Origin of the sequence: Terrabacter sp. Soil811 (assembly GCF_001429655.1) — a bacterium.
Taxonomy (GTDB): Bacteria; Actinomycetota; Actinomycetes; order Actinomycetales; family Dermatophilaceae; genus Terrabacter.
Window position 1 is genome coordinate 3,101 of sequence record NZ_LMSX01000009.1, and the last position, 57,221, is coordinate 60,321.

The window sequence follows — 57,221 nt, forward strand, 5'->3', positions numbered from 1 at the left end:
CGAGTACGGGGTCCGCAGCCCCGACCGGGTCAACACGCGCAACGGCTACCGGCACCGTGACCTCGACACCCGCGCCGGCACCTTGGATGTCGCGGTGCCGAAGCTGCGTGAGGGGACCTTCTTCCCGGACTGGCTGCTCGAGCGGCACCGCCGTGCGGAGGCGGCGCTGACGACGGTCGTCGCGACCTGCTACCTGCTGGGCGTCAGCACCCGGCGGATGGACAAGCTCGTMMRGACGCTCGGGATCACCGGCCTGTCCAAGTCGCAGGTGTCGGTGATGGCCAAGGACCTCGACRAGCAGGTCGCCGCGTTCCGCACCCGACCCCTGAACGAGGGGCCGTACACGTTCGTCGCGGCCGACGCGCTGACGATGAAGGTCCGCGAGGCCGGCCGGGTCGTGAAGGTGGCGGTGATGGTCGCGACCGGCGTSAACKCCGACGGCTACCGTGAGGTCCTCGGGATCCACACSGCCACAACAGAATCGAGCGCYGGCTGGCTCGGGTTCTTCCGGGACCTGACGGCCCGCGGMCTCACCGACGTCGCGCTCGTCACGAGCGACGCGCACGCCGGCCTMGTCGAGGCCATAGGGGCAACCCTGCCGAACGCGTCCTGGCAACGCTGCCGMACCCACTACGCCGCGAACCTGATGGCCGTGACGCCGAAGTCGCAGTGGGGGTGGGTCAAGGCGCTACTTCACTCGGTGYACGACCAGCCCGACTCCGAGGCCGTGAACGCCCAGTTCGACCGGGTCCTCGAGGGCCTGTACGAGAAGCTCCCCGCCGTGGCCGAGCACCTCGAGCTCGCCCGCGCCGACATCCTCGCCTTCACCGTCTTCCCGAARGAGATCTGGCGCCAGATCTGGTCCAACAACCCGAACGACTCTTCCGATCNCAGTGGGGGTGGGTCAAGGCGCTACTTCACTCGGTGTACGACCAGCCCGACTCCGAGGCCGTGAACGCCCAGTTCGACCGGGTCCTCGAGGGCCTGTACGAGAAGCTCCCCGCCGTGGCCGAGCACCTCGAGCTCGCCCGCGCCGACATCCTCGCCTTCACCGTCTTCCCGAARGAGATCTGGCGCCAGATCTGGTCCAACAACCCGAACGAGCGCCTCAACCGWGAGATCCGCCGCCGCACCGACGTCGTCGGCATCTTCCCCAACCGGGAGGCGATCATCCGCCTCGTCGGCGCGGTCCTGGCGGAGCAGCACGACGAGTGGGCCGAACAACGCCGCTACCTCGGCCTGGAAGCGCTGAAGAACGCCCGAGCCGTCCTGACCGACCGCACCACCGACGACGATCTTGAGGAGGTGACCAACGACCTGATCGCCGCGGCGATCACCGCCTAACCGAACCACCTTGACGGATCACCGTCGTACACCACCGATACGGACTTGACCGAGTGCTTCCGCGTTCCTTGAGCGCACTGGGCTCGATCCAGCCCCACGGGAGCACACCTGCCGGGCTCATCGCATCACCACAGGTCTGCGGGTTTCAGCCATATGCCACGAGGTCGGGGCATATGGCTGAACCCTCGCTGGGATCTAGCGCGACAAAGCCCTGGCGGGCCGACCAACGGGGACAGGCGACTGGACCGCAAGGGGCGCTCTCGCGCAGGGCTGCCAGCGTCGGCCGCCGAGAGTTGTCGGCGACAGGAGCAGACGCCTATGCGTCAGCGGATCACAGGCCGAACGTCACGGGCGTGGCCGGAATGTCGCCGGCGATCAAGGCCGCCAGCGGTCTCGCGAGGTCGCGAGGTGAGAACAAGTCGGTTCCGTCGTATTCGGCGATCTCTGCGTGCCGCCACCATCGCATCGCGCTGATGTGCTCGGCGGCGAGTTCGTCGTCGGACAGGGCGCCCCGGGGATCGAAGAGCGGGGTTCGGACCAGGAAGTAGTCGTTGACCACCCCGTCGTAGCCGTCGGCGTGGCCGGGCGCGACGACCTCCTGGTGCCAGACGTGAGGCGGGTCGGCGTCGATGACGAGCCCGGTCTCCTCGTGCAGCTCACGGCGCAGTGCCGCCAGAGGCAGTTCGCCGGGCTCGATGCCGCCGCCGGGGGCCGCCCACACGACCGTTGCGCCCGTCGGGACCGCTGGGTGCGGGAAGCTGAAGCGACACAGCAGGACCCGGTCGTCCTCGGCCAGGATGACCGCCCTTACGGCACGTCTCAGCTTCGTCGCAGCAGGCGTCTGGTTCATCACCAGATGATCAGGGCGTCAGCGGCCGGGCCGCAAGTCGGCACAGGCAATCACAGGACCCGAGGGGCGGGCTCGCGCCGTGCTGGCTGAGCCCGTCAGCCGGTCAGCCGGTCAGCTCGTCGTCTCGTGGGTGCTGCTCGGAGCCGGCTCGCTCGCGGCCCAGCTGGAGAGGAACTGCAGCGCTTCGGCAGAGGGCGTGCCGGGTTCGACCGTGTAGGTGATGATCGTGAGCCCGGTGTCTCCGGGCAGCTCCAGCGCCTCGCCGGTCAGCTCGATGTCCCCGATGACCGGGTGGTGCATCTGCTTCGTCGAGGTGCGGTGGAGGCGGACGGTGTGGCCCGCCCACCAGGTGCGGAACTCCTCACTGCGAGTGGACAGCTCGCCGACGAGGTCCGTCAGGCCGCGGTCGGACGGCGTGTGGCCCGCCTGCAGGCGCAGGGACGCGACGACGTCCTTGGCGACCCTGGTCCAGTCGGCGTAGAAGTCCCTCGAGCGGTCGTCGAGGAACAGGTAGCGCGCCAGGTTGGGGTGTGTCGTGCCGCCGTCGTAGAGGTCGGTCAGCAGGGCTCGCCCGAGTGCGTTGACACCGAGCAGGTCGAGGCGGTTGTTGCGGACGTAGGCCGGCGCTGACAGGGAGTCGAGAATGCGTTGTATGCCGGGTCGCAGCTGCTCCTTGACCGGTGTCCGTCGCCGTCGGTTGCCGGCGTTGGCTGCCCGGGCGAGGTCGAAGAGATGGACCCGCTCGGACTCGTCGAGCTGGAGCGCCGTCGCCAGTGAGTCCAGGACCGACTCAGACACCCCGGAGAGGTTGCCGCGTTCGAGGCGCGTGTAGTAGTCGGTGCTGACGTCGGCCAGGACCGCAACCTCCTCGCGTCGCAGGCCCTTGACCCGACGGTTGCTCCCGTACAGCGTCAGACCCGCCTGCTCCGGGGTGAGCCGCGAGCGGCGGGAGGTCAGGAAGTCGCGCACCTCAGCCCTGTTGTCCATGCCCCGACCGTATGCGGTGGGCTCGGGTCCAGGGAGGGGCTGGCGTTACCGGTCAAGGCCGTCACTGCCACCGGCACGGGCTCGCGCCTACGGTCGAAGACATGACGACACTGCAGCTGAACAACGAGGTCGAGATGCCGGCCATCGGACTCGGGGTGTTCCAGACCCCTCCGGAGGAGACGCGCGCCGCCGTCGAGGCCGCGCTCGCGACCGGGTACCGGCACATCGACACGGCCGCCGCCTACGGCAACGAGCGCGAGGTCGGTGAGGCCGTTCGCAGCTCCGGCGTGTCCCGTGACGAGGTCTTCCTGGAGACGAAGATCTGGATCAGCGACTACGGTTACGACGAGACCCTGCACGGCTTCGACAAGAGCGCCAGCAAGCTCGGCATCGAGCAGATCGACCTGCTGATCCTGCACCAGGCCCTCCCGTCCGCCTTCGACACGACGCTCGAGGCGTACCGGGCGCTGGAGACGCTCCTCGCGGACGGCAAGGTGCGCGCCATCGGCGTCAGCAACTTCATGGTCGACCACCTCACCGCCCTGCTCGATGCGGCGACGGTCGTGCCCGCGGTCAACCAGATCGAGCTGCACCCCTACTTCCAGCAGAAGGCAGTCCAGGAGCTAGGAGCCCAGCACGGGATCCTGACGCAGGCGTGGTCCCCGATCGGTGGCATCACCTTCTACCGCGACGGCAGCCACGGCAGCACCCTCCAGGACCCGGTCATCGGCGGGATCGCCGACGCCCACGGGAAGACGCCCGCCCAGGTGATGCTGCGCTGGCACCTCCAGCAGGGACGCTCCGCCATCCCCAAGTCGACCAAGGCGCACCGCATCGCGGAGAACTTCGACGTCTTGGACTTCGTCCTGACCCAGGACGAGCTGAGCGCGATCGACGCCCTCGACACCGGCACGCGCGGTGGCCCCGAGCCGGCCGACATCACGCTCGAGACCTTCGGGCGCGCCATCCCGGAGGCCTGAACCGGCCTCGCACTCCTACGACCACGAGCGAGAAGAGCGCATGACCACCACCACCCAGACCAGCCAGCCGGGCCGAGTCGCCGTCGTCACCGGAGCCTCCTCCGGCATCGGCGCCGCGACCGCGCGCTCCCTCGTCGCCGCGGGCTACCGGGTCGCGCTGCTCGCGCGGCGCGCCGACCGGATCGACGCTCTCGCCGGCGAGCTCGGCCCTGCAGCCCTCGCCGTCCGTGCCGACGTCACCGACCGCGCAAGCCTCCTCGCCGCCGCAGACCGCGTCCAGGCCCAGCTCGGCGGGGCGGCCGTCCTCGTCAACAACGCCGGCGTCATGCTGCTCGGACCGTTCGGCGCCGACCAGCGCGACGACTACCGCCAGATGGTCGAGGTCAACCTGCTCGGCGCGATCACTGCGACCGAGGTCTTCCTCGGGCAGCTCACGGCCGCCGGCTCCAGCCCGACCGGCGCCGACATCGTCAACATCTCCTCGGTCGCCGGGCGCACCGCTCGTGCCGGCAACGGCGTCTACGCGGCGACGAAGTGGGGCCTCAACGGGTGGTCGGAGTCGCTGAGGCAGGAGCTGCTCCCGGACGTGCGCGTCACCCTCATCGAGCCCGGCGTGGTCGACACCGAGCTGCCCACCCACATCACGCACGAGCAGACCCGAGAGGGCGTCGGCAGGCTCTACGACCAAGCCCAGGTGACGGCGGAGGACATCGCCGACGTCATCGCCTTCACCCTCAGCCGGCCCCGCCACCTCGCGATCAACGAGATCCTCCTGCGACCCGCCGGGCAGCTCTGAGCACCAACGAGTTCCACCACGAACGCGACCAAAGGAGAACCCACATGAAGAACCGCACACTCGGCACCCGAGGCCTCGAGGTCTCCGCCCTCGGCCTCGGCTGCATGGGCATGAGCCAGTCCTTCGGCCCGCGACCACCACGGGACGCGATGGTGACGTTCCTGCGTGCCGCGGTCGACCGGGGCGTCACCCTCTTCGACACCGCTGAGGTCTACGGCCCCTTCCACAACGAGGAGCTTGTCGGCGAGGCCCTGCAGCCGGTCCGCGACGACGTCGTCATCGCCACCAAGTTCGGTTTCGCCTTCGACGAGAACGGCACCCAGACGGGCGTCACGAGCCGACCCGACGCCATCCGCGCCGCCGTCGACGGCTCCCTGCGACGACTGCGCACGGACGCCATCGACCTGCTCTACCAGCACCGCGTCGACCCCGACGTCCCCATCGAAGACGTCGCCGGCACCGTCAAGGAGCTCATCGAGGCGGGCAAGGTGCACCACTTCGGCCTGTCCGAGGCCGGGGTCGACACGATCCGCCGGGCCCACGCCGTGCAGCCGGTCACGGCGTTGCAGAGCGAGTACTCCCTCTTCTGGCGCGAGCCCGAGGACGCGATCCTGCCCGCCCTCGAGGAGCTCGGCATCGGCTTCGTCCCGTTCAGTCCGCTCGGACGGGGCTTCCTCACGGGGAAGGTCACCGCCGCCACGGAGTTCGGCGAGGGCGACATCCGCGCCTCCCTCCCACGCTTCGAGCGGGAGGCCCTGCAGGCCAACCTGGCCCTCGTCGACCTCATCACCGCGGTCGCCGATCGCAAGGGGGCCACGGTGGGTCAGGTAGCCCTCGCCTGGCTGCTCGCGCAGCAGCCGTGGGTCGTGCCGATCCCCGGGACCCGGCGCCTGGAGCGCCTCGACGAGAACCTCGGTGCCACCGACCTCACCCTCACCGACGAGGACCTCGCCGAGCTCGACGCCGCCTCGTCCAGCGTGCAGGTCCATGGCGACCGCTACCCCGAGGCCATGCAGCGCATGATCGACCGCTGAGCAGGTCGCGGAGCCGCAGCCTCAGAGCTGGGCCTTGAGCACGTCGATCTCGCACCCGGGCGCGGCCGGGTCGAAACCGTGCTCGACGAGCCAGCGGATCGCCGTCAGGCTCCGCAGTGACCACCAGGCGCGGACCACGTCGAGGTCGACGGCATCCGCGCCGTAGCCGGCGACGACGTCTGCGACGTGCTCCGGGTGCCCGAGGGTCAGGCTCGAGAGGTCGTACATCGCTGAGCCCCGACCCGCCTCGGACCAGTCGAGGATGCCGGTGACCTCGTCTCCCTCGACGAAGACGTGGGCCACCTGCAGGTCGCCGTGCATGAACACCGGCGTCCACGGTCGCAGCGCGGACTCGGCGAGCTCACGGTTGCGCGTCACGAGCTCGGCCGGGAGGACGTCGTTCGTCAGGAGCCACGTGCACTCGGCGTCGAGGCTCGCGGCCTTCTCGTCGAGGCTGGCCCCGGACCACGGCGGCAGCGGCGCGTCGTGCAGGACGCGCAGGACCGCACCCGCCGCGGCCCACGCCGCGGCCGAGGCGGTCGACGGCTCGCCGAGGCGACCGAGCGCCACCCCGGGCAGAGCAGCGAGCGCGAGCACGGACGGCCTGCACCACAGGACCTCCGGGGTCGGGACCGGCGCCAGCGTCATCGCCTCGACCTCGCCCTCGGTGCGGGCCGGATCGGCGTCGACCTTGAGGAACACGTCACCTACACGCAGCGTCGCGCGTTCCTGATGGGCGACCACCACCTCGACCTCGTCCACGTCGGCCAGTCTGGCGCAGGGCGAGGGCGACCCCCACCCATTTGTCGGGCGGCCGTGCGTCGGCGAGGGTCAGGCCTTGGCGGTGAACATCCCGAGACGGTCGGCAGCGAGCAGCGGGAAGACCGTCGACGACGACAGTTGCGCCCGCTTCTCCAGCGCCTCGGCGAGGATCGTCCGGTAGTCGGTCGTCCCGGCGAGGTCACCGTTGTCGAGGTTGGCCGCCGCGAGGCCGGGCCAGCGGCCGTAGACCTGCCCGCCGCGGACCCCGCCGCCCATGACGAGCGAGACGTTGCCGTGGCCGTGGTCGAGACCACCGGAGCCGTTCTGCGCGACGCGGCGACCGAACTCGCTGAGCGTCACGAGGGTCACCTCGCTCATCTGCGCGCCGAGGTCCTGGTTGAAGGCCGCGAGCGCCTGGCCGAGCTCGGTGAGCTGGCGGAACATCCAGCCCGAGTCGCTGGACCCGAGGCCCGAGTGCATGTCCCAGTTGCCGACGTCGACCGTCGCCGCCCGCAGGCCGATCCGTGCCTTGATGAGGCGAGCGAGGTCGCGCAGGGCGTCGCCGACGGCACCCTTGGGGTATGCCGCCCCGTTGGCCGGGGTGTAGCCGGCGGCCTTGAGCGGTGACATCGTCGAGAGCGCCCCGAGCGTCGCCTTCGCGGGTGCCGCGAGCGCGGCGGGCGCCCCGGCATACAAGGCGTTGAGGGCGGTCGTCCAGCGGGTCTGCTCATCCGGGGTGCTGGCGCCGCTGAGGCTGAAGCTGTCGACGGTGCGGATCGCGACCTCGGGGTTCGGGCCGATCATCGACTGCGGTGTCGTCGCCGATCCGACCGACGCGGACGCGAACGTCGAGACCGGTCCGCTCAGCCCGATCATGCGGTCGAGCCAGCCGGTGCGCAGCGTCGAGCCGGGCGCGGCGTTCTCCATCGTGGCCATGGCCTCGAAGTGCGACCGCGTCGGGTTGACCTGGCCGACCGCGTGCACGGCGGCGAGTCCGCCGGCGTCCCAGATCGGCTTGAGCGGCGCGAGGGCAGGGTGCAGCCCGAACATGCTGTCGAGCCTGATCGCCCGCGACGCGGGGATCGCGATCGCGGGCCGCGCCGCGAAGTACGCAGGGTCCCCGACGGGGGCCACCGCGGACAGACCGTCGAAGCCGCCGCGGAGGCTGAGGATGACGATCGTGTCGCCGGTGTAGGCCGTCCCGGCGAAGGCGAGCTGCGTGGCGGCACTGGGGCCGGCGGTGCCGATGACGGCGCCGAGCGCTCCCAGGGCCGACGCGCCCGCGAGCAACGTGCGGCGGGAGACCTGCGAGGTCAGGGCCTGCCCCTGCGGGCAGCCGCAGCCCTCCGGGGGGACGCCGGACTCGGCCGGGTACTGGGTCAGGGACGGGGCTGTGGACGCGGTCGCGGGATGGGTCGTCATGGTCGTCCTCAGCGGGTCGCGAAGTTGGGGGAGTCGAGCAGGAGCGCGACGATCGACGGGAGCCGCCACGTCACGGCCGCAGCACCCGCCTTGAGGGCGTCGCCGGGGGCGTGGTCGACGAACCGGCAGATCGCGTCGCGTTGCGCGGTCGTCAGCGTGATGAGCAGCTTCGCGGCGAGCGCGTCGACGAGGGCGGCATACGTCGTCGGCAGCGGGGTCGGCACGAGCGTCGTGACGTCGGGGCGCTTCATCGCCTTGAGCGTCCAGTTGCCCGCGAGGCCGAGATGGAAGTTCCAGCGGTTGAGCGTGCTCGACGCGCCGTTCCAGGCGGCGGCGACGTCGGGATAGCCGTTCGGAGCCGGCCACCCCATCGGTGCCTGCCCGAAGGTGCCCATCTGCCAGAAGAGGCCGCGCAGGTCGCTCGTCACCCCGGCCGCCGGGACCGGCTCGGGGGTCAGGCCGAGGATGCGGCACGACGCGAGGGCGTCCTCGTAGGGGGTGCGGATCTTCTGGCCGGCCGAGGCGACGAACTCGGGGGAGAGGAAGAGGGCTCGCAGCACCGGAGCGATGGCAGTGCCGTTCGCGAGGTAGACCTGTGCGAGCTTGGTGACGAGAGTGGCCGGCGGCGTGTCGGAGACGTAGCGCGTCACGAGCTTCGTGGCGATGCGATTCGCCGTCGCCGGGTGGTTCGCCAGGTAGTTGAGGTAGAGCGTCGCGACGGCGCTGCCGTTCTCGGGCGTCGCGTTCGGGTCGCTCCAGCCGAGCACCTTGACGGTCCCGACGTGACGACGGTTGGGCCGGTAGTAGTAGAGACCCGACTCGGAGTCGACGCTGAGACCGGTCAGCGCCAGTGCCGACATCTTGACGTCGGCCTCGGTGAACTTCCCGACGCCGACGGTGTGCAGCTCGAGCAGCTCGCGGCCGTAGTTCTCATTCGGCGCCTTCTTCGTGCTGTCGGCGTTGTCGAGGACCTTGAGCATCGACGGGTGCCGCGCTGCCGCGTTGAGCATGTCGGAGTACTTGCCGAGCGCGTGCTTGCGGATGACGTCGCGCTGGAAGAGGTGCGAGCTGTCCCAGACCTCGCTGCTCGGGACCGGGACGACGAGGTGGTTGGTCCAGAAGTCGACGACGGTCTCGAGGAGCTGCCTGCGGGAGAAGAGGGCCCGGGCCAGGTGCGCCTCGACGAGGTCCATCATGACGGTCCACGTGTCGCCGCCCTCGAGGCGCTCGCGCACCTCCCACGTCTTCCAGCCCAGGCGGGTCCAGCGCCCCAGCATCGTGTCCATGGCGGTGTCGGGCACCTTGGTCAACGGGGCGAGCTGGGCGTCGAGCCAGGCCGTCGTCCCGGTCGTGCGCACTTCGGCGACCAGCGCCGGCGTCGGGCCGAACGTCGCGCGTCGCAGCAGGTGCAGCACGGGGTCGGTCGTGACGGCTGCGGCCATGACCGCGGGGGTGGCCGTCGCGGGCGCCCCTGCCGCGGACGTGGGTGCCGCGGACGCGGTCGTCGCGGTGGCCACGGCGAGGGCTGCGCCGCCCCCGAGCCCGGAGAGCACGCGTCGGCGCGCCGGCGCTGCGGCCGACGGCCGGGCGGGCGACGGCGACTCGGGGGAGTGAGCGGTCATGCGAGGGACGGTACATACCAGACCGGGCGTTGACTCCGTTATCGGACATTTCGGTCAGGCTCCCCGATCCGGCCGTCGGACCGAGGCTCCGGTAGCGTCCGGCCCATGCCGAGGACCGCCCGATGATCACCGACGAGACGTTGCGCCGGATGGTCGACGAGCTGACCGGCGTGCACGGGGTGCTCGGCGTCGTGCTCGGCGGCAGTCGCGCCCGCGGCGACGCGCTGCCCACCTCCGACGTCGACCTCGGCGTCTACTACCAGAGTGTGCCCGACACCGCCGAGCTGACACGTCTCGCGAGCCGGTGGTCAGGGCGCGACACAACGGTGGGGGAGCCCGGCACGTGGGGTCCGTGGGTCGACGCCGGTGGCTGGCTCGAGGTCGAGGGCACCGCCGTCGACTGGATCCTGCGCGACGTCGATCGGGTTGCAGCACAGGCGGATCGAGCGAATCGTGGTGAGTTCGCCTTCCACTCCCAGGCAGGTCACCCGCTCGGCTTCCTCGACGTGGCGTATGCCGCCGAGCTGGCCACCGGGGTCGTTCTGGCCGACCCGGCCGGTCGGCTCGCGTCCCTGCGAACGGCCGTGACGGCATACCCCCTCGCCCTGCGCGACGCGATGGTCGGCGCCCTCTGGGAGGCCGACTTCCTCGTCGGCGCGGCCGAGAAGGGAGCCCGGCGCGCGGACACGACGTACGTGTCGTTGGCGCTCGCTCGGGCAGTCCTGCTGTGTGCCCACGGGCTGCACGCGGACGCCGGACGCTGGGTGACGAACGAGAAGGGGCTCGTGCCCGCGGTCGCGACCCTGCCCACGGCGCCGGAGGGGTTCTCGCGGGACGCCGCCCTCGCCCTGGGCGCGCTGGGCGCTACCGAGGAGTCACTCACGGCTGCTGTCGCGACCGTGGCCCGGCTCATCGGCGAGACCCGCGCCGCGCTCGGCGACCGCTGACGACAGCGCACGTCACCGGCTGCCGCAGCACGGATTCCTCTGCGCGCTGGTCTGTCGGTGGCGGGCACGCGAAGGTTCGTTCGTTAGCCTGCTGGAATGACCGACGCCCTCAGGACCGACCCTGCCCCCAAGGCCGAGTCGCCCTCGGGCGATCCACGCGCCGACCGGGTCGCGGCCGCCGTCAGGACCTGGCAGCGCACGCTCGTCGACCTCGGCGGGCGCAACACGCTCCTCTGGTACCGCGACCTCCCCTCGGGCACCCTCGACCTGACGACCGCGCACCCGGGCGGGGTCTCGATGCTGCTGGCGGGCCGTCGCACGCGACTGTCCGACCTCGTGCGCGAGCCCGCTGCCTTCGAGGAGGCCCGCCGCCGCGCGCGCGCCATCCGGTCCAAGGCCCTCGAGCTGCACGAGGAGCGCGGCATCGCGGCCGGCTTCATCGCCATCGGCATGGCGACGTGGTCCGTGCCGCGCGCCGCCCGCCCGCCGGCCTCGCCGGTGCTGCTGCGCTCGTGCGTGCTGCGTCCGACGGGCGCCGCCCAGGAGGACTTCGAGATCGACCTCGGCCCCGAGGCCGAGCTCAACCCCGTCCTGCGCGAGTACCTCCGCTCCGAGCAGGGCATCGAGATCGACGGGGACGCTCTCGCCGACCTCGCCACGGCGGGCAACGGCTTCGACCCGTACCCGGTGTATGCCGCTCTCGGCCACGCGTGCGAGCGCGTGCCCGAGTTCGAGATCACCCCGCGGCTCGTCCTCGGGACCTTCTCCTACGCCAAGCTGCCGATGGTCGCCGACCTCGCCCTCCAGGGCGACACCCTGGCCAACCACGACGTCGTCGCGGCGCTCGCGGGCGACGAGTCGGCGCTCGCGGCGGTGCGGCTGCGCCTGCCGGAGAGTGACCCGGACCCCGACCCGGAGCACGAGTACCTCGTCCTCGACGCGGACTCCTCGCAGCACGCGGCCATCGACGCCGTACGCGCGGGCGCCCACCTCGTCGTCAAGGGACCTCCCGGCACGGGCAAGTCGCAGACCATCGTCAACCTCATCGCCTCGCTCGCGGCGGAGGGCAAGTCGACCCTCTTCGTCGCCGAGAAGCGCGCCGCCATCGACGCCGTCCTCAGCCGCCTCGACCGTCTCGGGCTCGGCGACCTCGTGCTCGACGCCTACGACGGGCCGACGAACAAGCGCGCGACCGCCCAGCAGTTCGCCAAGAGCCTGGACGCCGCGGTCGAGAACGACACTCCCGAGACGGACCGCACGACCGCGACGCTGCGCGACCGCCGAGCTCGCCTGCAGAAACACGTCGAGGCGCTCCACGCCGTGCGCGACCCGTGGGGTGTGTCCGCGCACGAAGCCCAGCAGGCACTCGTCGAGCTCGGCACGCGCACGCCTCCGCCGACGTGTCACGTCCGACTCGGCAGCCGCGACCTCGCCGGACTGAGCCGCCCGAGGGTCGTCGAGCTCGGCCGCCGGCTGCGCGACGCCGCGGGGCTCGGGGCGTGGACGCGGGACGGTGACGACCCGTGGTTCGGCGCCCGCATCCTCACGGCCGACGACGCGGCCCGCGCCCTCGACGTCACGACCCGCCACAGCACGAGCGGGCTCGACGACGCGGCCCGCCAGCTCAACGGCATACTGTCGGAATCCCATGTGCCCGAGGCGAACTCGCTGGAGGACTGGAAGTCGGCCTTCGCCACGATGTCGAGCGTCCGCGAGACCCTCGAGGTGTTCCGACCCGAGGTCTTCGACATCCCGCTCAAGGAGCACATCGCCGCCACGGCGACGCGTGACTGGCGTGAGGCCCGCGACGTCGACATGGGCTGGCTCGACCGCTGGAAGATCCGGCAGCAGACCAAGCGGCTCCTGCGCCCCGGTCGACCGCCGGCCAACCTCCACGAGGAGCTCGTGTCGGCCAGCGAGCAGCGTGAGCACTGGTTCGAGCTCGTCGGCGGAGGCGGCCGTCCGGAGATCTCGCCCCGCCTCGACGAGGGGCTGTCGCTGCTGGCCGGCCTCACGGCGGACCTCGAGTGGCTCGACGACCGCCTCCAGGTCGGGCCCGACGGGCGCACGCTGACGTCCCTGCCGCTGCGCGACCTGCGGGACCGGCTCGCCGGGCTCGCGAGCCGACCCGACCGGATCGCCGTGCTGCCCCAGGTCATCTCGGCGCTCGACGAGCTGCGCTCGACCGGACTCGGCCCGGTCGTCGACGACCTCGCGGCCCGCGGGATCCCCACCGACCAGGTCACGGCCGAGGTCGAGCACGTGTGGTGGGCCTCCCTCGCCCAGGAGATCACCGTCCGCGACCCGGCGTACGGCGCCCACGACGGAGCGGGACTGCGCCGCGACGTCGCGGAGTTCGCCGAGGCCGACCGAGCCCACCAGTCGGCGACCGTCGACCGGGTGCGTGCCGCGGTCGCCCGCAACATCCGCGAGGTCCTCGCCGACCACCCGGCCCACGAAGCGCTCGTGCGCGCCGAGGCCGGCAAGGCCCGCCGCCACAAGCCGCTGCGCGACCTGATGCCGCAGGCGTCGTCCACGCTGACGGCGATCAAGCCGTGCTGGGCGATGAGCCCGCTCGTCGTCGCGTCGACGCTGCCGCCGGGCCGCTGGTTCGACGTGGTCATCTTCGACGAGGCCTCGCAGGTGCAGCCCGCCCAGGCGATCTCGGCCATCTCGCGCGCCCGCCAGGTCGTCGTCGCCGGCGACGAGCGACAGCTCCCGCCGACGAACTTCTTCACCGTCGTCTCCGACGACGAGTCCGATGCCGCCGCCCCCGCCGACGAGACCCTGACCGAGGGCTTCGAGTCGGTGCTCGACGTGCTCGCCGCGGCCCTGCCGACCCGCAACCTCACGTGGCACTACCGCAGCCGCGACGAGCGCCTCATCGCCTTCGCCAACGACACGATGTACGACGGTCGACTCACGACCTTCCCCGGCACGTCGCTCGACTCGGCCGTCACGTTCGAGCCGGTCGACGGCCAGGCTGTCGTGCAGCCGGGCGTCGACACCATCGAGACGACCGACGGCGAGGTGGCCCGCGTCGTCGAGCTCGTCCTCGATCATGCCCGCACCCGTCCCACGGAGTCGCTCGGCGTCATCGCCCTCGGCATCAAGCACGCCGACCGCCTCGAGGAGGCGATCACCGAGGCGCTGCGCACCGCGCCCGACGTCGCCGCCTTCTTCGACGACTCCCGCGACGAGCGCTTCTTCGTCAAGAACCTCGAGCGCGTCCAGGGCGACGAGCGCGACGCCATCATCCTGTCGATCGGCTACGGCAAGACGCCGCACGGCCGGGTCCTGCACCGCTTCGGCCCGCTCAACATCGAAGGCGGTGAGCGACGGCTCAACGTGGCCATCACCCGAGCCCGCGCACGGATGACCGTCGTGTCGGCGCTGCGCGCGATCGACCTCGACCCCGAGCGGCTCAAGGCCCGGGGCGCGCTCATGCTCCGCGACTTCCTCGCGTACGCCGAGCGGCGCGGTGGCGTCGGCGACGACGACACCCTCTTCGCCTCCGCTCCCACGACCGTCGACCCGCTGCGGCACGACCTCGCCGAGCGCCTGCGCCGCCAGGGCCTCACCGTCCACGAGGACTACGGCACGGCCACCCACCGCATCGACATCGCGGTCGAGGATCCCTACCACCGGGGCCGCGCGCTCATCGCCGTCGAGACCGACGGGAGCAGGTATGCCGCCCTCCGCAGCACGCGTGACCGTGACCGTCTGCGCCCCGAGCAGCTCGCCCGCCTCGGCTGGGTGCACGAGCGGGTCTGGAGCACCGACGTGTTCCGCGACCCCGCGAGGGAGCTCGCACGCATCGTGACGCTCGCCCGCACGTCGTCGCCGCCCCGCGAGGTCGAGCCGACCGACGGGGCCGTGTCGACGCCCGACGACGGCGCCGGTTCGACGAGCGCGGCGGACGGCGACCGGACCACCGAGCGTGCCGACGTGGCCTCCGGAGCCTCCCGCCCGGCGACGGACCCGGCCTCCTCCGACGGAGCCGACGCGTCGACGACGGACTCTGCTGCTCGCCCGAAGCGCAAGCGGCGCAGGGTGTTCCGCAAGGGCACCGGAGACGCGGACGGCACGCCCGACGCCGATGCGAGCGAGCCCGGTGCGGCGCTCGGCCGCAGCAGCGACGAGCTCGACCTCGGCTGGGGCGAGCGCCCCGCGGGCTCAGGTCTGGGTGACCGCTGGCTCGAGGAGCAGCGACCCCCGCACTACGAGTGAGCAGACGCGGGCGACGGCGGCGCGACGTGCCGGAATGCCGTGACCTCGTTAGGCGTTGTGGGCCTCATGAACACGACGACACCGTTCTCGCTGCGCCTCTCCTGGGCCCAGGGTCTCTTCGAGCGAGGTGACCACGTGGCCGCCGCGACCGCCCTGGCCGAGCTAGTCGACGAGGTCGAGTCGTCGCGCACGGCCGGGACCGCGGACGACGCGGTGCTGCACTCCGTCACCGACCTGCGGCTCATGCTCGCCCGCGCCTACTTCCAGTCGGCGCAGCTCGGCCGGGCCGAGGCGACCCTCAACGAGGTCATCGAGCAGTCGCCGACGGACTCCTACGCGCACCTGCTGCTCGGTCGCACCCTGCAGCGCGCCGGCCGGCACGCCGAGGCCGCCCGCCCGCTCGCCCTCGCCGAGATCCTCGGCGACTACGAGCGTCCCGAGGCCTACGGCACCATGGCCATCGCGGAGGCAGGCCCGTCCGACACCACTGAGCCCACCTGACCCGACATCCCGTCGAGTGGCCCCGTCGTCACACGTGACGGGTGCACCCACACTCGAGTGGCCCCGTCGTCACACGTGACGGGTGGGGCCGGGCGGCCACTCGAGGTGACTGCTGGGACTGACGAAGGGGCGGGAGCGATCGGCTCCTGCCCCTTCGACGTGCGTTCGTGTGGTCCGACTCAGCGGGCGCGGAGGCTGTCGCGGATCTCGGTGAGCAGGATGATCTCCTCCGAGGGGGCCTCGGGCTCGGGCTCGATGCCCTGCTTGCGCCGTTCGGCGAGCTTGTTCATCGGCACGACGACGATGAAGTAGACGGCTGCCGCCACGATGACGAAGCCGACCAGTGCGGTGAGGAAGGCACCCACGGCCACCCCGCCCGGCTTGAACGACGAGAAGTCCGGCTTGCCACCGAGCTTGCCGATGAGGTCCATGATGACGGTGACGAAGGCGTCGACCACCTTGGCGAACGCGGTGCCGATGACGACCGCGACCGCGAGGTCGACGACGTTGCCTCGCATCAGGAAATCCTTGAAACCCTTGATCATGCGCGTCCCTTTCTGTGCCCCTGGACTGGGTGATCTCGATGCCACGGGGGTTGTTTGCGACCCGTCCCTGTGGGTCCTGCTGTCTGCTGGGCTTGTGACCCGTGTGCGACGCTGCGACGAGAGTGACGTGTGAGGCGGACTCTCCGGGCATGCCGAGCCTACTGCGCAGCCCCGAACCCGTGCCGGACGGCGACGACCAGACTCTGGCCGGCTTGGAGCGCGCTGAGACCGCGCGTCACCTCGGCGGCCTGCGTCGGGTCGAGCGCGAGGGTCACACGGGCCGGCGCCCCCGCCCCGAGACCGGTCGACTCCTCGGCCGCGCGGACCGCGAGGACGACGACATCGGTCGCGGCCCGGGTGCCGGAGCCGGTGGCGTAGAGGTCGACGTGGTCACCCGGCCGCGCCCCGACCGAGGCGGCGTCGAGGACGGGGACGCTGAGGGCCACTTGATCGTCGGGCTGGCCGGCCAGCAGGTCGCGGCCGACGAGGCGCTCGGGCGTCACGACCTCGTGGACGACCAGGGGAGCGGCGGCGACGCGACCCACCACGGCTTGGACCGTCGACAGGGCTGTCACGGGTCGCTGACCACCAGGTCGGACCGAGACGGTGACGTCGTCGGCGCCGATCGTCTGTCCGGCCGCGACGTCCCGGGCCATGACGACCGTCGGCACGCCCGCGCCTCCGGCCGGCGCCGGGCGCAGGGCGGCGACCGTCACGAGCACGGCCAGGGCGGCGAGCCCCGCCGCGGCCCACCGCCGCCAGCGCGCGCGCCTGGCCCGGCGTCGGCGCGGACCGTCGGGCCACGCCGCCCGCCGGCCCTCGCGACGCCAGCGGGAGCCCGAGCGCACGCCGGCCGTCATCAGGGGAGCGGGAAGGGCAGCTCGAGACCGTCGAGGCTGCGTCGGCACGGGCAGGTGGCCGTCTCGTCGGGCTCGTGCGCGGGCATCTGGCCGATGGCGTCGCGCAGGATCGAGGTGAGGTGCTCGACGTTGGTCGCGAAGACGCGCAGGACCTCGTCGTGCGTGACGGCGTCGCCACCCTCGACGCCGGCGTCGTGGTCGGTGACCATGGCGATCGTCGTGAAGCACATGGCGAGCTCGCGGGCCAGGGCCGCTTCGGGCATCGTCGTCATGCCGACGATGCCGAAGCCGGCCTGCTGGTGCATGAGCGACTCGGCGCGGGAGGAGAACCGTGGCCCGTTGACGACCACGAGGGTCCCGTCCATCACGACCTCGAGCTCCGAGAGCCGGGCCGCGGCCACCGCGACCTGACGGCCGTTGGGGCAGTAGGGATCGGCGAAACCGACGTGGACGACCGGACCCTCGGTCTCGTAGATGGTGTGGGGCCGCCCCCACGTGCGGTCGACGACCTGGTCGGGCACGACGATGGTGCCCGGCCCGTGCTCGGGCTTGAGCGAGCCGACGGCGCAGGGGGAGAGGATCTGGCGGACGCCGGCCGCGCGCAGGGCCCAGAGGTTCGCGCGGTAGTTGACGCGGTGCGGCGCGAAGCGGTGGCCCTTGCCGTGCCGCGCGACGAAGGCGACGCTGCGGCCCTCGACCTCACCGATGACGAGTGGGTCGCTCGGGCGCCCGAACGGGGTCTCGACGTCGACGGTCTCGTAGTCGTCGAGGAACTCGTAGAGGCCGGACCCACCGATGACACCGATCTCGGCGCGCGGACCCGGAGCGGGAGCTCCCGGGACGGCGGGGTCGGACACGGTCGTCTGCTCAGTCGTCATGCGAGGAGCCTAGGGCGGGCACCGGGCCGGCCGGACGGCATACGCCCTCGGGTGGGGACAACATCCCCCGGGCTCAGCTGGCTGTGGACGACGACCCGGACGACGACGACCCGGACGACGACGACCCCGAGGACGTGGACGCGGTCTTCGACGGCGTCGACGTGCTCGAGCCGCTCGACGACTCGGAGGACGTCGAGGTGGACGACGATCCGCCGTCCTTCTTCTTCGTGTCACCCGAGCCCGCGCCGTCGGAGGCCGCCGGCGTCGAGGTGCTCTTGGACGCGGCGCGCGAGTCGGTCTTGTAGAAGCCCGAGCCCTTGAACGCGATGCCGACCGGGTGGATCACCTTGCGAAGGCGCGGCTCGCCGCACTCCGGGCACACCGTCAAGGAGTCGTCGGTGAACGACTGGCGGATGTCGAAGGCGTGGCCGCACTCTTGGCACGCGTAGGAGTAGGTGGGCACAGGTGAACCTCGGACGTCGGGAGCGGAAGATGACCGAGGGTCAGTCTACGGCCAGCCGGCGAGGCGCCCGCCCCGGCTGATCTCGCGGATGCGGCGCTCGGTGCGCTGCCTGACCTTCGAGGTCGTGACGACGAGCAGCTGGTCCCCGTGCCGGATCGTCGTGTGCCGCTCGGGCACGAACCCCTCGCCGCCTCGCACGACGAGCGTCACGTTGGCGCCCTTGGGCAGGCGCAGCTCGAAGACGGCGACCCCGTGCAGCCGTGACTCAGCGCCGACGGTCACCTGGATGACGTCGGCGCTGATCTCCATGAGGGAGGTCGACTCGAGGTCGACGTCGACGGAGTGCACGTGCTCGGTGAGCCCCAGCCGCTTGGCCACCCAAGGCAGCGTCGGCGCCTGCACGATGGTGAAGATGACGACGAGCATGAAGACGAGGTCGAAGATCCACTTCGTGTCGGGCGTCCCGACGACGAGCGGCACCGTGGCGAGGACGACGGGCACGGCGCCGCGCAGCCCCGCCCACGACAGGAAGACCTGGTCGCGCCAGGGCACCTTGAACCACGAGACCGATGCGAAGACCGACAGGGGACGGGCCACGAGGAGCAGGGCGAGGCCGATGGTGATCGCCGGGACGAGCTGCTCGTCGAGGCGCCTCGGGTCCGCGAGCAGGCCGAGCAGCACGAAGAGCCCGATCTGCGCGATCCAGCCGAGCGCGTTGGCGAAGCTCTGGAACGCCACCCGGTTGGGCAGGCCCATGTTGCCGAGCACGAGGGCCGAGAGGTAGGTGGCGAGGAAGCCGGAGACGTGCAGGGCCGCGCCGACGGCATACGCGAGGACGGTGAGCGCGACGACGCCGATGGAGAAGAGGGCGGACGACGCGCCCGCGACGCGGTGCAGCAGCTGTCCACCGAGCCAGCCCACGGCGCCCCCGACGAGCGCGCCGCCGGCGAGCTCCAGCGCCGCGTGCAGGAGCAGCACCCACCAGGGGTCGGCGGATCCGCCCGGCACCCCCTGGGCGGAGAAGGCGACGACGAGGATGACGACGGGCGCGTCGTTGAAGCCCGACTCCGCCTCGAGCATCCCCGAGAGGCGCTTGGGCAGCGGCACGTTGCGCAGCACCGCGAAGACCGCGGCGGCGTCGGTCGAGCTGACGATGGCGCCGATGAGGAGCGAGATCGTCCACGACAGCGGGAGGAAGGCGTGCGCGGCCACCGCGACGACGAGCACCGACACGACGACCCCGACCGTCGAGAGCACCGCGGCGGGGGCCACCGAGTCCTTGATGTTGGACCACGACGTCGTCAGGCCACCCTCGGCGAGGATGAGCACGAGGGCGGCGTAGCCGAGCACGCGGGTGATCGACGCGTCGTCGAACTGGATGCCGGCGCCGGCGTTGCCGAGGGCGAGGCCGATCCCGAGGTAGATGAGCAGCGACGGCAGGCCCGAGCGGACCGACAGGCGCACGGCCGCGACGGCCACGAGGAGCACGAGCGACCCGATCAGGAGCACGCGCGTCAGGTCGTCGAGGTCCATGGTCGACGACGTGATGCTCGCGAGTGCGGTCAACGGCAGCTCCTCAGGTGTGGGGCAATCCAACCATCCCGGCGGCCGCGCCCGTGGAGTGGTCCGCGGGCGTCGCGCACGGGTCGGGAGCGTTTGTCGTCGGTTCGGCAACGATGTCGCGCGGCGCCCCACGGGCTGCGAGCTGCACCGTCCGCGGTGGCCTAGGCTCGTCGCGTGTCACGGTTGAAGCGCGCCCGTCGGATCGTCCTGCTCGTCGCCGTCCTCGTCGTCATGGCGGTGGTCGGGGTCGGGATCCTGGCGATCGGGGTGGTGCGGCAGTCGTTCCCGGAGACCTCGGGCCAGCTCGAGATCGAGGGCCTGACGAGCTCGGTGTCGGTGCACCGCGACGCCCAGGGCGTCCCCACGATCTACGCCGACAACGCGAGCGACCTCTTCCGGGCGCAGGGCTTCGTCAGCGCCCAGGACCGCTTCTTCGAGATGGACCTGCGTCGCCACGTCACGGCCGGCCGCCTCTCCGAGCTCGTCGGCAGCGCCGGCCTCGACAAGGACAAGGTCATCCGCACGATGGGCTGGCGCCGCATCGCGGAGCAGGAGCTGCCCAAGCTCGCGCCCGAGACGCGGCAGTACCTCCAGGCGTACGCCGACGGCGTCAACGCGTACATCAAGAAGGCCGAGACGCCCGAGAAGATGTCGCTCGAGTACACCGTGCTCGCCCGCCGCAACCCCGGCTACCGGGTCGAGCCGTGGACGCCCGTCGACTCGCTCTCGTGGCTCAAGGCGATGGCGTGGGACCTGCGGGGCGACTACAACGACGAGCTCGCCCGGGCCCGCCTGTCGCGCACGACGCGCTCCCTCAAGCAGATCAACCTGCTCTACCCGCCCTACCCCGTCGACCGCAACCAGCCGATCCTCTCGGAGCAGGACTGGCAGCCGGCGTCGGCGAGCGACCAGGCGGCGAGCCCGGCGCCCGCGGCCCTCACGGCCATGCGCTCCGAGGACGGCAACGCCGCCATCGACTCGGCGCTGGCGTCGGTCAACGCGGTCCCGTCGACCCTCGGCCGCGGCGACGGCATCGGCTCGAACTCGTGGGTCGTCTCGGGCTCGCGCACGACGACGGGCAAGCCGCTGCTCGCCAACGACCCGCACCTCGCCCTGTCGATCCCCGGCATCTGGGGCCAGGTCAACCTCCAGTGCCGCACCCTGAGCGCGGCGTGCCCCTTCCAGGTGTCGGGCTTCACCTTCTCGGGCCTGCCCGGCGTCGTCATCGGCCACAACGACAAGGTCGCCTGGGGCATGACGAACCTCGGCCCCGACGTCACGGACTTCTACCTCGAGCAGGTCTCGGGCGACGGCTACCTCCGTGACGGGCTGACCAAGCCGCTCGAGACGCGCCAGGAGGTCATCAAGGTCGCCGGCGGCGCCGACGTGCCGCTGACCGTGCGCTCGACGGTGCACGGCCCGATCATGTCCGACGTCGTCCCGGCCATCGACGCGGCCGGCGACCGCAGCGTCGTGCGCGGCGCTCCCCAGTCCAACCGGTATGCCGTGTCGCTCGCGTGGACGGCGCTGACCCCGGGCACGACGGCCGACGCGATCTTCGCCCTCAACCGGGCCACGAACTGGTCGGACTTCCGCAAGGCCGCGGCCCTCTTCTCGGTGCCGTCGCAGAACCTCGTCTACGCCGACACGGCCGGCCACATCGGCTACCAGGCTCCCGGCAAGATCCCGGTGCGACGCTCGGCGACGCCTGGCGCGCCCCCCGGCTTCTGGCCGTCGCCCGGCTGGGACTCGCAGTGGGACTGGAAGGGCTACGTGCCCTTCGACGACATGCCCAACACCTTCGACCCCGCCGAGGGCTTCATCGTCACGGCCAACCAGGCCGTCACCGCGAGCCCGACGCCGTTCCTCACCTCGGAGTGGGACTACGGCTTCCGGGCGCAGCGCATCCGCACCCTGCTCGCCGCGACCCCCAAGGTCTCGCCCGAGACGATGTCGCAGATCCAGGGCGACACCCGCAACACGTACGCGCCGGGCCTCGTCGAGCGACTCCTCGCGGTGCAGGTCGACGACTTCACGGCGCAGGCCCAGCGACTGCTGCGCGACTGGGACGGCAACCAGCCCAACGACAAGACGCGCGACGCGGCCTCGGCGGCGTACTACAACGCCGTGTGGAAGCACCTGCTCGAATACACCTTCGACGAGCTCCCGCCCGACATCGCGCCCGACGGCGGCAGCCGGTGGATGGTCGTCATGGAGCAGCTGCTCAAGGACCCCAAGAACGACTGGTGGGACGACAAGACGACGCCCGGCGTCACCGAGGGCTCCGGCGAGATCCTCAAGCGCGCGCTCGTCGAGGCCCGCCTCGACCTCGCCCGCGAGCTCGGCAAGGTGCCCGCGACGTGGCGCTGGGGACGCCTGCACTCGCTCGACCTGACGCACCAGGTCATGGGCGCCGACGGCGTGCCCGAGCTCGTCCAGAACCTCTTCAACCGCGACGACATCGAGCTCGGCGGTGGCAACTCCATCGTCAACGCCAACGCGTGGAACGCCTCGAAGCCCGGCTACGACGTCACGAGCGGCCCGTCGATGCGCATGGTCGTCGACCTCGGCAACCTCGACGCGTCGCGCTGGGTCAACTCGACCGGCCAGTCGGGGCACGCCTACGACGACCACTACTCCGACCAGGTCGACGCCTGGGTGGCCAACGAGACCTTCGTGTGGCCGTTCAGCCCGACCGCGGTGCGCGAGGCCACCGACGACGAGCTGACGCTCGTGCCGCCGACGCCGACGTCGAACCCGTAGGCCGCCGCGTCACCCGCGCGGCTGCGCCTCGGCCCCCGATGGCGTATGCGGTGGGCTCGGGTCTCGCGGTCGGCTCGGCGACGTGCGCGCCTCAGCGAAGCCGCACGACGCGTCCGGTCGTCGTGACGTAGCCGTCGACCGGGAGGTCGTGCGCGTCGGCCGGCAGGTCGGTGTCGCTCTGCTCGCCTTCGTGGAGCAGGGTCACGACGGGTGTGTCCGGGTCGCGGTGGAGCAGGGCCCGGTCGTAGCAGCCGCCGCCCTGGCCGAGGCGCGTGCCGTGCTCGTCGACGGAGAGCCCGGGTGTGACGACGAGGTCGCACCTGGCGAGGGCGTCGGTGCCGAGCCAGCCCTGTCGCTCGTCGGCGTCCGGTGCGTGGCCGCCGTGGCCGGGGCGGCGCACGGTCGCGTCGTCGCCCGAGGCGCCCGGGACGGCATACCTCCACTCGAGCGAGAAGTCGCCCTGCACGACGGGCACGATGACCTCGTGGCCGGCCGCGAGGAGCGCCTCGACGAGGCGGCCGGTCGGCGGCTCGTCCGGGAGGGACTCGTAGACCGCCACCCGGGACGGGTCGGGCACGAAACGGAGCACCGCCCCGGCGATCGCCGCCGCGGCGGCGTCACGCTCGTCCCGGGTCAGGCGCGACGCGATCTCGCGCCGCCGGGCCCGCGCGGCGTGACGCAGGTCACGCTTGCCCAGGCCGCTCACGGGGAGCACATTCCGCGCACTCGGGTGACGCACATGCGGCCCATCGTAAGGTGATGCCCATGAGTGACCAGGGGCTCCACGCGTCCGTCGCACTGATGCGCGACCGGGGCCTCGGTCCTGAGGCGATCAGGGTGTTCGAGCACTACTACGAGCAGCTGCAGGCCGGGGCGCTCGGCACGATCCCCGAGGAGTCGATCGAGCCCCTCGGCGAGGTGCAGACCCTCCGTGAGGTCCAGGTGTCCGACGAGGAGGCGCGCGAGGCGCTGTCGCGCACCGCCGTCATCAAGCTCAACGGCGGCCTCGGCACCGGGATGGGCATGACCGGCGCCAAGTCCGCGCTCGAGGTCAAGGACGGCCTGACCTTCCTCGACATCATCGCCCTGCAGGTGCTGGCCCTGCGTGAGCGCTGGGGCGTCGAGCTCCCGCTCGTGCTCATGAACTCCTTCCGCACCTCGGAGGAGTCGCTCAAGATCCTCGCGAAGTACCCCGACCTGCCGGTCGACGGGCTGCCGCTCGACTTCATCCAGAACGCCGAGCCCAAGCTGCGCCCCGACGACCTCATGCCGGTGCAGTGGCCCGACGACCCCGAGCTCGAGTGGTGCCCGCCGGGCCACGGCGACATCTACGTCTCGCTCGTCACGTCCGGCGTGCTCGACTCCCTGCTGGAGAAGGGGATCCGCTACGCGTTCCTCTCCAACTCCGACAACCTCGGCGCGACGTGCGACCCCGACGTCGCGGCGTGGATGGTCGAGCACGGCCTGCCCTACGTCGCCGAGGTGTGCAAGCGCACGAAGAGCGACCGCAAGGGCGGCCACCTCGCGGTGCGCAAGTCCGACGGCCGGATCGTGCTGCGCGACACGGCGATGGTGGCCGAGGGGGAGGAGCGCTACTTCCGCGACATCAAGCGGCACAACACCTTCAACGCCAACAACGTGTGGATCAACCTCGAGGTCCTGCGCGAGCGGATGACGGCCAAGCAGGGCGTCCTCGGCCTGCCGATCATCGTCAACCACAAGAACGTCGACCCCGCCGACCCGGGCTCGCCCGAGGTCATCCAGATGGAGTCGGCGATGGGCACGGCGATCGAGGTGTTCGAGGGCTCGGAGGCGATCCTCGTGCCGCGCACCCGCTTCCGTCCGGTCAAGACGACGAACGACCTGCTCGTCATCCGGTCCGACTTCTTCACCCTCGACGAGGGCTACCACGTCGTCGCGACCGTCGACGGGCCCGAGCCCTACGTCGACCTCGACTCGGCCTACCGCTTCGTGTCGGGCTTCGAGCAGCGCTTCCCCAAGGGGGTGCCCTCGATGCGCGACTGCACGAGCCTGCGCGTCATCGGTGACCCCGTCTTCGGCCGCAACGTCCGTTGCGTCGGCGAGGTGCTCATCGACGGCTACCGCCGGGTCCTCGACGACGCCGTGCTCGGCGAGCTGCCGACGCCGACGCCGGCGCCCGTCACGACACCCGGCGACGTGCGTACGGTCGACGAGCACCTCAAAGCCATCCTCTCGACGCTCGAGCCGTCCCCGACCGAGTGGACGCCGCTCACCGAGGCCCTCGGCCTCGTCGTGGCCCGCGACGTCCGGGCCAAGGTCAACCTCCCGCACTTCGACAACTCGTCGATGGACGGGTATGCCGTCCGCGCCGAGTCGCTCGCGTCCGCCGGTGAGTCCCCGGTGCAGCTGCGCATCGTCGGCGAGGTCGCCGCGGGTGCCGACCCGACCTTCTCGGTGGGCGTGGGGGAGGCGGCCAGGATCATGACGGGCGCCCCGATCCCCGAGGGTGCCGACGCCGTCATCGCCGTCGAGGACACCGACGCGGCCGCAACGGGCGACGTTGAGTGCCGCGTGGCGGTCCCGCCGGGTCGCTTCATCCGTCCGCAGGGCGAGGACGTGTCGTCCGGCGAGGTCATCGTCTCGGCGGGCGAGGTCGTCGGCGCCCGCACCATCGCGCTGCTCGCGGCCTGCGGTCATGCCGAGGTCGAGGTCCACCGCCGGCCGCACGTCGTCGTGCTGTCGACCGGCGCCGAGCTCGTCGAGCCCGGAAAACCCTTGCAGCCCGGTCAGATCCACGACTCCAACTCCTCCATGCTCTGGGCGGCCGCCATCGGCGCCGGGGCGTCGGCGGAGATCCGGGCGGCGGTCGGCGACTCCGACGAGGAGCTGCTCGCCGTGCTCGACGAGGTCGTCGCCGAGGCCGACGTCGTCATCACGAGCGGCGGAGTCTCGATGGGCGCCTACGACGTCGTCAAGAGCGCCCTGCGCGGCGAGGGCATCGACTTCGTCAAGGTCGCGATGCAGCCCGGCAAGCCGCAGGGCTACGGCCTGCTGACCGGGCCGGGTGGCAAGCAGGTGCCGCTCTTCGCCCTGCCCGGCAACCCGGTGTCGTCGTTCGTGTCGTTCGAGGTCTTCGTGCGCCCGGCGCTGCGCCGGCTCATGCGCCTGACCCCCGAGAAGCGCCGGTTGCGGCCGGCCACGCTCATCTCCGGCGTCGAGTCCTTCGGCGGGCGGCGCCAGTTCGGTCGTGCCGTCGTGTCGCGGTCGGCGGAAGGCACGCTCGTCGCCGTCCCCGTGGCAGGGCAGGGCTCGCACTTCGTCGCCGACCTCTCCCGGGCCAACGCCCTCTTCGTCGTGCCCGAGGACGTCACCGAGCTCGTCGCCGGTGAGGTCGTCGACGTCCTCGTCCTCGACAAGGAGGCGTGATGAGCGACCGACCGGAGGCACGGCCAGATCCGAGCGACCCGTGGGTGACGCCCCCGGAGCAGGGCGGGGCCGAGGCCTCCCCGGCAGAGGCCGCGGCGACTGCCGAGGCGCCGGGCCTCACCCACGTGCGCGCCGACGGCAGTGCCCACATGGTCGACGTTTCGGCCAAGGCCGTGACCGCCCGCGAGGCCAGCGCGGCGGGACGCGTCCTGCTCAGCGCCGACGCCGTCGCGGCGTTGCGCTCGGGGAACGTCCCCAAGGGCGACGCCCTGGCGGTCGCCCGCATCGCCGGCATCCAGGCCGTCAAGCGCACACCCGAGCTCATCCCGCTCGCGCACCCGATCGCCGTGCACGGCGTCGAGGTCGACGTGACGGTCGCCGACGACGGCGCCGACATCACGGCGACGGTGCGCACCGCCGACCGGACGGGCATCGAGATGGAGGCGTTGACCGCGGTGTCGGTCGCCGCGCTCGCCCTCATCGACATGGTCAAGGCCGTCGACAAGCACGGCCGGATCACCGACGTCCGCGTCACGGCGAAGTCCGGTGGCCGGTCGGGAGACTGGCATGAATGAGGGTCCGGGCGTGGGCCGCCGGGCCGCCGTCGTCACGTCCTCGACCCGAGCGGCAGCCGGCGTCTACGCCGACAGGTCCGGCCCGGTCATCGTCGAGCGGCTCCGCGCCTGGGGCTTCGAGGTGGGCGAGCCGGTCGTCGTGGCCGACGGCGACGAGTTCGGCCTGGCGCTCCGCGAGGTCCTCGCGAGCGAACCGGAGCTCGTCATCACGACCGGAGGGACCGGCCTCACCCCGACCGACGTGACACCCGAGCAGACCGCACCCATGCTCGACCGGCTCGTGCCCGGCGTCGCCGAGGCGATCCGTGCCGCCGGCGTCGCCAAGGGGGTCCCGACGGCGATGCTCTCGCGCGGTCTCGTCGGCCTGGCCGGGCGCACCTTCGTCGCCAACCTTCCCGGATCGCGCGGGGGCGTTGCCGACGCGCTCGACGTGCTCGAGCCGGTCCTGGGCCACGCCCTCGACCAGATCCCCGGCAGTGACCACTGACGTGAGGACGCGGATCCGCTTGCGGCACTCCGTGATCCGACGTCGGCCGATCCCGCAGGGATCGGTCGGATGAGGATGCCGTGGCGCCCACACCGGGACGGTCAGGCCCGCTGGCCCGTGGTCCTGCGTGATGCCTCGTCCGAGCCCGCGATCGTGCTGCGGCCCCTGCGTCTGGACGACGAGCGTGACTGGCAGCGCGTGCGGCGCGACAACGCGGCATACGTCCAGCCGTGGGAGCCGACCCTCCCGCCGGGCTCGCCCGCGCGGACCCCGGTCTCGTTCCGGCAGTTCGTCCGCGACCTCGACACCGAGGCGCGCGCCGACCGCGCCATGCCGTGGTGCATCGAGGTCGGCGGTCGCATCGTGGGTCAGGTCCACCTCTTCGGGATCGTCCGCGCCGCGCAGCAGTCGGGTGCGGCCGGCTACTGGCTCGACGAGTCCGTCACCGGACAGGGCATCGCGACCCGCGCCCTCGCGCTGGCGGTCGACCACGCGCTCGGCGCGGGTGGGCTGCACCGGGTCGAGGTCAACATCCGGCTCGACAACGTGCCCTCGCTGCGCGTCGTCGAGCGGCTCGGCCTGCGTGACGAGGGAGTGCGCGAGCGCTTCCTCCACATCGACGGCGCGTGGCGCGACCACCGCTCCTTCGCCGTCACGACCGAGGACCTGTGCGGATCGACTCTCACGGCTCGCCTGTCACAGGTGTAACACCAGCCTCTTGCGCGACACGCCTCGAATGTGCGGGGCCGTTACCGAACCGCGTCCTACCGTGGGTCACGTGCCAGTCAGCAGCCTCATCTTCGTCGTCATCGTGGCGATCTGGGCTGCCTATCTCGTGCAGCACTGGGCCCGCCGCCGCGAGGACGCCGCCGCGACCCGGTCGGTCGAGGGCTTCTCCGAGGCCATGCGCGTCCTCGAGAAGCGACCGGCCCTGCCGACTCCGGCACTGAGCACCCCGCGCCCGCACTCGTATGCCGTCAAGCCCGCGAGCACCGGCCGTCCCACCGTCGACGTGAAGCGGGCCGTCCCCGCCGGCACGTCACGCCGCCACTCTCCTCTCGTCGCACGTCGATCCGACGAGCGGGTGCTTGCGAGCTCGACTGACGCATCGGGCTCCTCGTCAGACCTGAGCCAGAACGACCACGACATCGCCCCCTACTCCGCCGAGGTGGACCGCATGCCCGAGTCAGCGCGACCGACGAGCCACGCGGAAAGGAGGCCGGCTCGACCCACGGCCCCTGCGCGGGTTCCGCTGGCACAGCGCCGCCTTCGCGCGGCGCTGCTCCTCGTCGCGGTCGCCTGGCTGCCGGTGTCCGTCGTGCTGACGGTGACCGGCGTGCTCATGTGGATCTCCATCCCGTTCGCCGTGCTCACCGTCGCCGCCGTCCTCGTGTGGCTGCGGGCCGAGGCCCAGGCCGACCGCCTGCGCACCAGCTCGGATGCGGGGGACCAGCGCGCTCGAGGTGGCCGGCGAGGTCGTCGCCGCAGCAGGTCCTACGACGCGCAGCACCACGTGCCGCTCCTCTCGAGTGACGACACGCAGGTCATCCGTAGCACCGCCACGGCGGCCCCGTCGGAGGTCGTGGCGGTCTCGCAGGAGTCGCAGACCGTCGTCGCCCAGCACGTCGAGCCCGGCGTCTTCGACGTCCAGGCGCCGATCACCGGTGAGGTGCCCGTCGCCGTGGCCGCCGTCGAGCAGCCGGCCGAGGGCAGCTGGAGCCCTGTCCCGGTGCCGCGCCCGACCTACTCGCTCAAGGCCAAGGCCGAGCCGCGCTACACCGAGTCCGGCATCCCGGCCGACGTCTTCGACACGCCTGAGTTCGCCGAGGAGGCCGAGGAGCTCGACGACCGGGCCCTCTTCGCCCGCCGCGCCGTCTCCCAGTAGGACCGTCGTTCCAGCCACACCTGGCTCGAACGCATCACCTCGCCCCACGAAACCGCGCCATGGCGCACTCTCTGATGGCGCCCGGTCCCGGACCACCACCAAACCGCGCCACGGCGCACTTCCGATGGCCGCCGCCCCGAGAGGGAGGGTGCAGCGACCGGGGCGCGTGGTGCGCAGGTGGAAGCGGGGCCACTCGAGGGTTCGAGTGGCCCCATCGGTCACGGACGTCCGTCGACCCGGGACGGCATACGGCTCCGTCAGGCGTTGGCTGGGGCTCCGCCGTCGTCGGCCGAGGCCGCCATCTCCCGGTCGAGCTCGCCCTCCGACTCGTCGCTGAAGAGGTGCTTGCCCACGGCGTTGAGCACCGCGGCGAAGGGGACGGCGACGAGCGCACCGACGATGCCGGCGATGATCGAGCCGGTCGCGATGGCGAGGATGACGGCGAGCGGGTGGACGCTGACGGCCTTGCCGAGCAGGAACGGCTGGAGCACGTGCGACTCGAGCTGCTGCACGCCGATGACGACGGCGAGCATGATGAGGGCGACGCCCGGGCCGTGCGCGACGAGCGCGAGCAGCACGGCGACGGCCCCCGAGAGCAGCGCTCCGACGATCGGGATGAACGCCAGGATGAAGACGAGGATGCCGATCGCGAACGCGAAGGGGACCTTGAGGATCGCGGCGCCGACCGAGATGCCGACCGCGTCGACGAAGGCCACGATCATCGTCGCGCGCACGAACGCCGACAGCTGGTGCCAGGCGATGATGCCCGAGGAGTTGACGCGGGGGCGGGTGGCGCGCGGGAAGAGCCGCACGATCCAGCTCCAGATGCGCGGGCCCTCGTAGAGGAAGAAGAAGAGCGAGAAGAGGGCGATGAACAGGCCCGCGATGAAGTGCGTCGCCGTGAGCCCGACCGAGGTCGCGGTGTCGCCGAGGTTGCCCGACTCGCTCACCTTGTCGCGGATGGTGTTGAAGTACTCGTCGAACTGCGCGTCGGTGATGTTGAACGACGTGCGCACCCAGTCGCGGATGCGCTCGAGACCGGTGGCGACCTGGCTCGTCAGGTCGGAGAAGCCGCTGCTGAACTGGGTCCCGACGAGGGTGAAGAGCGCCCCGATGAGCAGGATCGTGCCGAGCAGCGTGATGCCGGCGGCCGCCCCCGGCTTCATCCGGTGGTGCAGCCAGGTCGCGACGGGCCGCAGCAGGGCGGTCAGGAGGATGGCGATCGCAACCGGCACGACGATCTCGGAGACCGAGCGCACCGCGAGCGACAGCAGGTAGATGGCCGCGCCGATGAGCAGCAGGCGCCACGCCCACTCGCTCGCGACCCGGACGCCGGGCGGGACGGCCGCGGCCTCGATGCCGGGCAGTTCCGGGGCGAAGGGGGGATCGGCCTGCAGGGTGTCGCTGCCGTCGTGGGTGCGGACGGGCACGGTCGCGTCGGAGGGCGTGCCAGAGGGCTCGGCATGGTTGTCGGTCACGACCACACCGTATGCCGCGTGGCCGTCCCGCGGTGCATCACCCGCCGCTGATCGGACAGCCCGTGCCGGTCGTCACGATCGGGCATCAGTGCACATCGCCGACCGTCGTCCTCGCCTGACGGCGGCGACACTGCCGTCATGACGACGTACTGGGAGCGGATGCCCCCACGGCGGGAGACGGGGCGCCGTCGCCCGTCGAGGGGAGTGGGCATCGCCGTCACCGTCGTGACGCTGGTCGTGCTCGGCCTCCTCGTCCTGGCCGGGTTCGCGCTCTGGGCGTACGCCGACCACGACCGGATCGAGCTCATCGACCGACCCGACGTGGTCGCCGCCGTCGACGCCGGCTGCACCCGGCTCCGGGCCGGCCTGGCGGCCAGTCCCGTCGACGTGGGGTCACCGGCCTCGGTGAGGGCGGCGGCGATCGCGGCCCAGGACGAGGCGATCCGCGCGTTCGTCGCCGAGGTCCGCAGGCTCGACCCGGTCGCCAGAGCCGACGACCTCCCGGTCGACGACTGGCTGGCGGACTGGGAGTCGCTCGCCGTCGCTCGCGACGACGTGGCCGACGCGCTGCGGCGGGGAGGCCGTGCCTCGTTGGTCGTGCCCCGTGACGGGGGCGAGCCGATCACGCGGCGCATGGACGCGGTCGGCGTCGCCTGTGTCGACCTGTCGCGCCTCGTGCGCCGGACCTGACGTCGACACCGGTCCCGTGCGTACGCTCGGGGGATGAGCGCAGACGCCACCAGTCCCCGTCCGACCCTCGCCGTCACCGGCTCGACCGGGTGGCTTGGTGGGCTCGTCGCCAAGGATCTCGCCGGCCGTGGAGTCGCCCAGCGGCTCCTCGTCCGTGACGCCAGTCGGGCGCCGGAACTGCAGGGTTCCGTTGCGGCTCAGTGCAGCTACCGCGACGCCGACGCCGCCCGAGCGGCTCTCGAGGGGGTCGAGACCCTCTTCATGGTCTCGGCGGCCGAGAACGAGGACCGGCTCGCCGAGCACCGAGCCTTCGTCGATGCCGCCGCGGCTGCCGGGGTCGGACACGTCGTCTACGTCTCGTTCTTCGGAGCAGCGCCGGATGCGACGTTCACCCTGGCTCGTGACCACGCGGCCACGGAGCAGCACCTCCGCGACTCGGGCATGGCGTGGACGTTCCTGCGCGACAACCTCTACCTCGAGTTCATGGACCACATGGTCGGCGAGGACGGTGTGGTCCGCGGCCCCGCCGGCGACGGCCGGGCCGCCGTCGTCGCGCACGACGACATCGCGCGCGTCGCGGTCACCGTCCTGCTCGACCCGGCCGCGCACGCAGGCGCGACGTACGCACTGACCGGGCCCGAGGCGCTGACGTTCGCCGAGATGGCGCAGGTCATCACCGAGGTGACGGGCCGCGAGGTGCGCTACCACGACGAGACGGTCGAGGAGGCGTACGCGTCCCGCGCGGTCTACGGGGCCCCGGACTGGCAGGTGGACGCCTGGGTGTCGACGTACACCGCCGTGGCCGCGGGTGAGCTCGACGGCGTCAGCGGCGACGTCGAGCGGCTGACGGGTCGCCGGCCCACGTCCCTGCGCGAGTACCTCGAGGCCCAGCGCCCGTCGAGGTGATCGCGGCACCCACGGGGGTGCCGACATCACCACGAACCGGCGTGAGGTGGGCGGTCAGCCGACGAGGTCGGCCGTCTGTCGGGCGATGGCGAGCTCCTCGTTGGTCGGCACGACCGCGACGACGACGCGTGACCCGTCAGGAGAGATGACGCGTGCCGCGCTCGAGCCCGACGCGTTGAGGTCCGCGTCGACCGTGATGCCCAGCTCGGCGAGCCCGTCGGCGACCGCGGCCCGGACAGGGGCGCTGTGCTGTCCGATGCCCGCCGTGAAGACGAGCACGTCGGCCCCGCCGAGGATGGCGAGGTAGGCGCCGACGTAGTGCTTGAGCCGGTGGACGAAGACGTCGAACGCGAGACGCGCATCCGCGTCCCCCGCATCGACTCGCTGCACGAGCTCGCGGAAGTCGTTGACACCGCTCAGCCCGAGGACGCCGGACTTCTTGTTGAGGAGCGTGTCGATCTCGCCGAGCGTCATCCCTGCCTCTCGGGCGAGGTAGGCGTGGAGCCCGGGATCGACGTCGCCAGAGCGGGTGCCCATGACGAGACCCTGCAGGGGCGTCAGGCCCATCGACGTCTCGACGGCCTGGCCACCGCGCACCGCGGACGCCGAGCACCCGTTGCCGAGGTGGAGGATCACCTGGCGCAGATCAGCGAGGGGGCGACCCAGCAGGTCGGCCGTCGCCTGCGCGACGAACTGGTGCGAGGTGCCGTGGAAGCCGTAGCGGCGGATGGAGTGCTTCGCGGCGAGGTCGCGGGGCACCGCATACGTCGACGCCGCGGCCGGAAGGGATGAGAAGAAGGCGGTGTCGAAGACGGCGACGTGGGGCACGTCGTAGTGCTGCCGAGCGGCCTCGATGCCGATGACGGCAGCCGGGTTGTGCAGTGGCGCAAGGGCGCTCAGCGCCCTGATGCGGTCGAGCACGGCGTCGTCGATGACGACCGGCTCCGAGAAGTCGGGGCCGCCGTGGACGACGCGGTGACCGACGGCGCGGAGCGGCACCTCGTCGAGGTCGACTCCGTCGGCGTGCAGCTGGGTCGTCATCGCCTCGAGCGCGGCCGAATGGTCGGTGACGTCGCTGCCCGCCTCGCCGATGCGCTCGACGATCCCACCGGCGCGGACCTCGCCCGACTCCGCCACGACGAGCTGGTACTTGAGCGATGACGAGCCGGCGTTGAGGACGAGGACGGGCCTGTCGTGGGTGGACTCCGTCACTGGCCGGCTCCCTGCTGCTCGGTCGAGACGCCCTGCGCCTGGACGGCGGTGATGGCGACGGTGTTGACGATGTCGTCGACGAGGGCGCCGCGGGAGAGGTCGTTGACCGGCTTGCGCAGACCCTGGAGCACCGGGCCCACCGCGACGGCGTGCGCGCTGCGCTGCACGGCCTTGTACGTGTTGTTGCCGGTGTTGAGGTCGGGGAAGACGAAGACCGTGGCGTGGCCGGCGACGTCGGAGTCAGGCATCTTGGCCCGACCCACGACGGGGTCGATGGCGGCGTCGTACTGGATCGGCCCGGCCAGCGCGAGATCCGGTGCCCGCTGGGCGATGAGCTCCGTTGCGGCACGGACCTTCTCGACCTCGGCGCCGGAGCCGCTCGTGCCGGTCGAGTAGGAGAGCATCGCGACCCGCGGCTCGATCCCGAACTGCTGCGCGGTCTGCGCCGAGGAGATCGCGATGTCGGCGAGCTGCTCGGCCGTCGGGTCGGGGATCACCGCGCAGTCGCCGTAGACGAGCACCCGGTCGGCGAGACACATGAGGAAGACGCTCGAGACCGTCTTGACCCCGTCGGCGGTCTTGACGAACTCGAGCGCCGGACGGATCGTGTGCGCCGTCGTGTTGACGGCGCCGGACACCATGCCGTCGGCGAGGCCGAGGTGCACCATCATCGTGCCGAAGAACGAGATGTCGGTGACGACCTCCCGGGCACGCTCGACGGTCATGCCCTTGTGGGCCCGCGCCACGGCATACTCCTGCGCGAAGCGCTCGACGAGGTCGGCGTCGGTGGGGGAGACGACGGTCGCGGCGTCGAGGTCGAGCCCGAGCGCCGACCCGCGGGCCCGCACCTTCGTCTCGTCGCCGAGCAGCGTCAGGTCGGCGACGCCTCGTCGAAGCAGCACGTCAGCGGCCTCGAGGATGCGGTCGTCCTGGCTCTCGGGGAGCACGATGTGCTTGCGGTCGGAGCGAGCCCGCTCCATGAGCTGGAACTCGAACATCAGCGGCGTGCGCACCTCGGAGGCCGAGACGTCGATGGCGGTGAGCAGGGCGGCCTGGTCGACGCTCTCGGAGAAGAGCCGGCGTGCCGTCTCGATCTTGTTGCGCGATCCCTTCGTCATCGGACCGCGCACCTGCATGAGCCGCTCGGCCGTGCGGAAGGTGCCGTCGTCGGTGAGGGCGATCGGCAGGTCCTGCTGAACGCCGGCCGACAGGCGCGAGATCGTCTCGGGGATCGGGTAGCCGCCGGTGAGGATGATCCCCGCCAGGGTCGGGAAGGTGCCGGACTGGTGGGCGAGCAGGAGGCCCGGGATGAGGTCGGTGCGGTCGCTCGGCGCGATGACGGTGACGTCCGGGCCGAGCCGGGCGAGCACGTTGGGCAGGCTCATCGCCGCGACGACGAGCCCGAGACTGTCGCGGTCCATCCACGACTCGCTGCCGAGGACGAGCCGCGCCCCGATCGCGTCGGCGAGAGCCCGGAAGCTCGGCGCGGAGAGGAGCGGGTTCTCGGGGATCGCGGCGGTGACCGGGAAGGGCAGGGTGCCGAGCACGGCCCGCACCTCGTCGAGGTCGGCCGGGTCGACGCGGTTGGCGACGACGGCGACGGTCTGGGCGTGGTTGGCGCGCAGCTCGGTGATGGCACTGTCGGCGGCGACGCGGATCTGGTCGGGCGTGCGGTCGCGGCCGTGCACGACGAGCACGACGGCCGAGCCGAGGTTGGCGGCCACCCGAGCGTTGAAGGACAGCTCGGTGCCCGTCGAGACGTCGGTGTAGTCGGAGCCGAGCACGATGATGACCTCGAAGCGTGCGCTCAGCGCGCCGAACCGCTCGACGATGACGTGCAGCGCCTCGTCGGGGTCGTCGTGCGCCTGGGCGTAGGTGACTCCGAGTGCCTCCTCGTAGGTCTGCTCGACGCCGGGCTGGCTGACGAGCATCTCGACGATGTGGTCGACCTCGTCGTCGAGACCGGTGCCCCCGAGGGTCGTCAGCGGGCGGTAGACACCGACCGACCCGACCTCGCGCAACAGGGCGTCGAGCAGGCCGAGGGCCACGGCGGACTTGCCCGTCAGGCCCTCGGGCGAGGCGACGTAGACGCTTCGGCTCACGCGACGAACCTATCGGTCCCGCGGCGCCCGGCGCCGCACCTCGATCGTCGGTGGCTCCCGGAGCGACTGGCCGACGACGCAGTAGCGCTCCGTGGCGGTCGCGAGCCGTTGCAGGGTGGTGTCGTCGGCGTCCGTCGTGACCTCGGCGACGACCCTCGGGCCGAGGACCCCGACCGGTGCCGTCCGGTCGACACCGAGCGTGCCGCGCGCGTCGAACGTCGCCTCCGCCCGAACCTCCACCTCGCGCAGGTCGACGCCGAACGCGACCGACACGGCGTGCAGCGTCACCCCGGCGCACGCGACGAGCGCCTCCATGAGCATGTCGCCCGAGCACGCATCGGACCCGTCGCCGCCCGCGGCCGGGTGCAGCCCGGCGCGGACCGCCCCAGCGGCGGTGCGCACCTCGACCGTGACCGGTTCGCCGAAGACGGCGCTCGCCGACACCGGGTGCAGGGCCGCGCCCGGGTCCTCGCGGTAGCGGGCCTTGAGGGGCTCCTGCGCGGCCCGGAGCTCGTCGCGGTTCACGGCGCCTCACCCGCGTGCTGCTCGGTCATGACTGTCTCCCGTCGTCCGAGGACTCTCGTGACGACACCGTATGCCGCGTGGTCTCCGCGCGGACGCATCGACCTACGTCCACGGCTCAGGCGACCGTGGACAGCCCGAGCCGCCGGACGAGGCCCACCGCGTCGTGCGGCGCGTGACCTCTCGCGTCGTTGTCGAAGTAGAGGTGGACGTCGTGCCCCTGCTCCATCCAGTGGTGGCAGGTTCGCGCCCACCGGTCGAGGGACTCGTCCGTGTAGCCGCTGGCGTAGAGCTCGGTCTCGCCGTGCAGCCGCACGTAGCGGAAGTCGCTCGTCGCGTCGTCCATGACGGGCCACGTTCCTGCGCTGTCGGCGATCACCATGGCGACGCCGTACTCAGCGCAGAGCGCCCGGGCCTCCTCGGTGTCGAAGCTGTCGTGACGCGGCTCGAGGGCGTGCCGCATCGGGACGTCGACCTCGCACGTCGTCAGGATGCGGTCCTCCTTGAGCTTGTCGTCGTGCTTCTCGGCCAGCCGCGCGGCCTCGCCCGTCGAGCGTGGCAGCAGCTGGAGGAAGCTCCGGACACGGTTCGGGTCGAACTCGATGCGGGCCGGCAGCTGCCACAGCACCGGGCCGAGCTGGGGGCCGAGCGCGAGGACCCCGCTCGCGAAGAAGTTGGCCAGCGGGGTCTCGACGTCGCGCAACGCCTTCATGTGAGTGATGAAGCGCCCACCCTTGACCGCGAAGGTGACGTCGTCGGGCACGGCAGCCCGCCACGCGGCATACGAGCTCGGACGCTGGAGGGAGTAGAAGGAGCCGTTCACCTCGATCGACGTCATCCGCTCGGCGGCATACGTCAGCTCGAGCCGCTGGGGAAGACCCTTCGGGTAGAAGTCGCCGCGCCACGACGGGTAGCGCCAGCCGGAGACGCCGATCCTTGCGTGGGGCATGTCCGTCCCTTACCCACGAGGCGGCCGCGGGTGCGCGGTCAGCGCACGTCGACGTAGGACACCTCGACGGCGTTGTTCCCGTATCCGAGCCGGTTCCACGGTGGGACGTCCGGCTGCTCGTTGCCTGCGGCGTCGGTCGCCTTGGCGCGGATGCTGTACCGCCCCGGCAGGGCGACGTCCCACTCGTAGGCCCAGCTCTGCCACTGGTGCGGACCCTGGGGGGCCTCGACCACGGCAGGGCTCCAGTCACCTTCGCCGGTGAAGCTGAGGTCGACGTTCGTGACCGGCCCGGTGCCCGACCAGGCCTTCCCGCGGATCACGTGGGTGCCCGGCGTGAGGACCGCCCCCGGCGCCGGGTCGGTGACGCGTGCCCGCACGCGCATCGTCGTCACGCGCTCGTGGGGACGATCCGGCCACTCGTACACGTAGTGCCCGGTCTGGAACTCGCCCTCGAACGGCTCCGTGACGACGTCGATCCTCTTGAGCCACTTGACCGAGGCGACGGCGAACCAGCCTGGCACGACGATCCGGAACGGCGCCCCGTGGTCGCGACCGAGCGGGCGTCCGTTCATCTCGTAGGCGATGAGGATCTCCGCAGCCGGGTCGAGAGCGTGCTCGAGGGTCAGCGAACGGACGAACGTCAGGTCGGACTTCACGGTCTGGGCGAGCACCGGGTTGAGGAGGTAGGAGCCGCTGTCGGCGCCCTCGAAACGGACCTCCACGCCGGCGGGATCGGGCTGCGTCCGCTCGAGCACGTCGCGCAGCCAGGTGCCCGTCCACACGGCGGTGGAGACGGCATACGCCCCCCATGGCTCTCCCGCGGGCAGCGGCCGCGTCTCGAGCCGCCCGTTTCCCGCGCACTCGAGCGTGACGGCCCGCTCGACGGACGGCAGGGCGCGCAGGTCGTCCAGCGTGAGCGTCGTGGGAGAGCCCACGGCGCCACCGATCTCGAGCGTGCCGTCGTGCTCCGGCAGTGCGAAGTTGCTGCGGACGTAGTGCTGCTCCGTCGGGGTGGTGTCGCCCGTCAGCCCTTCGGGTGGGGCCTCGGCGTTGAACGGCTGTTGGTGGATCATCGTCAGCGCGGACCGGGCTCGTCGGAGACTGTCGTCAACCAGCATGGTGGGCTCCTCGTCGATCAGGGGGTCGATCAGGGGGTCGAGCAGGGGGTCGAGCAGGGGTGTCGATCACGGCTCGGTCAGTAGTCCGAGTCCTGGAAGTGGGGGTCTCGGTTCTCGTTGAAGGCGCCGATACCTTCGACCCGATCGGGGTGCACGGCCGAGCGCCAGTGGGCGTCCATCATGATGGCGACGGCTTGCTCGATCGGCTGTCCCTCGCCCAGGTGAACCGCACGTTTGACGGCCTGGACGGCGGTCGGCGAGTTGCTCGCGATCTTCTCCGCGATGGCCAGCGCGCGGGACATGAGGTCCGCCTGCGGGTGCAGCTCGTTGACCATCCCGATCCGGTGGGCCTCGTGCGCCGTGACGGGGTCTCCGGTCAGGAGCATCTGCAGGGCCCGTCCCCGTGGCAGGAGGCGGGGGAGCAGCGCCGGTGAGCCGCCTCCGGCCGAGAGCCCGATCATGGCCTCGGGTTGGCCGAAGGTGGCGTTCTCCGACGCGATGATGAAGTCCGTGCTCTGGGCGATCTCGGACCCGCCGCCGTACGCGATCCCGTTGACGACGGCGAAGATCGGCTTGCGCAGCTGGCGGAGTGTGTAGAGGGTGCGGTCGAAGTCCTGCCGCTGCCGCAGCCACTGCTCCTTCGTCATGCTCTGGCGCTGGCGCAGGTCGCTGCCGACCGAGAAGGCCCGCTCACCGGCGCCGGTGATCATGGCGACGCGGATGGAAGGCCGCACGGCGATCGTCTCGAGCACCTCGGTCAGGCGTGCGCCCATCTCGGTCGTGATGGCGTTGTCGGCGAGCGGCCTGTTCAGGGTGATCACGGCGACGGTGTCCCCGGCCACGTACTCGACGAGCACGGAGGGCTCGGCTGCGTCCTCGTCGGGGGGAGGCGGCGCGAAGTCAAGGGCCTTCCAGCGGTCGGTGCCGGTCGTGTCGGACATGCGCTCTCCTCGTTCGGTTGATCAGTCTTCAGGGAGCTCGGCGAGCCACCGCAGCGCTCGCAGCCCCGGGGCGAAGCAGTACTCGCCGCCCCGGGTGACCACGAAGGGCGGCACGTCCGGCAACCTGCGACGGATGGGGTGCTGCGGGATGGTGAAGGCGCCGGACCCGTCGGTCGCCCCGACGAGGGGGTCCTTCTCGGCGGGCGCGCCGATGAAGATCCCGTCGTTGAGCCACTGCGTCTTGACGAACTCGAACTGGCGCTTGAGGTGCGCCCCCGCGAAGACGAAGATGATGCCCCGGTCCTCGCCGTCGTCCTCGAGGACACCGTCGGGCAGCATCGGACCGTAGCTCGTACCCCGGCGGATCATGCGGTGCAGCCGCACGTCGACGCTCATCTCGTGGTCGAGTGAGTCCCTCGGGTTGGCGCGTCGGGCATGGGCTCCGGCGGGGCACTTGAAGCCGCGCAGGTCCGAGGTGTAGCCGAAGTCGTTGTTGCGTCGGGCGTCGCTGCCGAGCTCGGGGTCGTCCTCGTCGGGGGAGAGGACGAGCGGCGCGCCGCTCTGCCACCGCCCGACCATCTTGGCTCCGAGCAGGGCCTCCTCCTCACGGGTCCTCGCCTTGTCGCGGAGGTACTGGCGGTAGGCGGCGACGCGGGTGTGCAGCTTCCTGAAGACGATGTACGTGCCGTTGCGGCCGAGGACCTCAGGGGTCGGCATGGGCGCCAGGCCGCCGGTCTCGTCGGGGTAGCCGAGGATGAACTCGCCCGCCTTGATGGGCGGCTCCCCGCGGTTCGTGGTCGGCGTCCCCACCCCTTCCACGGCGGGCTGCCCGATCCCGTCCTTGAAGCCGAACGACGTGCGTCCGGTGGGCAGCTGGTAGCAGTCCTGGCGCCAGATCACCTCGACGCCCGGGATCTCCTCCTGCGCGTGGCGGGCTCGAGCCACCACCGACTCGAGGTCGGCGGCATCGGGGGCGAGCGCGGCCAGCGCGACGTGCACGTCACGGGTGCCCAGGGGCTTCTCCCAGAGCTCGGGGCTGCTCGCGCCGACGTCACCGAGCTCGGCCGCGCGGGCCGCCATCCCCTCCCGGAACTCCGGGGCGAAGCTGTCCAGCGACTCCTCCGGGACACCGAGCACCCTGAGGCCCTCGTAGGTGAACGCCACGGTCAACCAGGCGCCGGACCGCGGTGCTGCGGAGGCCGGCCCCGGCTCCAGGAGAGGGAGCAGCCGTCGGATGAGCTCCCGCCCGTCGGCGGCCTCATGGATCTGGAGGAGCAGGTAGGTGCCGACGTACGGCGAGGGCCGCTCGTAGAGCGCGCCGCCCTGGATGTCGTCGATCTCGAGCGGGGGCCCCGCGGGCGCTCCGGTCGTCTCGGCGGTCCCGGCCCCCGGAGAGGCGCTCGTGGTGGAGGCGGGCGTCGGCGGGTTCACGGCCCGACCTAGATGTGCGCCGGCGGCACAGGTGGCTCCGGGTTCGGGTCGGCGAGATACGGAAAGGATGTCGAGGCAGGCATGCTCGCCCCATCGACGCCGTCGCTGATGGCGGGCCCGAGGCCGGCGGTGACGAGCAGGGTGAAGATCGTGTCCATCACGTCGTCGTTGAGGGCGCGCCCACCGCAGGTGCGGTGCGCCTCCCCGTTCATGAGTGCTCGCTCGATCTCGAAGAAGGTGCCACGCTCCGCGTACGGCTTGCTGACGTCGACGACGAGGAAGTCGTCGAGCATGACCCCGCGGAGGGCATGCGCTCCGCTCTCGTCGACCGACCAGTCCGCCTTGCCGTCGAGGCCGTCCCAGAAGGCGAGGTTGGCGTCCAGTCGAGCCCGGTAGGCGCCCTTGTACCCCTCGGCGAGGTGGAAACCGTCCTCCATGTTGTAGAGGTCGCGGATCTCGAGGTCGCGGTTGACCTGGTCGAACTGCTTCGGCGCGAGCATGAGGTTCTTGACCTCGGGCCGGCCGACGCGCTCGATGCGGACGTTCAACCTGCCGCGGGTCAGGGTCTCCGCGATGACGCCCACGAGAGCGACATCCGCGCCCACGAGGGTGGCCACGTCGAGCTCGACGACGATGCTGAGGACGTTCTTGCCGTCGAGGAAGATGGTCCCGGGCTGCGCGAAGCTGAGCTCCCCGGTGGCGATGGTCTTCAACGCGGCAGGAGCGTCCATGAAGAACGGGTCCCAGCGGACGCCGGCGAAGACGCGCAACGGGTCGGTGGAGCCGCCGCTCCGCTCCCCGGCACGGAACGACTGGCTGACGCCGCCCGAGGTGCGGACCACGCCGTCCTGCGCGTGCGGACCCTCCGCGTCCGGCTCGTCGAAGACGACGTCGACCGTGACCTCGCGCTCGGCGATGTCGAACAGTCTGGGGCCGCCGCCGGCGCGGGCCGTGAGCTGGCGCAGGCGGAACCGGTAGATGAGCCCGTCCGAGAAGTGATCGCCGGGCTGGGCGAACGGCAGCGTGTTCATGACGAGCACCAGACGTCCGGGCCGCTGCGGGCTCGGGAAGGCGTACACGTCGGTGATGTCGGCGATCGGCTCGGCCAGCGCGCGCGGGCCGGAGATGTGGTCGGACATGCATTCGCTCCCGAGGTAGGGCTGTCGACTAGTCCGCGGCCACGTCGAGCAGCGGTCGCAGCGCTGGGTGCTGCAAGGCGTCGGCTGCCCCGGGGTCGTCGAGGACCTCCTGGAACGCGTCGTTGACCGTGATGGCCTTCCGGATCTGCTTCACCGTGCCGCCGTAGTTGCGGGCGTAGCCACCGGCGGTCTGCTGGGCACTGAGGATGAAGTCCTTGACCGCCTGCAACGACGGGAGTCCCTCGTAGCCCACGACGTGCTGGAATATCGAGTCGAAGAGCTTGAGCGGCTTCGACGCGAAGTCCTCCATGTACGCGTCCCAGGGCCCGTCGAAGCTCGTGGCGAAGAGAAGCCGCGTGTCGTCGTCGAAGGGGACGAAGCGTGCCTCGTGGATGGAGGCGATCGGCATCTCGTAGTCGCCGGGCCGGTAGCCGGGCGCGTCCTGCAGGTCCCGAAGGGCCTGGTGGAGAGCCTCACCGTGTCCCGGCTTGACGTGGAAGAACAAGCTGAACTCGCTGGTGGGACCGACGCTGACGCCGGGCCTGGAACTTGTGTCGGAACCCATCACCGATGCCCTGTCTCTCGTGTGGCTTCTGTCCGGTGTCGTGCTGCCCCGAGCGAACGGTGTCATCCGGTCCACTCGCCGCCCGGGGCCCCACGAGAGCCCTCCCACCGATCCCACCGTCACGGTTGAGCGCGGGGTGAACATCACCCCCAAAGTATGAAAGAGCACGTGAGATGGCAGCCCCGGACAGCACGTCGGGGGGAACGTGAGGCCGGGCACGCTGGGGGAGGCCGGCAGTTACAGCCGGTTTTCGTCGGAACGGTTCACCCTCAGCGGTTGAGGCACCTCGCCGGCTCCGTGGGCAGGCTGAGGTCAACGGCGCACGTCAGCGCCCTGATCACCGCTACACCGCACCGAGGGGACTGACATGGACAACATCACGAACAACTTCTGGGACGTCTTGCTGTGGAGCTTCTGGTTCTTCATCTGGATCGCCGCGATCACCGTGTGGTTCCGGTGCATCTTCGACCTGTTCCGTGACCGCGAGCTCAGCGGCTGGGGCAAGGCGGGCTGGGCCGTTCTGCTCATCCTCGTGCCCTGGTTGGGCGCCCTGATCTACCTCATCGCCCGTGGGCGCAGCATGACCGAGCGTCAGATGACGGAGATGGCCCAGATGAAGGCCCAGCAGGACGAGTACATCCGTCAGGCGGCCGGCTCGCAGGCGGCGGAGAGCCCGTCGGCCCAGATCGCCAGCGCGAAGGGGCTGCTCGACTCCGGGACCATCACCCAGGACGAGTTCGACGCTCTCAAGGCCAAGGCGCTGGCCTGACGTGGGTGAGCCGCCGTGCTGCCCCTGACCGGCCCGTCCGACACCTCCGACAGCACTGGGGTCGGAGGGCGTCCGTCCGGCGCGCGTCGCCGGAGTCGGGTCCGCGTCGGGGGCTGCGCGGTGGCGATCGCGATGGCGGTTGCCGCCTGCAGCACCGGGACGGCACTGCCCGATGCGCGGGTGTCCGTCAAGGAGCAAGCGCTGGCCAGGGCACGGACGGACGCCGCGGCGGCAGCGGCGCACTTCTGCACCACGGCGGCCGACTACGTCACGGCGGTCGACCGCTACGGGGACGTGCTGACGGCGACGGCCCCGACGGTGGGGGACGTGCAGACGGCAGGTGCCGACCTCGAGCAGCCGCGTGCGGACGCCACCGCAGCCGCCACGGCCGCGGTCGACGCCCAGGCTGCGGTGGTGACGGCAGAGCAGGAGCTGGCGGCCGCCCAGGCAGCCGCGGCCGCGGGGAACACCACGGCTGGGTCATCGTCGAGCGCCACGACCCCGGCGGCGAGCCAGAGCCCGACACCGACCGTGCCGCCGGCGACGGTGAACCGGGTCACGCAGGCCGAGACCGAGTTCACGGCAGCTCAGCAGGGCATCGGTGCTCAGACGCCCCTGCGCCAGGCCTCCCAGCAGTTCAACGCCGCCGCAGTGGCGCTCGAGATGTCGTGGCTGGCCCTGTTCGCCGACGCAGGGTGTCTGACCGACGAGGCGCAGAAGTCCGCCCAGACGGCGGTGCACGACTACACGGCCACGCTGCAGAAGTCCCTCAGCGAGGCCGGATACTTCACCGGCAAGGTCGACGGCGTGTACGGGCCGTCGACGGTCGACGCCGTGCAGGCGCTGCAAAAGGCCCACGGACTGCCGGTCACCGGCACGGTCGACAAGGCGACGCAGGAGGCCCTCCAGTCCGACCTGCAGGCCAAGGGAGGCGCGGCCGCGCAGGAGGAGCTCGCGTCGACGGCCGCCGTGCAACAGACCCTCAAGCTCGCCGGCTTCTGGGACGGTCCCGTCGACGGACGGTGGACACCTGCCCTGACGGAGGCGCTCAAGAAGTTCCAGGCAGAGCTCGACGTCCCTGCCACCGGGACGGTCGATGCCGCGACGGTCGCCGCGCTCGAGAAGGCCATTGCCGAGGCCGGCAAGCCGACGCCCTCGCCAAGCCCTTCTGGGTCTGAGACGTCCACGGCGCCGACGCCGTCAGCGGCGACGCCGAGGGCGTCCGCGACGTCCTAGTCGCGGTGCTTTGCCGGCGCTGGGTGCCGACGATCCACCACGCTCTGCGGGCGCGGGTCGATTGGGTATGCCGGTCGGCGTGGTGTTATCGTTCCTTCGCACCAAGGGGCTGTGGCGCAGTTGGTAGCGCGTCTCGTTCGCAATGAGAAGGCCAGGGGTTCGAATCCCCTCAGCTCCACACATGGCAGAAGGCCGGACGTGTTCGTCGTCCGGCCTTCTGCCATCTGTGGATGGGGATTCGGGAGGAGACGGAGCGACGGCTCCCCTCGGCTTCACCCACCGAACGGGCTCGTCACAGGGCCTTGGGCTGACCGGTCTCCGGGTCGAGTGTGAGGCGCGGGGCGCGGGCGCCGTGGCCGTCGTCTCCGGGGGTCCGGAAGGTGAAGAGGTTGGTCAGGGGTCCGGCCTTCTCGTCGAAGGAGTAGTTGCCCACCCGCCCGGTGTTCCAGTTGTCCTCGATGAACCTGAGGATCGAGGTCTGGTCGGTGACCGAGTGGTCGACGAAGTTGCGTTTGGCGAACGGCGAGATGACGAGCAGCGGCTGCCGTGGACCGTAGCCACACCGGTCCAGGTAGCCGCCGGCGATCCGGGCGGGGTTGGTGCCGCAGGCGCCGGGCCCGGTCAGCGCATCATTGGCCTCCCGGGACTGGTTGACGATCGGCGACATCTGGTGGTCGTACCAGCCGTCGCTGTCGTCGTAGGCGATGACCACGGCGGTGTGCTCCCACTGGGACGACTTCTGGAGCTGGTTGAGCGTCTCGACGAGGAAGCGCTGCTCGTCGAGCGGCGTGGAGTATCCGGCGTGCCCATCCTGGTAGGCGGCCGCCTTGAGGAAGCTGACCGACGGCAGGCTGTGAGCTCGCACGGCGGACCAGAAGTCGGTCAGGTCGTACTGGTGGTTGGCGGGTCCGGCGTGTCCGATCTCGGCCGTCGACGTCGGACGCGTGTGGTCGGGGTTCGCCGTGCTGGCGTAGTACTGGAACGGTTCGTGGTGCGGGATGTAGTCCTTGCTCACGACCCCGCCGGCGTCGGTGTGCGAGGCCGCGCAGTCGGCGAAGCCTCCCTGGAACCAGCCCCAGCTGACTCCTTGGGCGTTGAGCAGGTCGCCGACGTTTCGATTGCGGGGGTCCACCGACGAGCTGGTGTCGCGGGTGTCGCAGATGTCGCCCTTCGGCTGGGGGTCGCCGATCATGGTGCCACTGGCGGCCGGCACCGCCCCGCCGTCCGGGCTGAACCCGTGGGTCTGCCCCGAGACGAGGTTGATGGCACCAGGCGTGGAGGGCCCGAAGGTGCTGCTGAAGTGGTTGTCGCTCATCGCGAAGTGCTGCGCGTAGTTCCAGAGCGCCGTGACGGTGTTGCCGTCGTAGTAGCCCATGACCAGACCCTTGCCGTGGCCGTAGTCGGCGCAGACGCCGGCACCTCGGCCGACGGTCTCGACGAATTTGTCCATCAGCCCGTGGTCGAAGGCCAGCTGCTCGTCCTTGTAGTTGTGGTCCTGGTCGCAGGTCTGTGCCTGGGATCGGGCCAGACGGAACGGCTGGACGGAGTTGGGGTTGTTGGGCGACTGCAGGGAGACGCCCAGCCCGTTGACGCTCGGCGTGCCGGGTGCCGGTCGGAACGAGGGTTCACCGGCGGTATTCACGGCCTGCGGGTAGGTGGCGAAGTAGTGGTCGAAGGAGACGTTCTCCTGGTAGATGACCACGAGGTGCTCGACCGGCGTGGCCGTGGCCGGGTGCGATCGGGCTGCGACCGGGTGCACCTCGGACACCGCACCCGCGTCCGCGACGAGGGGATGTGAGGCCGTGGTCGGCCCCGACGCAGCGAGGAGGGCGAGGAGGCCGACCGCCGCCGCGACTGGCGCGTGAGCTCGGCCTAGGGGAGAGAACGTCATCAGGACTCCTTTGAGAAGGGACAGCGCGCTTCTGGGGAGCGGTCTTCCGCGCTCTCGTCCGCAGATGAGGGGTCTCCTCACCTGCTCCCGAAACGGGCGTGGGCGCCGGCCGTACCTCTAGCAGACGGTGGGTCCGAGGGATGGGTCAGATGAACGATGGTGCACCGTTCAGGGTAGACCGTTCTGCCCCGAACGTCCGGATCGTGCACTGACCGGTTGCGGCCGAGGACCGGCGCCTCCGGCAGACGTCCCACCTTGGCGACGGCCGGCCCGCGCGGATTCAGACCCAGCTGGGGAACCACATCCGAGCCTGCCACTCCGACAACGGGATGACGTCGGCGACGTAGATCGGGTGGAAGAACGCGAAGAGGCCGATGGTGACGAGCACGAACGCACCCATGAGCCCGTAGCCGATACGGCGGCGCGTCAGGGAGGCGTCGCGGCCGCCGACGACGAGCCCGAGGACGTAGACGCAGGCGAGCACGGCGTAGGGGACGAACGCGACCTCGTAGAAGGAGTAGATCGTCCGGTCACCGAGGAAGAACCACGGCAGGTAGCCGGCGAAGAGGGCGCAGAGGATCGCGCCGGCGCGCCAGTCGCGGTGCAGCGCCCACATGAAGAGCAGGACGAAGATCGCGAGCGTCGCGCCCCACCAGATCGAGACGGTGCCGATCGAGGTGATCGCCTTGCTGCACTGGTCGACGATGCAGCCGTCGGCGCCCTTCTTCGGGCCCTCGTAGAAGAACGAGGTGGGCCGCCCCTGGATGAGCCAGGACCACGGGTTGGTCTGGTACGGGTGCGAGCTCGTGATCGCCTGCGTCGAGGCGTACATCTGCTGGTGGTAGGCCCAGAGGGAGCGCCACCAGTCGGGCAGCCAGCCGTAGTCGGTGTCGGGGTTGTTCTGCGCCCACGTGCGGAACGAGCCGCCCTTGGTGAGGATCCAGCCGGTCCAGCTCGCGACGTACGTGACGACGGCGGTGACGACGAGCTGCACGAAGGCGTACGGCCCGTCCTTGACGATGCCGCCGGCCGACCAGCCGCGCACGCCGGCTGCCCGGCGGGCCCCGACGTCCCAGAGCACGGTGAGCACCCCGAAGAAGACGAGGAAGTAGAGGCCCGACCACTTCACGCCGGCCGAGAGCCCGAGCATGATGCCGGCGACCCACCGCCACGGACGCCAGCCGAGCCACGGCCCCATCCACGAGGTCGCGGCCCGGGCGCGGTCACCGACCGTGCGGGCCAGCACCTCCCGCGCCTTGTCGCGGTCGATGAGCAGCGCGCCGAAGGCGGCGAGCCCGAAGAACATGACGAAGATGTCAAGCAGGCCGGTGCGCGAGTGGACGAAGTGGTGGCCCTCGAAGGCGAGGAGCGCGGCCGCGACGGTGCCGAGGAGGTCGGAGCGGTAGAGCCGACGAGCGATGCGACCGAGCATGAAGATCGAGATCGTGCCGGCGAGCGCGACGGCGAAGCGCCAGCCGAAGGAGTTGAGGATGCCGAACGGCGCCTCGCCCCAGCCGATGAGCCACTTGCCGACGGGTGGGTGGACGACGAAGTCGCCCTCGGTGCCGTAGACCATCGGGTCGTTGGCGGTGAAGTGCTGGTCGACCTGTTTGGCCTCCTGCAGCACGTCGTCGTTCTTCATCTCGAACCAGTACAGGACCATCGACCAGCCCTGCTTGACGTAGTACGTCTCGTCGAAGATCAGCTGGTGCGGGGCGCCGATGTGCCAGAAGCGCATGAAGCCACCGACGAGCATGAAGAAGAGCGGCCCGGCCCAGCCGAGCCACGCGATGCGTCCGGCGGTGCGGCGGGTCAGCCGGTAGTCGTCGGCCGGGTCCCCGAGCAGGCGAGCGCGCACCTGTCTGGCCGAGTTCATGGGCGACATCGTATGCAGTGGGGCTGGGTGGGCCGCGCGGCGCTCCGACGGCGGCCGGCGGGGGCGGTCAGATCGAGACCCCGCGCGACCGCAGCACGGAGTAGCCGACGAAGGCCACGGTGTCGAGCACGGCATGGCACACGACGAGCGGCATGACGCGCCGGGTGCGCACGAAGACGAGGCCGAGGACGAGCCCCATGACGATGTTGCCGGCGAAGCCGCCGAAGCCCTGGTAGAGGTGGTAGCTGCCACGGATCAGCGCTGAGAGCCCGATGACGAGCGGCCACGACCATCCGGTCTGGCGCCACCGCGTGAAGAGGTAGCCGACCATGATGACCTCCTCGAGGAGGGCGTTCTCGACGGCCGCGAGGACGAGCACGGGAGCCGACCACCACACCGCCTCGAGGTTGGCGGCCGAGACCTGGGTGTTGATGCCGATCGCCTTGGCGAGGAAGTAGAAGCCGAGCCCCGGGATGCCGATGACGGCGGCGAGCCCGAGCCCGCGGAGGAGGTCACGGCCGGGCTCGCGGCGGTCGAGGCCGACGAAGTGGCCGGCGCGCACGTCGACGGCCGGCCTCCGGACGTGGTTGAGCAGGTAGAGCGCCAGGGCGACGGCGACGAGGGGCAGGACGATGCCGGCGAGCTGGTAGGCGAGGTCGAGCCACGGACGTCCCGGCGTGGCCGACTGGTTCATCGCCGTCGTCTGCTGTGACAGCGGGACCGGGCGGGTCAGCTTCTCGATGATGCTGAGGACGGCGTAGACGGCCGATGACCCGAGGCTGACCCCGAGCACGAGGACCGTCTCCCAGCGGAGACCGCGCCGCTCGGCCGGGTCGGTGACGGGGGCCGGGTCCCGTGGCGACGGCCGGGACAGGAACCGCGGGAGGGCGCTGCCGCCGTGGGCGGGGGCCTCGGTCGGTGCCGCACCGGCGTCGCTCGACATGGCGTCACTGTAGTCGCGCGGTGGACTCGGCCCACGGGAGCGCCGACCGCCGTAGGGTCCTTGCATGTCGTTGCTGGCGGGCTGGGCAGGCGGGGAGTTCACCGCGGACGGCTTCGCCTACCCCGTCTACGAACGTGGCGAGGGGCCCGGGATCGTCGTCGTGCACGAGAGCCCGGGCCTGACCCCGGAGGTCATCGAGCTGGGTGACGAGCTCGTCGAGGACGGCTTCACCGTGACGATGCCGCACCTGTTCGGCTCGTCGCACGCGCCACCGCACACGTGGGAGGCCCTGCGAGTCGTGCCGCGGCTCTGCGTCACCCGCGAGTTCACGATGTTCGCGACGGGTCGCACGGCACCGCTTGCCGGGTGGCTGCGTGCCCTCGCGCGGGACCTGCACCTCCGCGTGGGCGGCCCGGGAGTGGGGGCGATCGGCATGTGCGTGACCGGTGGTTTCGCGCTCGCGATGATGGTCGACCCCGTCGTGGTGGCACCCGTCGTCGCCCAGCCGGCGACACCGCTGCCGCTCGGACGGCGGCGGGCCGCAGACATCAACCTGGCGGCTGCGGACCTCGAGGTGGTGCGACGCCGCGTCGCGCAGGGGTGTGCGGTGCTCGGTGTCCGCTACCGCGGTGACTGGGCCACGGGGACGCGGTTCGAGACGCTGCGTCGTGAGCTCGGCGACGGCTTCATCGCGGTCGAGCTCGACGGCCACGACCATGCGACACTCACGGACCACAAGCACCCGGAGGCCGTCGCGGCCGTCCGCGACTTCTTCCGAGAGCGCCTTCGTCCGCCGGGCTGAGTTCAGTCGGGGCGAAACTCCTTGGCGCACAGGGTAGGCAGCGGCATACCGTCTCGGCATGTCATCGGCACTCCGCACCGTCCTGCGCTCCCGTCTGACGACGGCCATGCGCGAGCGCGACCGGGCAGCTGCCAGCGTGCTGCGCACCGCCGTGGCCGCGATCGAGAATGCCGAGGCCCTGCCCGTCGACGACGGCCGCACCGTCGCGACGTCGGCCGACGTGGCCGGGGCGGCTGTCGGGCTCGGGGTGACGGAGGCCGAGCGTCGTCGGCTCGACGACGCCACCGAGCGCTCGCTCGTGGCCGCCGAGGTGCGATCGCTCGTCGAGGCGGGGGCCGCGTATGCGTCCGCCGGGGACCGCGAGCGGGCCCGGGACGCGGCGGCGGGGGTGGCCCTCCTGCGGGCCGTTCTCGACGAGTCGGGCGGGGCCGGCGACTGAGCCCCCCGCCGTCCACAGGGGTGGTGCACAAGCTGTGCACCGACGCGTACAACCGGTGGAGAAGCGGGCCCTTCCTGTGGACGACACGCCGCCCGCCTGTGGACCGCTGAAATGTTTCGCGAAAGCCCTTGCGGACCCCGTCGGTGCGGGATAGAAATCTCTCACGCCCTCCCCTCGGGGAGAGCGGGACGACTCGGAGACGAGGGTCCACACGGTGGGGCAACCCACCGCGGCAGCCGGGTGACGAGGCGGCCGGGACCGGAGACGACGAGAAGTCGATCGGGAGCGTCATCATCGACCGATCAACCAGAAGGGCCCTTGAGACTCATACTCCCAAGGGCCCTTCGCCTTTGTGCTGCAAGCGTTGTGCTGCAACGGAACTCGCGTCAGGCGCTGCTCCGCTCGGCCGGCCTCCACGGTGTGAGCCACGGCGTCTGGGGCCAGCCCTCCCGGGCGGCCACGAGCTCGTACGTCGTCGCGCCGTCGATCGACTCGCGGACGATGTCTGCGTGCCCGGCGTGCCGGGCGAGCTCCTCGACGAGGTGCATCGCGACCCAACGCACCGACCACGCGTCGACGTCCTGGGGGAACCACGGGGCGTCGCGCGGCACCGGCACAGCGGCTCCGAGGTCGGCCCGGCGGAGCACCTCGCGGGTCGTGTCGCCCTGGGCGGCGAGCGCGGCCAGGAGCGACTCGAGTGAGTCACCGTCGGTGACGCGGAAGTCGTCGCCCCAGGCGGTGGCCTGCTCCTCGAGGGACCGGTCCGGCGGGCCCGGCGCCTCGGGCGCCGCAGCCATGCGCTCGGTCCAGCCGCGCTCGCACGTGGTGACGTGCTTGACGAGGCCGCCGATGCTGAGGGTGCCGGCGGTCGGTGCGAGTCGGATCTGCTCCTCGGTCAGGCCGAACGCGACGGTGGCGAAGGCGTCGCGCTGCTGGTCGAGGTAGGCGATGAGACTCTCGCGCTCGTCGGCGACGGGTGGGACGTGGGCTGCCATGTCTGGTCCTTCTCTCAGTCGTTGCGGTGGGCGTAGAGGTCACGGAGCAGCGCGATCTCTGCGCCGTGGTGGATGAGCTCACGGTTGATGTGGAGGACGAGCTCGACGCGCGGGTGCTCGGCCCAGGGGCCCTCGCTCGGTCCGCAGGGCTCGGCGAGCGCGGCCTCGTCCCAGCCCCGGGCGCCTGCGGTCCAGGCGGCGAAGGCCGCGTCGACCTGGGCCAGGGCCTCGTCGGCGGTGCCGGCGTAGTCGAAGGTGAGGTAGTCGACCTCGGGGCCGCCGAAGTGGCTGTGCACCCGGGCGCCGAGGACGCCGACGACGATGTGCGCGAGCCGCCAGGCGATCGTCGTGACGGGTGCGGGGACGGGCTCGGGGTGGGCGAAGTCGATGGTCAGCGCACCACTGCCGCCTTGGATCTCGGTCGTGCCCTGTCCGCGCGGGTGGACGTTCCACGCGCCGGGAGTCGGCTCCCAGAGGTACTCCTCGTCGGTCAGTCCCTCGAGGCGGGGGCGCAGCTGGTTGGTCCAGTGCCGGGCGGCTTGGTCGACGAGGGCCGAGGTCCAGTCGATGGAGGTCTGTGTCGTGGTCATGGCTCGACCCTCCCAGCCATATAGGACAGTTCCTGTCCGCAGAGGCTGTCATGCTCGAGCCATGTCCACGACGTCCGACAGCGGCTCCGGCACGACGGCCCGCGTGCTGCGCCTGCTCGACCTGCTCCAGAGCCGACCCGTCTGGAGTGGCACCGAGCTCGCCGACCGCCTGGGCGTCACGACCCGGAGCGTGCGCCGCGACGTCGAGCGGCTGCGCGACCTCGGCTACCCCGTCAACGCCGCCCACGGAGCCGGTGGCGGCTACCAGCTCGGCGCCGGGCGACGCCTGCCACCGCTCCTGCTCGACGACACCGAGGCCGTCGCCGTCGCCGTCTGCCTCCGGCTCGCGGCCGGTGGCACGGTCGAAGGGCTCGGGGAGGCAGCGGTGCGCACGCTCGCCAAGCTCGACCAGGTGCTGCCGGGGCGGCTACGCGCGCAGGTCGAGGCCATCCACGAGGCCACCGTGACGCTCGACGGTGGCGCCGCGCCGGTCGATGCGGCGACCCTCCTGCTGCTCGCGCGTGCCTGCCGCGAGACGGAGCGGGTCACCTTCGCGTATGCCGGCCCGCGCGGTTCGGGGGAACGCCGCGTCGAGCCCTACCGCCTCGTCGCCACCGGACGCCGCTGGTACCTGCTCGCCTACGACCTCGACCGCGAGGACTGGCGCACCTTCCGGCTCGACCGGATGGCCGATGCCGACACCCGCGGCTGGCGCTTCCGCCCGCGCGACGACGCGCCCGACGCCGCCGAGCACGTGCAGCGGGCGATCAGCCGCGACGCGTACGACCACGTCGCCCGAGTGCGCATCGAGGCGCCGAAGTCGTCGGTGGACCAGCAGGTCCCGCCATCGGTCGGCACGGTGACGGCAGACGGCCCCGACCGCTGCATCTTCGAGGCCGGCGGCAACCACCTCGGCGCGATGGCGATGCATCTGGGTGCCCTGCCGTGGGAGATGACCGTGCTCGACCCGCCGGAGCTGCGCGAGGTCATGCGCGAGCAGGCGGCCCGGATGCTCCGCGCCGTGGGAGACCCCGCCACCGGCTGACCGGGCCGGTGCGCTCGTCGGGCCCGACGGCATACGCGACCACACGCAGTCGAGTGAGCGCCCCGTCCCACACGAGTGAGCGCCCCGTCCCACACGACATCCGTGTTGCGCAGACGATCTGAGACCGCCCGCGGAGTTGGGGTTAGGCGCTCACTCGAGTGTGGTTGGGCGCTCACTCGAGTGTGGTCGGGGGTCAGCCGGTGTTGCGCAGGCCAGCGGCGATGCCGTTGATCGTCAGGAGCAGTGCGCGCTGCACGTCCGCATCCGGCTCGACGTCGTCGGGCACCGCGCGCGACCGGGCGAGGAGCGAGGTCTGCAGCGCGTGGAGCGGGGCGAGGTAGCTGTCGCGCAGGTCGAGCGTGCGCCGCAGGACGGGGGCCGCCTCGAGCAGCTCCTTCTGACCCGTGACCCGCAGCACCTCCTCGACCGTCCGCGCGTGCTCCTCGCGGATCGTGTCGAAGACCCCGGCGACGTCGTCGGGCACGAGGGCCCGCACGTAGCCGGCGGCGATGTCGAGGTCCGACTTCGCGAGCGTCATCTGGACGTTGGACAGGAACGTGCGGAAGAAGGCCCACGAGCCGTACATCTCGCGCAGCGTCTTCTCGCGGCCGTCCTCGCGAGCCGCGGCGAGACCGGAGCCGACGCCGAACCAGCCCGGCAGGATGATCCGCGACTGGGTCCAGCCGAAGACCCACGGGATGGCGCGGAGGTCTTCGAGCCCGCCCTCGCCGCCGGGTCGCTTGGAGGGCCGCGAGCCGATGTTCATCTTGCCCAGCTCGTCGACCGGCGTCGCCGACACGAAGAAGGGCACGAGCCCGGGGTCGCGCACGAGGGAGCGGTAGGCGTCCTGGCCACGACCCGCGACGAGGTCCATCGTGCCGTTCCAGCCGTCGAGGACGTCCTGGGGGAGCAGCGACCTCCGGTGCAGGACCGAGGCCTCGAGCACCGCGGCGAGGGCGACCTCGAGGTTGAATCGCGCGAGTCCGGGCAGGGTGTACTTGTCGCTGATGACCTCGCCCTGCTCGGTGATCTTGATCGGGCCGTCGAGGCTGCCGTAGGGCTGGGAGAGGATCGCCTCGCCGGTCGGGCCGCCGCCACGTCCGACCGAACCGCCGCGGCCGTGGAAGAGCCTCAGGACGACGCCGTGCTGGCGGGCGACGTCGCGCAGGGCGCGCTGGGCCCGGTGGATCTGCCACTGCGAGGCGGCGATCCCGGCGTCCTTCGAGGAGTCGGAGTAGCCGAGCATGATCTCCTGCACGTCCCCGCGGGCCGAGACGACACGGCGGTACGACGGGTCGGACAGCAGTGCGTCGAGGAGCGGTCCGGCGGCCTCGAGCTCGGCGACGGTCTCGAAGAGCGGCGCGAATCCGATGCGCGCGCTGGCCGGCGTCGAGTCGGTGCCCGTGTCGACGAGGCCTGCCTCACGGGCCAGCACGACGACGGCGAAGAGGTCGTCGACGTCGTGGGTCATCGACACGATGTAGGTCTCGATCGCCTCGGGGCCGTAGGTGTCGAGCGCTCTCACGATCGCCGCCATGAGTGACAGGGACGCCTGCGCGGCGTCGCCGACGTCGTGGACGCCGACACCGGTGAGCGGACGGCGCGAGGCCATCTCGCGGGACAGCACCGTGATGCGTGCGGCGTGGTCGAGCTCGTTGTAGGGCGTGTCGAGGCCGCCGATGCGGTCGTAGAGGTCGGCGAGGGCGGCGTGGTGCTTCGCGCTGTGCTCGCGCACGTCGAGCGTCGCGAGGCCGGTGCCGGTGGCGACGGCCGCGCGGATGAGGCGCAGGATCGCACCGTCCGCCGTCAGCGTGTCACCGGCCGCGAGCATCGAGTCGCGCATGAGGACGAGGTCGTCGAGCAGCTCGTCGAAGCCTGCGTAGTCGCGGCCGGGCTCGTGCGCGGTCCCGTGGGTGAGGCGGTCGCGCGTGCGCAGCAGCCGCACGCGCACGAAGCTGAGCTTGAGGCGGTAGGGCTCCTCCGCGTTGAGCCGGCGCACCGCGTCATACGTCACCGGCAGGGCCTCGGCGTCGCGCTCGAGGCTCTCGCCCAGGGCGTCGCTGACCTCGACGAAGCGGGTCGACGACGACAGCTCGTGAAGCATGTGGTCGAGCTTCTCGACGAGCTCGGCGAGGCCGGCGTCGTGCTGCATGCCGATGACCGCGAGGGTGACCTCGGGCGTGACGTTGGGGTTGCCGTCGCGGTCGCCGCCGGCCCAGGCGCCGAAGCGCAGCGGCCGGGCCGACGGTGGCAGCTCGACGCCGATGCCGGCGAGCGTCCGGTCGAGCTCGGCGAGCAGGTCGGGCACCACCTGGTCGGCGAGGAAGCGGAGGGTGTGCATCGCGGTGCGGGCCTCGTCGGTCGGCTCGGGCCGGACGATCCGCAGCTCGTCGGTCTGCCACATCATGTCGACGAGCTCGGCCAGCCGGCGCTCGGCACGCGGCCCGTCGGAGACGGGTCGGCGCGGGTCCTCGAGCTCGTCGACGGTCACGGCGATCCGCCGGAGCAGGTTGAGGACGGTGCGTCGCGTCGCCTCGGTGGGGTGCGCGGTGAAGACGGGGCGGTACTCCAGTCGGGCGAGGATCGACTCGAGCTCGGCGCGCTCGAGGCTCCCGGCCTCGAGCGCGTCCCCGATCCGTCCGACCGTCGCTGCCAGCGGGGTCTGCTCGACCGCGCTCAGCTCCTGCCAGCGGTGCAGCTGCTCGGTGACGTTGACGAGCTGGAAGTAGGCCGTGAAGGCCCGGGCCAGCACGACGGCGGTCGGGGCGTCGACGCCCTCGAGGAGCGCGCGCAGCTCGTCGTCCTCGGGCTCGCGGGCCAGCCCACGCACCTTCTCGACGAGGGCGAGCAGGTCGGCTCCCTCGTGGCGTTCGAGGGCCTCGCCGAGCAGCGCGCCCAGCTGGCGCACGGACGCGCGGAGGGCGGCGTGCTGCTGCGCCGACGAGACTCCGGAGGCGAACGTCGCGGCGTTCGGCTCGCGTCGGTCGGCCTCGAGGAGCTGCTCGGTCGTGGCGGGGCCCTGGCTCGTCATGGGTCTGTCGTACCGCGTCGAGGTTTCGTCGGCGTTTCGAGTCCACGATGGGGACCATCTCGTGGACACCGAAGTCCACCACGTGGACGGTTGTCGGGGTCGTCCGCGGCTCGTGACCTCGACGAGCCGCCACCTGGCGGGTTGTGGTGACGCGCGGTCGTGACGGGGCGCGTCGGTGCCCTGCGAGGATGACGGCATGACCACCGGCACCCTCGTCCTCGCGGCCACCCCGATCGGCGACCCACGGGACGCGGCCCCCCGACTGGGGCAGGAGCTCGCCACCGCAGACGTCGTCGCGGCCGAGGACACCCGTCGTCTGCGCCGCCTGCTCACCGACCTCGCCGTGACCCCGACCGGGTCGGTCGTCAGCTACCACGAGCACAACGAGGCCGCCCGGACGCCCGACCTCGTCGCCCGGCTCGTCGCCGGCGAGCGCGTCGTCGTGGTCACCGACGCCGGTATGCCGTCCGTCTCCGACCCCGGCTACCGTCTCGTCGCCGCTGCGGTCGACGCGGGCGTACGCGTCACGTGCGTCCCCGGACCGAGCGCGGTCCTCATGGCGCTGGCGGTCTCGGGCCTCCCGGTCGACCGCTTCTGCTTCGACGGCTTCCTCCCGCGCAAGCCGGGCGAGAAGGCGAAGGTCCTCGCCGAGGTCGCCGACGAGCGGCGCACCATCGTCTTCTTCGAGGCGCCGCACCGGCTCCCGGAGACGCTCGCCGCGATGCGCGACGCCTTCGGTCCCGACCGGCGGGCCGCCGTGTGCCGCGAGCTGACGAAGACGTACGAGGAGGTCCGACGCGGCACGCTCGACGAGCTCGTCGCGTGGGCCGAGGGCGGCGTCAAGGGCGAGATCACCGTCGTCGTGGCCGGTGCCGAGCGGGTGGTGCCCTCCCTCGAGGAGGCCGTGGCCGGCATCCGCACGCGGGTGAAGGAGGGGGAGCGGCTCAAGGACGTCGCCGCCGACGTCGCGGCGCGCACGGGGCTGTCCAAGAAGGCGCTCTACGACGCGTCGCTCGCCGCTCGCTGACCGCCCCGCCGGGCCGTCTCGACAGGCGAACCCCTTGCCTCCCGGGGAACAGCGGGCAAGGCTGCTCTCGTTCCCTCTTCGGAGGCCGGCGACCGTCCGGCCGAGTCGACAGCACAGCGAAGGAGCAAGGCATGGGCACCACTCGCACCGCCAGCACGCACTGGGAGGGCTCGCTCTTCGAGGGCTCCGGCCAGGTCAGCCTCGAGAGCTCGGGCATCGGCACCTACGACGTCAACTGGCCCTCGCGGGCGGAGTCGTCGAACGGCAGGACGAGCCCCGAGGAGCTCATCGCCGCCGCGCACTCCTCGTGCTACTCGATGGCGCTGTCGAACGGTCTCGCGCAGGCCGGCACGCCCCCGACGACGCTCGACACGACCGCCAACGTCACGTTCGTCCCCGGCACGGGCATCACCGAGATCGTGATCAGCGTCGTCGGTGACGTGCCCGGCATCTCGGCCGAGGACTTCCAGGCCGCCGCCGAGGACGCCAAGGCCAACTGCCCGGTGAGCCAGGCGCTCAAGGCCGTGCCGATCTCGCTCGAGGCCCGCCTCGGCTGAGCCCGCGCCGCTGCGGCCCCGCACGCCATCGGCGCCGACCCCTCCGGGTCGGCGCCGATTCCGTT

49 protein-coding genes, 1 tRNA gene and 1 pseudogene are annotated in these 57,221 nt (G+C 71.6%); 24 read left to right on the forward strand and 27 right to left on the reverse strand.

Annotated elements, in window-relative coordinates:
- Together ASH01_RS22615 and ASH01_RS15650 are read left to right on the forward strand one after the other, a co-directional pair.
- Positions 1–890, forward strand: an 890-nt coding sequence (locus tag ASH01_RS22615; protein ID WP_156415635.1) for an IS256 family transposase, incomplete at both ends; no start/stop codon positions are given.
- Between the two features lies 1 nt (position 891).
- Positions 892–1,344, forward strand: a pseudogene (locus ASH01_RS15650) (transposase); the annotation flags it as partial.
- 331 nt (positions 1,345–1,675) lie between these two features.
- Here the strand turns inward: ASH01_RS15650 and ASH01_RS15655 are convergent.
- Positions 1,676–2,194: an NUDIX hydrolase gene (locus tag ASH01_RS15655; protein WP_056777841.1), complete on the reverse strand. Its 519-nt coding sequence runs from the start codon at positions 2,192–2,194 to the stop codon at positions 1,676–1,678.
- Between the two features lie 111 nt (positions 2,195–2,305).
- Entirely contained in the window at positions 2,306–3,181 is an 876-nt protein-coding gene (locus ASH01_RS15660; protein WP_056777844.1) for a helix-turn-helix transcriptional regulator, read from the reverse strand.
- 101 nt (positions 3,182–3,282) lie between these two features.
- On the opposite strand from ASH01_RS15660, the gene ASH01_RS15665 reads away from it, so the two are divergent.
- The 3 genes from ASH01_RS15665 to ASH01_RS15675 are packed head-to-tail and all read left to right on the forward strand — an operon-like array spanning position 3,283 to position 5,991.
- Positions 3,283–4,161 (forward strand): aldo/keto reductase, encoded by an 879-nt coding sequence (locus tag ASH01_RS15665; protein ID WP_056777848.1) that lies wholly within the window; start codon positions 3,283–3,285, stop codon positions 4,159–4,161.
- A gap of 40 nt (positions 4,162–4,201) precedes the next feature.
- Positions 4,202–4,957 (forward strand): SDR family oxidoreductase, encoded by a 756-nt coding sequence (locus ASH01_RS15670; RefSeq protein ID WP_056777851.1) that lies wholly within the window; start codon positions 4,202–4,204, stop codon positions 4,955–4,957.
- 44 nt (positions 4,958–5,001) lie between these two features.
- Positions 5,002–5,991, forward strand: a complete 990-nt coding sequence (locus ASH01_RS15675) for an aldo/keto reductase (protein ID WP_056777854.1) — start codon at positions 5,002–5,004, stop codon at positions 5,989–5,991.
- 21 nt (positions 5,992–6,012) lie between these two features.
- On the opposite strand, the gene ASH01_RS15680 is transcribed toward ASH01_RS15675, so the two are convergent.
- From ASH01_RS15680 to ASH01_RS15690, 3 genes are all read right to left on the reverse strand, one after another.
- Positions 6,013–6,753: a phosphotransferase family protein gene (locus tag ASH01_RS15680; RefSeq protein ID WP_056777857.1), complete on the reverse strand. Its 741-nt coding sequence runs from the start codon at positions 6,751–6,753 to the stop codon at positions 6,013–6,015.
- Between the two features lie 69 nt (positions 6,754–6,822).
- Positions 6,823–8,175, reverse strand: coding sequence for a DUF1501 domain-containing protein (locus ASH01_RS15685; RefSeq protein WP_082619903.1), 1,353 nt, complete (start codon positions 8,173–8,175; stop codon positions 6,823–6,825).
- Positions 8,176–8,183: 8 nt separating this feature from the next.
- Positions 8,184–9,797 carry a DUF1800 domain-containing protein gene (locus ASH01_RS15690; RefSeq protein ID WP_156415616.1) on the reverse strand — a complete coding sequence of 538 codons (1,614 nt, stop codon included), beginning with the start codon at positions 9,795–9,797 and terminating at the stop codon, positions 8,184–8,186.
- Positions 9,798–9,919: 122 nt separating this feature from the next.
- On the opposite strand from ASH01_RS15690, the gene ASH01_RS15700 reads away from it, so the two are divergent.
- The 3 genes from ASH01_RS15700 to ASH01_RS15710 all read left to right on the forward strand — a co-directional run bounded on the left by ASH01_RS15700 (position 9,920) and on the right by ASH01_RS15710 (position 15,475).
- Entirely contained in the window at positions 9,920–10,744 is an 825-nt protein-coding gene (locus ASH01_RS15700; RefSeq protein WP_056777866.1) for a nucleotidyltransferase family protein, read from the forward strand.
- A gap of 96 nt (positions 10,745–10,840) precedes the next feature.
- On the forward strand, positions 10,841–14,974 hold the full coding sequence (locus ASH01_RS15705) for an AAA domain-containing protein (protein ID WP_056777869.1): 4,134 nt from the start codon (positions 10,841–10,843) through the stop codon (positions 14,972–14,974).
- Between the two features lie 66 nt (positions 14,975–15,040).
- The gene (locus ASH01_RS15710; protein WP_056778641.1) at positions 15,041–15,475 is read left to right on the forward strand and encodes a tetratricopeptide repeat protein; all 435 of its coding nucleotides are present in this window, start codon (positions 15,041–15,043) and stop codon (positions 15,473–15,475) included.
- 179 nt (positions 15,476–15,654) lie between these two features.
- On the opposite strand, the gene mscL is transcribed toward ASH01_RS15710, so the two are convergent.
- The 5 genes from mscL to ASH01_RS15735 form a co-directional block, all read right to left on the reverse strand.
- The gene (gene mscL / locus ASH01_RS15715; protein ID WP_056777871.1) at positions 15,655–16,020 is read right to left on the reverse strand and encodes a large conductance mechanosensitive channel protein MscL; all 366 of its coding nucleotides are present in this window, start codon (positions 16,018–16,020) and stop codon (positions 15,655–15,657) included.
- Positions 16,021–16,178: 158 nt separating this feature from the next.
- Complete coding sequence (locus ASH01_RS15720) at positions 16,179–16,880, reverse strand: SAF domain-containing protein (RefSeq protein WP_056777874.1); 702 nt, start codon at positions 16,878–16,880, stop codon at positions 16,179–16,181.
- The gene (locus ASH01_RS15725) at positions 16,880–17,758 is read right to left on the reverse strand and encodes an S-methyl-5'-thioadenosine phosphorylase (protein WP_200961807.1); all 879 of its coding nucleotides are present in this window, start codon (positions 17,756–17,758) and stop codon (positions 16,880–16,882) included. Before ASH01_RS15725 ends, ASH01_RS15720 begins: the two co-directional genes overlap by 1 nt.
- A 73-nt stretch (positions 17,759–17,831) precedes the next feature.
- Positions 17,832–18,221, reverse strand: a complete 390-nt coding sequence (locus tag ASH01_RS22620; protein WP_082619905.1) for an FmdB family zinc ribbon protein — start codon at positions 18,219–18,221, stop codon at positions 17,832–17,834.
- A gap of 45 nt (positions 18,222–18,266) precedes the next feature.
- Entirely contained in the window at positions 18,267–19,787 is a 1,521-nt protein-coding gene (locus ASH01_RS15735; RefSeq protein ID WP_082619906.1) for a potassium/proton antiporter, read from the reverse strand.
- 228 nt (positions 19,788–20,015) lie between these two features.
- Here ASH01_RS15735 and ASH01_RS15740 point away from each other — a divergent pair, with 228 nt between their 5' ends.
- A complete protein-coding gene (locus tag ASH01_RS15740) occupies positions 20,016–22,547 on the forward strand; it encodes a penicillin acylase family protein (RefSeq protein WP_056778649.1) in 2,532 nt (843 codons plus the stop codon).
- A 91-nt stretch (positions 22,548–22,638) separates the two neighbouring features.
- Here the strand turns inward: ASH01_RS15740 and ASH01_RS15745 are convergent, their stop codons facing one another.
- The gene (locus ASH01_RS15745) at positions 22,639–23,253 is read right to left on the reverse strand and encodes a 5-formyltetrahydrofolate cyclo-ligase (RefSeq protein ID WP_056778652.1); all 615 of its coding nucleotides are present in this window, start codon (positions 23,251–23,253) and stop codon (positions 22,639–22,641) included.
- Between the two features lie 59 nt (positions 23,254–23,312).
- Between ASH01_RS15745 and ASH01_RS15750 the strand changes: the two genes are divergently transcribed.
- The 5 genes from ASH01_RS15750 to ASH01_RS15770 all read left to right on the forward strand — a co-directional run bounded on the left by ASH01_RS15750 (position 23,313) and on the right by ASH01_RS15770 (position 28,902).
- Positions 23,313–25,955: a UTP--glucose-1-phosphate uridylyltransferase gene (locus ASH01_RS15750; RefSeq protein ID WP_056777879.1), complete on the forward strand. Its 2,643-nt coding sequence runs from the start codon at positions 23,313–23,315 to the stop codon at positions 25,953–25,955.
- Positions 25,956–26,104: 149 nt separating this feature from the next.
- Positions 26,105–26,530 carry a cyclic pyranopterin monophosphate synthase MoaC gene (gene moaC, locus ASH01_RS15755; protein ID WP_056778655.1) on the forward strand — a complete coding sequence of 142 codons (426 nt, stop codon included), beginning with the start codon at positions 26,105–26,107 and terminating at the stop codon, positions 26,528–26,530.
- The gene (locus tag ASH01_RS15760) at positions 26,523–27,017 is read left to right on the forward strand and encodes a MogA/MoaB family molybdenum cofactor biosynthesis protein (RefSeq protein WP_056777881.1); all 495 of its coding nucleotides are present in this window, start codon (positions 26,523–26,525) and stop codon (positions 27,015–27,017) included. Before moaC ends, ASH01_RS15760 begins: the two co-directional genes overlap by 8 nt.
- 75 nt (positions 27,018–27,092) lie before the next feature.
- A complete protein-coding gene (locus ASH01_RS15765) occupies positions 27,093–27,725 on the forward strand; it encodes a GNAT family N-acetyltransferase (protein WP_056777884.1) in 633 nt (210 codons plus the stop codon).
- A 70-nt stretch (positions 27,726–27,795) separates the two neighbouring features.
- Complete coding sequence (locus tag ASH01_RS15770) at positions 27,796–28,902, forward strand: hypothetical protein (protein WP_156415617.1); 1,107 nt, start codon at positions 27,796–27,798, stop codon at positions 28,900–28,902.
- Between the two features lie 257 nt (positions 28,903–29,159).
- Here the strand turns inward: ASH01_RS15770 and ASH01_RS15775 are convergent, their stop codons facing one another.
- Entirely contained in the window at positions 29,160–30,380 is a 1,221-nt protein-coding gene (locus ASH01_RS15775; RefSeq protein WP_235508718.1) for an AI-2E family transporter, read from the reverse strand.
- Between the two features lie 138 nt (positions 30,381–30,518).
- Between ASH01_RS15775 and ASH01_RS15780 the strand changes: the two genes are divergently transcribed.
- A complete protein-coding gene (locus ASH01_RS15780; protein WP_156415618.1) occupies positions 30,519–31,070 on the forward strand; it encodes a hypothetical protein in 552 nt (183 codons plus the stop codon).
- Between the two features lie 33 nt (positions 31,071–31,103).
- Positions 31,104–31,976: an SDR family oxidoreductase gene (locus ASH01_RS15785; RefSeq protein WP_056777893.1), complete on the forward strand. Its 873-nt coding sequence runs from the start codon at positions 31,104–31,106 to the stop codon at positions 31,974–31,976.
- 54 nt (positions 31,977–32,030) lie between these two features.
- Here ASH01_RS15785 and ASH01_RS15790 read toward each other — a convergent pair whose 3' ends face one another.
- The 9 genes from ASH01_RS15790 to ASH01_RS15830 form a co-directional block, all read right to left on the reverse strand.
- Entirely contained in the window at positions 32,031–33,188 is a 1,158-nt protein-coding gene (locus ASH01_RS15790) for an acetate/propionate family kinase (protein WP_056777895.1), read from the reverse strand.
- Positions 33,185–35,290 (reverse strand): phosphate acetyltransferase, encoded by a 2,106-nt coding sequence (pta, locus tag ASH01_RS15795; protein ID WP_056777897.1) that lies wholly within the window; start codon positions 35,288–35,290, stop codon positions 33,185–33,187. Before pta ends, ASH01_RS15790 begins: the two co-directional genes overlap by 4 nt.
- 9 nt (positions 35,291–35,299) lie before the next feature.
- On the reverse strand, positions 35,300–35,815 hold the full coding sequence (locus tag ASH01_RS15800; RefSeq protein WP_056777900.1) for an OsmC family protein: 516 nt from the start codon (positions 35,813–35,815) through the stop codon (positions 35,300–35,302).
- 115 nt (positions 35,816–35,930) lie between these two features.
- Positions 35,931–36,761, reverse strand: a complete 831-nt coding sequence (locus ASH01_RS15805; protein WP_056777904.1) for a DUF72 domain-containing protein — start codon at positions 36,759–36,761, stop codon at positions 35,931–35,933.
- A 38-nt stretch (positions 36,762–36,799) separates the two neighbouring features.
- Positions 36,800–37,879: a sulfite oxidase gene (locus ASH01_RS15810; protein WP_082619908.1), complete on the reverse strand. Its 1,080-nt coding sequence runs from the start codon at positions 37,877–37,879 to the stop codon at positions 36,800–36,802.
- A gap of 77 nt (positions 37,880–37,956) precedes the next feature.
- Complete coding sequence (locus tag ASH01_RS15815) at positions 37,957–38,820, reverse strand: enoyl-CoA hydratase/isomerase family protein (RefSeq protein WP_056777911.1); 864 nt, start codon at positions 38,818–38,820, stop codon at positions 37,957–37,959.
- Between the two features lie 21 nt (positions 38,821–38,841).
- A complete protein-coding gene (locus tag ASH01_RS15820; protein ID WP_200961808.1) occupies positions 38,842–40,251 on the reverse strand; it encodes a Dyp-type peroxidase in 1,410 nt (469 codons plus the stop codon).
- Between the two features lie 8 nt (positions 40,252–40,259).
- A complete protein-coding gene (locus ASH01_RS15825) occupies positions 40,260–41,390 on the reverse strand; it encodes a DUF4331 family protein (protein WP_056777913.1) in 1,131 nt (376 codons plus the stop codon).
- 28 nt (positions 41,391–41,418) lie between these two features.
- Positions 41,419–41,955, reverse strand: coding sequence for a hypothetical protein (locus ASH01_RS15830; protein WP_056777917.1), 537 nt, complete (start codon positions 41,953–41,955; stop codon positions 41,419–41,421).
- 367 nt (positions 41,956–42,322) lie between these two features.
- On the opposite strand from ASH01_RS15830, the gene ASH01_RS15835 reads away from it, so the two are divergent.
- The 3 genes from ASH01_RS15835 to ASH01_RS15845 all read left to right on the forward strand — a co-directional run bounded on the left by ASH01_RS15835 (position 42,323) and on the right by ASH01_RS15845 (position 44,138).
- A complete protein-coding gene (locus ASH01_RS15835) occupies positions 42,323–42,724 on the forward strand; it encodes an SHOCT domain-containing protein (protein ID WP_056777920.1) in 402 nt (133 codons plus the stop codon).
- A gap of 132 nt (positions 42,725–42,856) precedes the next feature.
- Positions 42,857–43,960 carry a peptidoglycan-binding domain-containing protein gene (locus ASH01_RS15840; RefSeq protein ID WP_056778663.1) on the forward strand — a complete coding sequence of 368 codons (1,104 nt, stop codon included), beginning with the start codon at positions 42,857–42,859 and terminating at the stop codon, positions 43,958–43,960.
- Between the two features lie 105 nt (positions 43,961–44,065).
- Positions 44,066–44,138 (forward strand) — tRNA-Ala (locus ASH01_RS15845).
- A gap of 114 nt (positions 44,139–44,252) precedes the next feature.
- On the opposite strand, the gene ASH01_RS15850 is transcribed toward ASH01_RS15845, so the two are convergent.
- The 3 genes from ASH01_RS15850 to ASH01_RS15860 form a co-directional block, all read right to left on the reverse strand.
- Complete coding sequence (locus ASH01_RS15850) at positions 44,253–45,851, reverse strand: phospholipase C (protein ID WP_056777922.1); 1,599 nt, start codon at positions 45,849–45,851, stop codon at positions 44,253–44,255.
- A gap of 280 nt (positions 45,852–46,131) precedes the next feature.
- Complete coding sequence (locus ASH01_RS15855; RefSeq protein WP_056777924.1) at positions 46,132–47,727, reverse strand: dolichyl-phosphate-mannose--protein mannosyltransferase; 1,596 nt, start codon at positions 47,725–47,727, stop codon at positions 46,132–46,134.
- A gap of 67 nt (positions 47,728–47,794) precedes the next feature.
- Complete coding sequence (locus tag ASH01_RS15860; RefSeq protein WP_082619910.1) at positions 47,795–48,670, reverse strand: CPBP family intramembrane glutamic endopeptidase; 876 nt, start codon at positions 48,668–48,670, stop codon at positions 47,795–47,797.
- Between the two features lie 64 nt (positions 48,671–48,734).
- On the opposite strand from ASH01_RS15860, the gene ASH01_RS15865 reads away from it, so the two are divergent.
- Positions 48,735–49,472, forward strand: a complete 738-nt coding sequence (locus ASH01_RS15865) for a dienelactone hydrolase family protein (protein WP_056777927.1) — start codon at positions 48,735–48,737, stop codon at positions 49,470–49,472.
- 58 nt (positions 49,473–49,530) lie between these two features.
- On the forward strand, positions 49,531–49,911 hold the full coding sequence (locus ASH01_RS15870; RefSeq protein WP_056777931.1) for a hypothetical protein: 381 nt from the start codon (positions 49,531–49,533) through the stop codon (positions 49,909–49,911).
- 386 nt (positions 49,912–50,297) lie between these two features.
- On the opposite strand, the gene ASH01_RS15875 is transcribed toward ASH01_RS15870, so the two are convergent.
- Together ASH01_RS15875 and ASH01_RS15880 are read right to left on the reverse strand one after the other, a co-directional pair.
- Positions 50,298–50,906 carry a DinB family protein gene (locus ASH01_RS15875; protein ID WP_056777933.1) on the reverse strand — a complete coding sequence of 203 codons (609 nt, stop codon included), beginning with the start codon at positions 50,904–50,906 and terminating at the stop codon, positions 50,298–50,300.
- Between the two features lie 14 nt (positions 50,907–50,920).
- Positions 50,921–51,496 carry a DinB family protein gene (locus tag ASH01_RS15880; RefSeq protein ID WP_156415620.1) on the reverse strand — a complete coding sequence of 192 codons (576 nt, stop codon included), beginning with the start codon at positions 51,494–51,496 and terminating at the stop codon, positions 50,921–50,923.
- 61 nt (positions 51,497–51,557) lie between these two features.
- Here ASH01_RS15880 and ASH01_RS15885 point away from each other — a divergent pair, with 61 nt between their 5' ends.
- Positions 51,558–52,541 (forward strand): helix-turn-helix transcriptional regulator, encoded by a 984-nt coding sequence (locus tag ASH01_RS15885; protein WP_056777936.1) that lies wholly within the window; start codon positions 51,558–51,560, stop codon positions 52,539–52,541.
- A gap of 193 nt (positions 52,542–52,734) precedes the next feature.
- Here the strand turns inward: ASH01_RS15885 and ppc are convergent, their stop codons facing one another.
- A complete protein-coding gene (ppc, locus tag ASH01_RS15890; protein WP_056777940.1) occupies positions 52,735–55,572 on the reverse strand; it encodes a phosphoenolpyruvate carboxylase in 2,838 nt (945 codons plus the stop codon).
- Positions 55,573–55,768: 196 nt separating this feature from the next.
- Here ppc and rsmI point away from each other — a divergent pair, with 196 nt between their 5' ends.
- Together rsmI and ASH01_RS15900 are read left to right on the forward strand one after the other, a co-directional pair.
- On the forward strand, positions 55,769–56,599 hold the full coding sequence (rsmI, locus tag ASH01_RS15895; RefSeq protein WP_056777943.1) for a 16S rRNA (cytidine(1402)-2'-O)-methyltransferase: 831 nt from the start codon (positions 55,769–55,771) through the stop codon (positions 56,597–56,599).
- Between the two features lie 131 nt (positions 56,600–56,730).
- Positions 56,731–57,156 (forward strand): OsmC family protein, encoded by a 426-nt coding sequence (locus tag ASH01_RS15900; RefSeq protein ID WP_056777946.1) that lies wholly within the window; start codon positions 56,731–56,733, stop codon positions 57,154–57,156.
- Positions 57,157–57,221 lie beyond the last annotated feature (65 nt).

Bases quoted from the DNA above. Each gene is read 5' to 3' on its own strand.
- ASH01_RS15760 (WP_056777881.1), top strand. From the start codon at position 26,523: ATGAATGAGGGTCCGGGCGTGGGCCGCCGGGCCGCCGTCGTCACGTCC.
- ASH01_RS15660 (WP_056777844.1), bottom strand. From the start codon at position 3,181: ATGGACAACAGGGCTGAGGTGCGCGACTTCCTGACCTCCCGCCGCTCG.
- rsmI (WP_056777943.1), top strand. From the start codon at position 55,769: ATGACCACCGGCACCCTCGTCCTCGCGGCCACCCCGATCGGCGACCCA.
- ASH01_RS15765 (WP_056777884.1), top strand. From the start codon at position 27,093: ATGCCGTGGCGCCCACACCGGGACGGTCAGGCCCGCTGGCCCGTGGTC.
- ASH01_RS15825 (WP_056777913.1), bottom strand. From the start codon at position 41,390: ATGTCCGACCACATCTCCGGCCCGCGCGCGCTGGCCGAGCCGATCGCC.
- ASH01_RS15750 (WP_056777879.1), top strand. From the start codon at position 23,313: ATGAGTGACCAGGGGCTCCACGCGTCCGTCGCACTGATGCGCGACCGG.
- ASH01_RS15710 (WP_056778641.1), top strand. From the start codon at position 15,041: ATGAACACGACGACACCGTTCTCGCTGCGCCTCTCCTGGGCCCAGGGT.
- ASH01_RS15720 (WP_056777874.1), bottom strand. From the start codon at position 16,880: ATGACGGCCGGCGTGCGCTCGGGCTCCCGCTGGCGTCGCGAGGGCCGG.
- ASH01_RS15830 (WP_056777917.1), bottom strand. From the start codon at position 41,955: ATGGGTTCCGACACAAGTTCCAGGCCCGGCGTCAGCGTCGGTCCCACC.
- ASH01_RS15685 (WP_082619903.1), bottom strand. From the start codon at position 8,175: ATGACGACCCATCCCGCGACCGCGTCCACAGCCCCGTCCCTGACCCAG.
- ASH01_RS15840 (WP_056778663.1), top strand. From the start codon at position 42,857: ATGGCGGTTGCCGCCTGCAGCACCGGGACGGCACTGCCCGATGCGCGG.
- ASH01_RS15780 (WP_156415618.1), top strand. From the start codon at position 30,519: ATGACGACGTACTGGGAGCGGATGCCCCCACGGCGGGAGACGGGGCGC.
- ASH01_RS15725 (WP_200961807.1), bottom strand. From the start codon at position 17,758: ATGACGACTGAGCAGACGACCGTGTCCGACCCCGCCGTCCCGGGAGCT.
- ASH01_RS15875 (WP_056777933.1), bottom strand. From the start codon at position 50,906: ATGGCAGCCCACGTCCCACCCGTCGCCGACGAGCGCGAGAGTCTCATC.
- ASH01_RS15810 (WP_082619908.1), bottom strand. From the start codon at position 37,879: ATGCTGGTTGACGACAGTCTCCGACGAGCCCGGTCCGCGCTGACGATG.
- ASH01_RS15860 (WP_082619910.1), bottom strand. From the start codon at position 48,670: ATGTCGAGCGACGCCGGTGCGGCACCGACCGAGGCCCCCGCCCACGGC.
- ppc (WP_056777940.1), bottom strand. From the start codon at position 55,572: ATGACGAGCCAGGGCCCCGCCACGACCGAGCAGCTCCTCGAGGCCGAC.
- ASH01_RS15740 (WP_056778649.1), top strand. From the start codon at position 20,016: ATGGCGGTGGTCGGGGTCGGGATCCTGGCGATCGGGGTGGTGCGGCAG.
- ASH01_RS15805 (WP_056777904.1), bottom strand. From the start codon at position 36,761: ATGCCCCACGCAAGGATCGGCGTCTCCGGCTGGCGCTACCCGTCGTGG.
- ASH01_RS15785 (WP_056777893.1), top strand. From the start codon at position 31,104: ATGAGCGCAGACGCCACCAGTCCCCGTCCGACCCTCGCCGTCACCGGC.
- ASH01_RS15690 (WP_156415616.1), bottom strand. From the start codon at position 9,797: ATGACCGCTCACTCCCCCGAGTCGCCGTCGCCCGCCCGGCCGTCGGCC.
- ASH01_RS15855 (WP_056777924.1), bottom strand. From the start codon at position 47,727: ATGAACTCGGCCAGACAGGTGCGCGCTCGCCTGCTCGGGGACCCGGCC.
- ASH01_RS15850 (WP_056777922.1), bottom strand. From the start codon at position 45,851: ATGACGTTCTCTCCCCTAGGCCGAGCTCACGCGCCAGTCGCGGCGGCG.
- ASH01_RS15665 (WP_056777848.1), top strand. From the start codon at position 3,283: ATGACGACACTGCAGCTGAACAACGAGGTCGAGATGCCGGCCATCGGA.
- ASH01_RS15880 (WP_156415620.1), bottom strand. From the start codon at position 51,496: ATGACCACGACACAGACCTCCATCGACTGGACCTCGGCCCTCGTCGAC.
- ASH01_RS15900 (WP_056777946.1), top strand. From the start codon at position 56,731: ATGGGCACCACTCGCACCGCCAGCACGCACTGGGAGGGCTCGCTCTTC.
- ASH01_RS15835 (WP_056777920.1), top strand. From the start codon at position 42,323: ATGGACAACATCACGAACAACTTCTGGGACGTCTTGCTGTGGAGCTTC.
- ASH01_RS15870 (WP_056777931.1), top strand. From the start codon at position 49,531: ATGTCATCGGCACTCCGCACCGTCCTGCGCTCCCGTCTGACGACGGCC.
- ASH01_RS15815 (WP_056777911.1), bottom strand. From the start codon at position 38,820: ATGTCCGACACGACCGGCACCGACCGCTGGAAGGCCCTTGACTTCGCG.
- ASH01_RS15675 (WP_056777854.1), top strand. From the start codon at position 5,002: ATGAAGAACCGCACACTCGGCACCCGAGGCCTCGAGGTCTCCGCCCTC.
- ASH01_RS15670 (WP_056777851.1), top strand. From the start codon at position 4,202: ATGACCACCACCACCCAGACCAGCCAGCCGGGCCGAGTCGCCGTCGTC.
- moaC (WP_056778655.1), top strand. From the start codon at position 26,105: ATGGTCGACGTTTCGGCCAAGGCCGTGACCGCCCGCGAGGCCAGCGCG.
- ASH01_RS15700 (WP_056777866.1), top strand. From the start codon at position 9,920: ATGATCACCGACGAGACGTTGCGCCGGATGGTCGACGAGCTGACCGGC.
- ASH01_RS15655 (WP_056777841.1), bottom strand. From the start codon at position 2,194: ATGAACCAGACGCCTGCTGCGACGAAGCTGAGACGTGCCGTAAGGGCG.
- ASH01_RS15885 (WP_056777936.1), top strand. From the start codon at position 51,558: ATGTCCACGACGTCCGACAGCGGCTCCGGCACGACGGCCCGCGTGCTG.
- mscL (WP_056777871.1), bottom strand. From the start codon at position 16,020: ATGATCAAGGGTTTCAAGGATTTCCTGATGCGAGGCAACGTCGTCGAC.
- ASH01_RS15865 (WP_056777927.1), top strand. From the start codon at position 48,735: ATGTCGTTGCTGGCGGGCTGGGCAGGCGGGGAGTTCACCGCGGACGGC.
- ASH01_RS15705 (WP_056777869.1), top strand. From the start codon at position 10,841: ATGACCGACGCCCTCAGGACCGACCCTGCCCCCAAGGCCGAGTCGCCC.